This is a genomic window from Streptomyces smaragdinus (assembly GCF_009604385.1).
Classification (GTDB): Bacteria; Actinomycetota; Actinomycetes; order Streptomycetales; family Streptomycetaceae; genus Streptomyces; species Streptomyces smaragdinus.
In genome coordinates, this window is the sequence record NZ_WEGJ01000024.1 from 54,639 (window position 1) to 97,961 (window position 43,323).

The 43,323-nt window shown below is 72.5% G+C and carries 39 protein-coding genes (1 of these 39 cut by a window edge); 13 read left to right on the plus strand and 26 right to left on the minus strand.

Annotated elements, in window-relative coordinates; translation table 11 throughout:
- Positions 1-320 carry the start of an extracellular solute-binding protein gene (locus SRB5_RS24710; RefSeq protein WP_153455606.1) on the minus strand. 979 nt of this gene lie to the left of the window's left edge, so 320 of the gene's 1,299 nt are visible here — the first part of the coding sequence; the start codon lies at positions 318-320; the stop codon falls past the left edge of the window.
- A gap of 306 nt (positions 321-626) precedes the next feature.
- Here SRB5_RS24710 and SRB5_RS24715 point away from each other — a divergent pair, with 306 nt between their 5' ends.
- On the plus strand, positions 627-1,646 hold the full coding sequence (locus SRB5_RS24715) for a LacI family DNA-binding transcriptional regulator (protein WP_153455607.1): 1,020 nt from the start codon (positions 627-629) through the stop codon (positions 1,644-1,646).
- On the opposite strand, the gene SRB5_RS24720 is transcribed toward SRB5_RS24715, so the two are convergent.
- The 16 genes from SRB5_RS24720 to SRB5_RS24795 form a co-directional block, all read right to left on the minus strand.
- Positions 1,643-2,521 carry a formyltransferase family protein gene (locus tag SRB5_RS24720; protein ID WP_153455608.1) on the minus strand — a complete coding sequence of 293 codons (879 nt, stop codon included), beginning with the start codon at positions 2,519-2,521 and terminating at the stop codon, positions 1,643-1,645. The two genes, SRB5_RS24715 and SRB5_RS24720, sit on opposite strands and share 4 nt — an antisense overlap.
- The gene (locus SRB5_RS24725) at positions 2,518-3,792 is read right to left on the minus strand and encodes a PIG-L deacetylase family protein (protein ID WP_153455609.1); all 1,275 of its coding nucleotides are present in this window, start codon (positions 3,790-3,792) and stop codon (positions 2,518-2,520) included. The genes SRB5_RS24720 and SRB5_RS24725 overlap by 4 nt, the downstream gene beginning before the upstream one ends.
- Before the next feature lie 40 nt (positions 3,793-3,832).
- The gene (locus tag SRB5_RS24730) at positions 3,833-5,425 is read right to left on the minus strand and encodes a hypothetical protein (RefSeq protein ID WP_153455610.1); all 1,593 of its coding nucleotides are present in this window, start codon (positions 5,423-5,425) and stop codon (positions 3,833-3,835) included.
- Positions 5,422-6,783, minus strand: coding sequence for a condensation domain-containing protein (locus SRB5_RS24735; RefSeq protein WP_323378417.1), 1,362 nt, complete (start codon positions 6,781-6,783; stop codon positions 5,422-5,424). The genes SRB5_RS24730 and SRB5_RS24735 overlap by 4 nt, the downstream gene beginning before the upstream one ends.
- Positions 6,768-7,448, minus strand: coding sequence for a 4'-phosphopantetheinyl transferase family protein (locus SRB5_RS24740; protein ID WP_153455611.1), 681 nt, complete (start codon positions 7,446-7,448; stop codon positions 6,768-6,770). Before SRB5_RS24740 ends, SRB5_RS24735 begins: the two co-directional genes overlap by 16 nt.
- A complete protein-coding gene (locus tag SRB5_RS24745) occupies positions 7,449-8,798 on the minus strand; it encodes an MATE family efflux transporter (RefSeq protein ID WP_153455612.1) in 1,350 nt (449 codons plus the stop codon).
- Positions 8,791-9,951, minus strand: coding sequence for an acyl-CoA dehydrogenase family protein (locus SRB5_RS24750; RefSeq protein ID WP_153455613.1), 1,161 nt, complete (start codon positions 9,949-9,951; stop codon positions 8,791-8,793). Before SRB5_RS24750 ends, SRB5_RS24745 begins: the two co-directional genes overlap by 8 nt.
- Entirely contained in the window at positions 9,948-10,565 is a 618-nt protein-coding gene (locus tag SRB5_RS24755; protein ID WP_153455614.1) for an acyl-CoA/acyl-ACP dehydrogenase, read from the minus strand. The genes SRB5_RS24750 and SRB5_RS24755 overlap by 4 nt, the downstream gene beginning before the upstream one ends.
- Positions 10,562-11,299 carry a beta-ketoacyl-[acyl-carrier-protein] synthase family protein gene (locus tag SRB5_RS24760; RefSeq protein WP_153455615.1) on the minus strand — a complete coding sequence of 246 codons (738 nt, stop codon included), beginning with the start codon at positions 11,297-11,299 and terminating at the stop codon, positions 10,562-10,564. Before SRB5_RS24760 ends, SRB5_RS24755 begins: the two co-directional genes overlap by 4 nt.
- Complete coding sequence (locus SRB5_RS24765; protein WP_153455616.1) at positions 11,299-11,571, minus strand: acyl carrier protein; 273 nt, start codon at positions 11,569-11,571, stop codon at positions 11,299-11,301. Before SRB5_RS24765 ends, SRB5_RS24760 begins: the two co-directional genes overlap by 1 nt.
- A gap of 49 nt (positions 11,572-11,620) precedes the next feature.
- The gene (locus SRB5_RS24770; RefSeq protein WP_153455617.1) at positions 11,621-12,883 is read right to left on the minus strand and encodes a type III PLP-dependent enzyme; all 1,263 of its coding nucleotides are present in this window, start codon (positions 12,881-12,883) and stop codon (positions 11,621-11,623) included.
- Positions 12,880-14,256 (minus strand): preATP grasp domain-containing protein, encoded by a 1,377-nt coding sequence (locus tag SRB5_RS24775; RefSeq protein WP_153455618.1) that lies wholly within the window; start codon positions 14,254-14,256, stop codon positions 12,880-12,882. The genes SRB5_RS24770 and SRB5_RS24775 overlap by 4 nt, the downstream gene beginning before the upstream one ends.
- A 17-nt stretch (positions 14,257-14,273) precedes the next feature.
- Positions 14,274-15,203 (minus strand): 3-oxoacyl-[acyl-carrier-protein] synthase III C-terminal domain-containing protein, encoded by a 930-nt coding sequence (locus SRB5_RS24780; protein ID WP_153455619.1) that lies wholly within the window; start codon positions 15,201-15,203, stop codon positions 14,274-14,276.
- A complete protein-coding gene (locus SRB5_RS24785; protein WP_153455620.1) occupies positions 15,200-19,720 on the minus strand; it encodes an SDR family NAD(P)-dependent oxidoreductase in 4,521 nt (1,506 codons plus the stop codon). The genes SRB5_RS24780 and SRB5_RS24785 overlap by 4 nt, the downstream gene beginning before the upstream one ends.
- A complete protein-coding gene (locus SRB5_RS24790) occupies positions 19,713-21,029 on the minus strand; it encodes an acyltransferase domain-containing protein (protein ID WP_153455621.1) in 1,317 nt (438 codons plus the stop codon). The genes SRB5_RS24785 and SRB5_RS24790 overlap by 8 nt, the downstream gene beginning before the upstream one ends.
- A 279-nt stretch (positions 21,030-21,308) precedes the next feature.
- Positions 21,309-21,989, minus strand: a complete 681-nt coding sequence (locus SRB5_RS24795) for an HAD-IA family hydrolase (protein ID WP_153455622.1) — start codon at positions 21,987-21,989, stop codon at positions 21,309-21,311.
- 235 nt (positions 21,990-22,224) lie between these two features.
- On the opposite strand from SRB5_RS24795, the gene SRB5_RS24800 reads away from it, so the two are divergent.
- Positions 22,225-22,653 (plus strand): DUF4188 domain-containing protein, encoded by a 429-nt coding sequence (locus SRB5_RS24800; RefSeq protein ID WP_228390432.1) that lies wholly within the window; start codon positions 22,225-22,227, stop codon positions 22,651-22,653.
- On the opposite strand, the gene SRB5_RS24805 is transcribed toward SRB5_RS24800, so the two are convergent.
- Positions 22,654-23,313 (minus strand): 4'-phosphopantetheinyl transferase family protein, encoded by a 660-nt coding sequence (locus tag SRB5_RS24805; RefSeq protein ID WP_194293023.1) that lies wholly within the window; start codon positions 23,311-23,313, stop codon positions 22,654-22,656.
- A gap of 131 nt (positions 23,314-23,444) precedes the next feature.
- Between SRB5_RS24805 and SRB5_RS24810 the strand changes: the two genes are divergently transcribed.
- Entirely contained in the window at positions 23,445-25,010 is a 1,566-nt protein-coding gene (locus SRB5_RS24810) for a cellulose binding domain-containing protein (RefSeq protein ID WP_153455625.1), read from the plus strand.
- Between the two features lie 97 nt (positions 25,011-25,107).
- On the opposite strand, the gene SRB5_RS24815 is transcribed toward SRB5_RS24810, so the two are convergent.
- Positions 25,108-26,085 carry a LacI family DNA-binding transcriptional regulator gene (locus tag SRB5_RS24815; RefSeq protein ID WP_153455650.1) on the minus strand — a complete coding sequence of 326 codons (978 nt, stop codon included), beginning with the start codon at positions 26,083-26,085 and terminating at the stop codon, positions 25,108-25,110.
- Between the two features lie 159 nt (positions 26,086-26,244).
- On the opposite strand from SRB5_RS24815, the gene iolC reads away from it, so the two are divergent.
- The 7 genes from iolC to SRB5_RS24850 all read left to right on the plus strand — a co-directional run bounded on the left by iolC (position 26,245) and on the right by SRB5_RS24850 (position 35,538).
- Complete coding sequence (iolC, locus tag SRB5_RS24820) at positions 26,245-27,180, plus strand: 5-dehydro-2-deoxygluconokinase (RefSeq protein ID WP_153455626.1); 936 nt, start codon at positions 26,245-26,247, stop codon at positions 27,178-27,180.
- The gene (gene iolB, locus SRB5_RS24825; RefSeq protein ID WP_153455627.1) at positions 27,177-28,034 is read left to right on the plus strand and encodes a 5-deoxy-glucuronate isomerase; all 858 of its coding nucleotides are present in this window, start codon (positions 27,177-27,179) and stop codon (positions 28,032-28,034) included. The genes iolC and iolB overlap by 4 nt, the downstream gene beginning before the upstream one ends.
- Entirely contained in the window at positions 28,031-29,869 is a 1,839-nt protein-coding gene (iolD, locus tag SRB5_RS24830) for a 3D-(3,5/4)-trihydroxycyclohexane-1,2-dione acylhydrolase (decyclizing) (protein WP_153455628.1), read from the plus strand. The genes iolB and iolD overlap by 4 nt, the downstream gene beginning before the upstream one ends.
- Positions 29,870-29,886: 17 nt before the next feature.
- A complete protein-coding gene (locus SRB5_RS24835) occupies positions 29,887-30,804 on the plus strand; it encodes a TIM barrel protein (protein ID WP_153455629.1) in 918 nt (305 codons plus the stop codon).
- Complete coding sequence (locus SRB5_RS24840) at positions 30,801-31,799, plus strand: Gfo/Idh/MocA family protein (RefSeq protein ID WP_153455630.1); 999 nt, start codon at positions 30,801-30,803, stop codon at positions 31,797-31,799. The genes SRB5_RS24835 and SRB5_RS24840 overlap by 4 nt, the downstream gene beginning before the upstream one ends.
- 204 nt (positions 31,800-32,003) lie before the next feature.
- Entirely contained in the window at positions 32,004-33,350 is a 1,347-nt protein-coding gene (locus SRB5_RS24845; RefSeq protein WP_323378418.1) for a 6-phospho-beta-glucosidase, read from the plus strand.
- Between the two features lie 127 nt (positions 33,351-33,477).
- Positions 33,478-35,538: an ATP-binding protein gene (locus SRB5_RS24850; RefSeq protein WP_153455631.1), complete on the plus strand. Its 2,061-nt coding sequence runs from the start codon at positions 33,478-33,480 to the stop codon at positions 35,536-35,538.
- On the opposite strand, the gene SRB5_RS24855 is transcribed toward SRB5_RS24850, so the two are convergent.
- Positions 35,519-36,991 carry a carboxylesterase/lipase family protein gene (locus tag SRB5_RS24855; RefSeq protein WP_153455632.1) on the minus strand — a complete coding sequence of 491 codons (1,473 nt, stop codon included), beginning with the start codon at positions 36,989-36,991 and terminating at the stop codon, positions 35,519-35,521. The two genes, SRB5_RS24850 and SRB5_RS24855, sit on opposite strands and share 20 nt — an antisense overlap.
- A 186-nt stretch (positions 36,992-37,177) precedes the next feature.
- Here SRB5_RS24855 and SRB5_RS24860 point away from each other — a divergent pair, with 186 nt between their 5' ends.
- Positions 37,178-38,248, plus strand: coding sequence for an endonuclease/exonuclease/phosphatase family protein (locus tag SRB5_RS24860; protein ID WP_153455633.1), 1,071 nt, complete (start codon positions 37,178-37,180; stop codon positions 38,246-38,248).
- A gap of 36 nt (positions 38,249-38,284) precedes the next feature.
- Here SRB5_RS24860 and SRB5_RS35940 read toward each other — a convergent pair whose 3' ends face one another.
- Positions 38,285-38,557, minus strand: a complete 273-nt coding sequence (locus tag SRB5_RS35940; RefSeq protein WP_194293024.1) for a hypothetical protein — start codon at positions 38,555-38,557, stop codon at positions 38,285-38,287.
- A gap of 261 nt (positions 38,558-38,818) precedes the next feature.
- Entirely contained in the window at positions 38,819-39,370 is a 552-nt protein-coding gene (locus SRB5_RS24870; protein ID WP_153455635.1) for a hypothetical protein, read from the minus strand.
- A 382-nt stretch (positions 39,371-39,752) separates the two neighbouring features.
- Here SRB5_RS24870 and SRB5_RS24875 point away from each other — a divergent pair, with 382 nt between their 5' ends.
- Positions 39,753-40,196, plus strand: coding sequence for a nuclear transport factor 2 family protein (locus tag SRB5_RS24875; protein ID WP_323378419.1), 444 nt, complete (start codon positions 39,753-39,755; stop codon positions 40,194-40,196).
- Positions 40,197-40,301: 105 nt separating this feature from the next.
- Here the strand turns inward: SRB5_RS24875 and SRB5_RS24880 are convergent, their stop codons facing one another.
- Entirely contained in the window at positions 40,302-40,754 is a 453-nt protein-coding gene (locus SRB5_RS24880) for a MarR family winged helix-turn-helix transcriptional regulator (protein WP_153455636.1), read from the minus strand.
- Between the two features lie 102 nt (positions 40,755-40,856).
- Here SRB5_RS24880 and SRB5_RS24885 point away from each other — a divergent pair, with 102 nt between their 5' ends.
- Positions 40,857-41,702, plus strand: coding sequence for an NAD(P)H-binding protein (locus SRB5_RS24885; RefSeq protein WP_153455637.1), 846 nt, complete (start codon positions 40,857-40,859; stop codon positions 41,700-41,702).
- Positions 41,703-41,715: 13 nt separating this feature from the next.
- On the opposite strand, the gene SRB5_RS24890 is transcribed toward SRB5_RS24885, so the two are convergent.
- The 3 genes from SRB5_RS24890 to SRB5_RS37775 form a co-directional block, all read right to left on the minus strand.
- A complete protein-coding gene (locus SRB5_RS24890) occupies positions 41,716-41,943 on the minus strand; it encodes a DUF397 domain-containing protein (RefSeq protein ID WP_323378420.1) in 228 nt (75 codons plus the stop codon).
- Positions 41,943-42,815, minus strand: coding sequence for a helix-turn-helix domain-containing protein (locus SRB5_RS24895; RefSeq protein ID WP_153455654.1), 873 nt, complete (start codon positions 42,813-42,815; stop codon positions 41,943-41,945). Before SRB5_RS24895 ends, SRB5_RS24890 begins: the two co-directional genes overlap by 1 nt.
- Positions 42,816-43,236: 421 nt before the next feature.
- Entirely contained in the window at positions 43,237-43,293 is a 57-nt protein-coding gene (locus tag SRB5_RS37775) for a hypothetical protein (protein WP_407703965.1), read from the minus strand.
- Between the last annotated feature and the right edge of the window lie 30 nt (positions 43,294-43,323).

The window sequence follows — 43,323 nt, forward strand, 5'->3', positions numbered from 1 at the left end:
CCGACCTCGGAGCGCAGCACGTCCGGGGCGCCCTTGCTGCCGGCCGCGGTCTGGAACTTGTCCTGGGCCTGGTCGAAGGGGACGTTGACGTACTTGACCTTGATGTCCTTGTTGGCGGCCTCGAACTCCGAGATGAGGGCCTTGTACGTCGGGGCCTCGTTGGTGGCGTTCGAGGTGTCCCACCAGGTGATGGTGACGGGGCCGGAGCCCTTCTTGTCACCGCTGTCGCCGCTGTCGTCACCGCACGCCGTCGCCGCGAGCGCAAGGGTTGCGACAAGGGCGGTGGCGGTCGCTACCCGTCGGGGTATGCCACGTCGCATGTGAACTCCTTCTGAGGGGAACCGCTCCTTCGCGGCGCCGGTCGCGGAGGAAATTAACACTCCCGCAAGGCGCGCGAAAGTCCTTGCAGCTGTTTTCTGCAAGACTCGCCGATCGTTACCTCCGCGTATCCTCCGCGTTGCCTCGCCGCGTCTCGTCGCGGACCCCTGGTAGCAGCACCAGAGCGCCGCTGTACAGGGGTCTGAAGCTCCCAGCAGGGGGCGGGCCGGGGTTGCAAGGACTACCGCAAAGTCTTGCAAGGCTGTTACGGTTCGTGCGCCAGCTCACGGGGAAGAAGGATCGAACGCATGACGGGACTAGCCGATATCGCCGGCCAGGCGGGCGTCAGCGCGGCCACCGTCAGCCGGGTCCTCAACGGAAAGCCGGGGGTGGCCGCGGCCACCCGGCGCTCGGTGCTCGCAGCACTCGACGTCCTCGGGTACGAGCGGCCCGTACGGCTGCGCCAGCGCAGCGCGGGGCTGATCGGGCTGATCATCCCCGAGCTGGAGAACCCGATCTTCCCGGCGTTCGCCCAGGTCATCGGAGAGGCGCTGACCCGGCAGGGCTATACGCCGGTGCTGGCCACGCAGTCGCCGGGCGGGTCCACGGAGGACGAGCTCACCGAGATGCTCGTCGATCACGGTGTGGACGGGATCATCTTCGTCTCCGGTCTGCACGCCGACACCTCCGCCGACATGTCCCGCTACGAGCGGCTCCGCGGCCAGGGGGTGCCGTTCGTCCTGATCAACGGCTTCTCCGAGCAGGTCCGGGCGCCGTTCGTCTCCCCCGACGACCGGACGGCGATGAAGCTGGCCCTGACGCATCTGGTCGCGCTCGGCCACCGGCGGATCGGGCTGGCGCTGGGCCCGAAGCGGTTCGTACCGGTGCAGCGCAAGGCGGAGGGCTTCCTGACGGCCGCCGCGGAGCTGCTGGGGACTGCCGAGGCGGAGGCCCGGGCCCTGATCCAGCATTCGCTGTACACCCTGGAGGGCGGGCAGGCCGCGGCGTCCGCGCTGCTCGACCTGGGCTGTACGGCGGTGGTGTGCGCGAGCGACATGATGGCGCTGGGCGCCGTGCGCGCCGCCCGCCAGCGCGGGCTGTCGGTGCCGGAGGACGTGTCGGTGGTGGGGTTCGACGACTCGCCGCTGATCGCGTTCACCGACCCGCCGCTGACCACGATCCGCCAGCCCGTGACGGCGATGGGGCAGGCGGCGGTACGGGCGCTGCTGGAGGAGATCGGCGGCACGCCGGCCCCGCACTCGGAGTTCGTGTTCCTGCCGGAGCTGGTGGTACGGGGCTCGACGACCGCGGTACGGCGGGCCCCCTAAGGCACCTCCCGTACGAGCTCCGCGATCCCCTCCGGGCAGCCGAAGCGGACGCGGTCCGGGAGGACTTCCGCCAGCTTCGGGTCGTGGTCGCGGGCCGGGATCAGCCGGGCGGCGACCACCGGGTACGCCAGGCCGTCGATCACCGCGAACGCCCGGGGGTAGGGGCCCAGGAGCGCCCTGACCAGGGCGTCGATCTCCCGGTACGCCATGGTGTGCTCGAGCCGGCCGTCCGCCGGGCGGCGCCTGGGCCAGCGTGACGCCGCCGTCTCGTCCTGCACGGTCCCCGTCACCGTACGGTCCGCGAGCCCCTCCGCCAGCTCGTGTCCCGCCGTGTGATGGGTCTGGGCGACGCGGTAGAACAGCGACGCCGCGGTTTCCCTGGCCCGTACCGGCAGCTCGTACTGCGCGATCACCGGGCCGGTGTCGGCGCCGGCCTCGAGGAAGAACACCGACAGGGCCGTCGACTCCAGCCCCTTGATGATCGTCCACGGGATGGGCGCCTGCCCCCGGCCGAGCGGGAGCCGCGTGGGGTGCATGCCGATACAGCCGCCGCCCCGCTCGCCCGGGATGCTCAGCACGTCGGGGTGGATCAGCCGGGACCAGCCGACGACCAGCAGATAGTGGGGTTCGCGGGCCCGGATCGTACCGGCGAGGGAGAGCAACGAGCCGTCGGAGGCCGGGACGTAGTCGGCGCCCTGTTCGCGGGCGAGGGAGGCGATCGAGGAGTAGCCGACGGTCCCGGCGGTCCGCTCCTCGGGCAGCCCGATCATCAGCGGGACCTCGAGCCGTCCGTCGAGGAAGGCGGCGGAGGCGAAGAGACCCTCGTAGGCGCGGCGGCCGAAGGTGTGGCCGGAGACCAGGACGAGGCGTGTCATGGGCGGGTTCCTCTCAGCGGGGCGGTTCCTGTCGTGACGTCGAGCAGCTCCAGCTCCCCCGTCGCCGGGTCGACCGCGAAGGCCACCTGGGCCTCGAGCTCGCCGTCGAAGACCTCCGCCAGCTCGGGCCGGCGTCCGGGGTCGGCGAGCAGTTCGACGCCGGTACGGGCCGCGACGGGGCTGACCCCGGCGGCCGCGACCGCCAGCGCGTCGCGGCACAGGGGGCTGGCCACCCGGGCGATGTAGCCGGCGTGCCGGGAGGCGCGGCGGTGTCCGGTACGCAGGTCGCGCAGGGAGCCGTCGGCCACGTCCCAGTGCAGCGCGCCGGCGTGCAGCAGGCGGGCGGTGATCTGGTTGGTGGCGGCGCCGCCGGTGGTGACAATGCTGCCGGTGGCGGCCAGCGTCAGGGCCTCGTCGGTGTTGGCGTAGCTCTCGCGCAGCGGGTACGGGGGCGGCCAGCAGTCGATGAACGACTGGCGCAGGAGGTCCTGGGCGGCGTTGCGGTGGACGACGGAGCGGGGGTCGCCGCGGTGGGCGGCCCCGTACAGCAGGGTGACGGTGCGGTCGGCGATCACGGGCTGCCAGAGGCGGTGGAAGGCGGAGTCGGAGAGGCCGAGTGTTTTGAGCAGGGTGTCGGTGGTGCCGTACTGGACGCCGGTCTCGAAGCCCTCCGCCCGCTCCAGCCGGGCGAGGCGGCCGAGTCCGGCCTCGTACTTGGCCAGGTCCAGCCGGCCGATCCGTTCGGCCTGCGAGGGGTAGTGGGCCAGCGCGGCGTCCTTGCGGCGGGCCCGGTCGGGGGTGAGGGCGACGAAGACGCGCGGGGAGAAGCGGTCGGGTTCCGCGGAGATGTGGATGGAGAAGTGCAGGAAGGCGGTGTCCCGGCAGACGGCGTGGGCGACGCGGTGGGCCTCCACGTGGTCGTTGTGGCTGTCCGCCTGGGTGTGGGTAACAACGATGTCAGGGCGCAGGCGCGCGTGGTGGAGCAGCGCGCGTACGGCCCGTACGGAGTCGCCGTCGGCGCGCAGGTGTCCGTCGCGCAGTCCGGCGAAGCGCACGTCGGTGACGCCCAGTTCGCGGGCGGCGCGCACGCATTCGGCGCGCCGCGCCCGGCCGTGGGTGTCCTCGTCGGTGAGGACGAGGAAGGACACGGTGTGTCCCAGCGCGACGGCCTTGGCCACGAGCGCGCCGGCGCCCAGCTCGATGTCGTCGGGGTGGGCGCCGACAGCCAGGATGCGCAGTCGCCGGGCGGCGGGCGCATCGGCTCCGGGCACTCGGTCTCCTCTCGGGTGCGGCGGGGTCGGCGGCGGGTCGTCACAGGCCGGTGCCGTGCACCTCGCGCAGCAGGCGGGCCTGGTAGAGGTCCTGCCAGCCGGCGAGGTCCGGGTGGGGTCCGGCCCAGACGGGGGTGCCGTCGGGGGTTCGGGCGGATGCGGGGAGGGTGACGAGGGGGCCGTCGGCGGTGTCGAAGCGGTGCTCGGCGGCGTCGAGTGCGGTGAGGACCTCGGGCCAGGGCAGTCCGTCGGTACGGAGGCGGGCGACGGTGGCCGCGCGGGTTTCGACGGTGCCCTTCCAGCCGCCGGTGATGAGGTCGCCGACGGCGGCGAGGGCGCGGGGGTCGAGGCGTTCGCAGGCGGTGGCGATCAGGGTGGAGTCGCCCGAGGTGTCGGAGAGGTGTTCGGCGAGCCAGCGGCGGGGGAGGTGCGCGGTGACGTCTCCCGCGTGGTCCCCGCAGGGGCGGATCTCCAGCCGGACGTCCGGCAGCTCCTCCGGCGCCGGCCGCAGCAGCGCCGCCGCCTCCCGTACCGCCATCCGCTCCACGGACTCCCGCCCCCGCCCCGGCGCGAACGCCCGCCCCGCCTCCAGCGCCCGCCGCGCCCACGCCACGGCCGCCTCCCCGGCGCCCGCCGCCGCGGCGTCCGCGGGGCGCAGGCCGGCGGTGACCCAGCTGCGCAGCGCCTCGGCGCCGACCACCTCCCGCAGCGGGGTGTACGCCTGGTTGTCCGGGGTGAGCGCCCCGAGCAGGAACCCGGCCGCCCACACCTCCGCGGCCAGGGACTCCCCCAGCGCCCCGGGGGCCTCGGGCCGTCCGGCGCGGACCGTCTCCTCGGGGATCCCGACGAGCCGCGACCACGGCCGCCAGGGCCAGGTGAACGGCTGCTCGGCGGCCTCCCGTACGGCGGATCGCCGCAGCCGGATGCGGCACCGGGAGTCGACGAGCTCGACGGCGAACCCCAGCCCCTCGTGCTCCGCGGGGCGCTCCAGCACCGGGCCGTCCCAGTACCCCGGGTCGACGCGTTCCTGGACGCACGCGACGCCGAGCCGGATGCCGTGGTGGTCGTTGCCGGCGACGCTGGGCCGGGTGCTGTGGTCCAGCAGATGGGGCACGGGAGCCAGCACCGGGATGTCGCGCTCGGCGCAGAACACGGCGATGTGCTCGTCGTCGTCGCGGGTGACGTCGGGGAACGTCCGCAGGAAGGCGGCCAGTTCCCGGGCGGTGCCGGCGGGCAGGACCAGCCCCAGCGACGGCACCCATTCCCAGGGCGCGAGCCGTACGACCGGGTGCCCCTGCACGGCAGCCTGCCGGACGCGGTAGGAGTTGTACGGCGACACCCAGAGCACGCCGAGCGAGATGGCGGCGTCGGGGTGGCGCTCGATCAGGGCGTGGACGTGGTCGGCGAAGCCGTCGACCAGATGGACGTCGTCCTGGAGCACCAGGTGGTGGGTGGCGCCCTCGGCGACCGCCCCCCACGCCACCTTCGCGGTGCGCAACGGGCTCGGGACGCCGTCCGGTTCGGGATCCTCGACGAGGCGCGCGCGCAGGGGCAGGCACTCCCCCGCGATGCGGTCGACGCCGGCCCGCCGCGACGGGTGGTACATGATGACGGTGCTCAGTTCGTGGGTCATGCCGTCTCCGCCGCGCCGGTGATCAGGGACTCGAATCCGTACAACATGGCCTCCGTGGCCGGCTCGTCGATGAGACTCGTGTCGACGGTCAGCGTCAGGGGCATCAGATGCGCGCTGCTGTACATGTGCCAGGCCAGTGAGGTCTGCGACTGGGTGCCCTGCGTCTCCCACTCGACGAACGACTCCGTCACCCGCCCGGCCTCGTGTTCGCGTGCGTCGGTCGTCCGGGTCCGCGCGGTCATGTCGCGCAGGTCGTTGTACCAGCAGGTGAGGTCCGCACCCCGCTCGGCCAGGGCCTCCCGCAGGTCTTCGTTGAGGGCGGCCTTGTCGTAGTAGGCGTGGTAGTACGTCTTCATCGCCGCCCGCGCCGCACGCCGGGCGGCGGCCTCGAACCCGTCGTCGCCCACGTCCAGTACGAACAGTCCCTCGAGGGTGACGGGGCTGACGGTCTCCCGCAGATGGGGCAGGAACCGGTTGCTCACCATGACCTGCAGGACGCAGCGGTCGCTCCCCGCCTGCCGGGCCACGACGGTGGAGGCGGCGGCGAGCAGGATCGCCGAGGAGGGGATCTGCCAGCGGTCGCTGAGCGTCTCCAGCGCGGCGGGCAGGGCGGGTGAGGCGAGCACCGCCTGCCGGAACTCCGGTACGGCACCCTCGCGGCGTACGAACAACTGCTCCGGGCAGTCGCGCAGGGCCTCACGCCAGTACCGCCGGGCCGCCCGGTCGCGCTTTTGCCCCTTCTCGGACGCCTGGTAGGCGGCCTCGGCCAGTGGCTGGAACCCGGGGCTGTCCTTGCGCAGTACGGCGGGGTCGGCGCCGTCCAGCAGGGCGGCGAAGGTCCGGTGGACCAGCGAGAGGCCCAGCGCGTCGGAGGCGATGTGCGACAGGACCATGACCGCGTGGACGACCCGGCCGTCCACCTCGATCAGCGCGACGCGGATCGGCCATTCACGGGCGTAGTCGAAGCTGATGGCGTGCCACTGCTTCTCGATCCGCCCGGCCAGCGCATCGGCCGCGTCGAGGTCCTCGGTCCCGAAGACGTGGACGTCGTGCGTGCCTTCGCCGTCGAGGTGCTGGCGCATGGTCCCGTCGTCGCCGATGACGATCCGGGTGCGCAGCGAGTCGTACACGTTCAGGAGTCCCCGTACGGCCGCCAGGGCGGTCTCCGGCGTGACCCCGCCCGCGATGGGGTGCAGCACCCGGATGTTGGTGCCCCAGTCGTCGGGCTCCATGTCGAGCATCGCGGTCCGGATCGCCCACTGTCCCCAGGTCACGGGGCCCTCACCGGTCGCGCCGGTGATCGGGACCGGGACGACGCGCGCGGTGCGGCCGGACACGGCGGTCAGTTCAGTGCGCACAGGTCCCTCCAGTCGCGGGTGTGGTAGTCGACGGGGCCGGGTGTACGTCCGGTCGTGGCGATCGCGGCGGCGAAGCCGGGACCGATCTCCAGGTCGGCGAGGAAATAGTCGTCTCCGTTCCACTGTTTCGGCGCCGGCCCTCGGGCGTCCCGGCGCAGGAACTGCAGTAATCGGCCGCCCGCGGCCTTGGCCCAGGCCTCCTTGCGGGACAGCAGCTGGCACAGCCGCGACACCCGTTCCCGGCCGGCGGGCGCGGATCCGACGCGGTCGGCCTCGGCGGCGGTGAAGAACCGGCGGGCCAGCGCCCACGGGTCGCCGTGCGGATGCTCGCGCTGGATGTCGACGCCGACCGCCGGGCCCCGGGTGACGGCGAGCAGGGCGCGGGTCCCGGACCGGGACAGGTTCCATTCGCAGCCGCCGGCGGCCGGGGCCGGTTTGCCGTGCGGGCCCGTCGTCCAGCGGATCCGGCCGGCGGGCACCCCGGCGTAGTCGGCGAGCACCACGCGCGCGGCGGCGTGCGAGCGGATCAGCGCGGACCGGTGCACCGGGTCGGCCAGCCCGGCCGCCCGGTCCAACTCCCCGGCCGTGAGCAGCCCGTGGACGCTCGCGTCCGGTGCCTCCGGCGCCAGATCGATGTCCCAGACGGTGATCGTCGGCGTGTCCATCTAACTCATCTCCGCCAGCCGCCCGAAGCGGTGCCAGGCCGTGGCGAGGATCAGGCTCGCGATGACCACGTTGCCGATGGCCAGCGCGACGAAGTACGCCTTCGGCTCGTCCATGGCGCGGGCGATCAGCCCGCCCCCGACATTGACCGCGGCCAGATAGGTCAAGTCCGTGGCGATCGTGATGTGGCCGCTCCTGACCTGCTGCAGCGTCATGGTGACCATGTTGATCACCCCGAAGGCGATCCAGCTGGGGCCGACGATCGTCAGATAGTCGGTGGCGTACGAGGACGTTCCGGCATCGTCGCTCATGAGGTCGCCGAGCGGTCCCGCCAGCGCGAAGACCGCGACGGCGGTGACCGCGTTCACGGTGAGGATGTACCGGACCCCCACGCCGACGAACGGCCGCAGCAGATGCGGCTCCCCCGCGCCGAGGCTCTGGTTCATGTTGATGGCGACGGCCGAGCCCAAGGCGATGCCCGGCGCCATGCACAGCACCTGGATGGCCTGCGCCCCGCCGTAGCCGGCGACGGCGTCGGCGCCGAAGTCCGAGAGCACCCACAGCGAGGTGTAGTTCATGGCGCTGATCAGGCCGAACGCGATGGCGACCGGGACGCCGACGGTGAACAGGATGTGCACCGTCCGCGCGAACGGCTCCGCGGCGGGCCCCGTCCTGCGCAGCATCCCGGCCCGCGCCAGCAGGACCAGGCCCGTGCCGAGCGTGATCACCGAGGCCGCCGCCACGGACACCGGGACGGCGTACACGCCGAGCCCGGTGTAGTACCCGAGCAGCCACACGCCGAGCACCTGGGTGACGGCGACGGCGATGGTGATGGACGAGGCCGAGCGTGCCAGGCCCCAGCCGCGCAGGGTGCCCGCGACCACCGAGTTGAGGACGGCGAGCATGAAGGACGCCGCGAGGAGCCGCGCGAACAGGACGAAGGTGTCGGTGGAGTCCGCGCCGACCTCGAGGGTGTCGGCCATCTGCGGTGCGAACACGCCGACGATCGCGGCCAGTACGGCGAAGCAGCCGAGCGCGATGCCGCCGATCCGGAAGATCGGCGGCAGCACGCTGTCGTCGGCGCCCTTCTGGCGGGCGGCGATGACCTGGCTGCTGATCTCGATGCCCTCCTCCACGGCGAGGAAGACGAAGCCGATCGGGATGAACAGCGCCCGGACGTACAGCGCGTCGTCCCCCATGTGCCCGAGCAGGGCGGAAATGGCGAACTGCGCGCTGAATCCGGTGACCACGCCGAGGAAGATCGGGAAGGCCAGCCTGCGCACCCGGGGGCCGAGATCGGCCGGCCGGGCGGTGTCCGCGGCCGGTGCGCTGCGGTCCGCCGTGTCAGTCATTGAGGATGCGCCTCTTCAGATATCCCTGCGCGAGGTTGAGCCGCTGCATGTTCCCGGCGCCCTCCATGAACTCGAAGGCCCGGGCCTCGCGGTGGAGTTTGTCGAGGAGGGGGTGCTCGAAGCGGGCGCCGGGGCCGAACTGCCGCAGGGCGAACTCGGCGCATTCCAGGGTCAGTTCGGCCGCCTTGAACTTGGCGGCGGAGGACATGGTGCCGTCGCTCGGGTCGTTGTCGGCGCGGGCGGCGGCCGTCAGGGTCAGGTGCCGGATGCCGGTGTGCCGCTGCCGCAGCTTCTCCAGCGCCGTCCGCTCCTCGCCGCGCAGCTCCCGGCGGTGCTCCTCGGCGTAGTCCAGGCAGGCGCGGGCGGCGCCGAGGGCCATCGCGGCCACGATGGGCCTGGCCAGGCAGAAGGTGCGCATCGCGCCGGCCATGCCGCGCCGGGTGGGTGAGAGGTGCTTGCCGAGGATGTCGTCCTCCTCGACGGGCATGTCGTCGAAGTGGATCTCGGTGAGTCCGAAGGCCCGCATGCCCATGGTGGGGATCGGGGTGGCGTGGTAGCCCGGGCGGCTCGGGTCGACGGTGACGGCGGAGATGCCGAGGGGGCCCGGCCGGACGCGGGCGAAGGCGACGCCGAGGTCGGCGCGGGCGGCGTTGCCGACGTACTTCTTGCGGCCCCGCATGACCTTGCCGCCGTCGGTCTCCACCAGCGCGTTGCTCATGTTGGTGGCGTCGGAGCCGGCCTGCGGTTCGGTGACCGCGAAGAAGGTCCAGGTGGGGCCCTTGGCGAGGCGGGTGTAGTAGCGCTCGAGCTGGACGGGGTCGGCGAGCTGTTCGGTGACGACGCCGGAGAGGGAGGGGCCGGGCGCGGAGATCAGCAGGGCGGCGTCGCCCCAGGCGAGCTCCTCGTAGACCACGGCCCGTTCCACGCAGCTGTAGAGGTAGCTGGGGCGGCCGTCGACGATCAGCGGGTCCTGGTTGTACTCGGGCGGCAGCGAGAGGAAGAGCTGGTTGTACGCGTCGCTGACGATCGGGTTCAGCGTCTTCGGGTCGGACTCGGGGCGGTCCATCTCGAGCGCCGTCGAGCGGAAGGAGTGGGCGTAGTCCGTCACCGCCGCGCGCAGACGTTCCGGTTCGGGGAGTGCGTAGGACGTCATGCGCCCACCTCCGGGGTGTGGAAGATGTCGCCGAGCAGGTCGATGGCCCGGCCCAGCCGGCCGGGTTCCTCGTCGAGGAAGCCGGAGGCGCCGAGCATCCGGAGGCTGGTGCGCTGCGCGTCCGCCACCGCGGTGATCGCCCGCGGCAGGCCGGCCTCGCCGTCGTGTTCGAGCAGCAGGTTCGCCTCGGCGAGGTCGCCGGCGGCGGAGCCGATCATGACGCCGACCGCCGACACGGAGGACAGCGGTTCGTTGCCGCGTTTGCGGCCGGAGACATAGGCGGTGGCGAGCCGCAGCAGCCGCTCGCCCAGGCCGACGCGGATCCAGGCGGCGCCCAGCGCCCACGGCCCGGCGTCTCCGCCGCGCCGGCGCGAGTCGTGCCAGACGCCCAGGTCACCGGAGTCGATGGTCACGGTGAGCAGGAGGTCGGCCTCCGCGGGGTCCGGTGCGCTGCGGGGCAGCAGCGTGTGGCCGCCGGGTCCCCAGCCGGGGCCGAGCGCCGAGCGCAGTTCCGTCAGGGCGGCGGCGGGGCCGTCGTCGCGGGCCAGGGCGCGGACGCGGCGCCCGAGTCCGAGGTCCACCACCGGTGCGGCGGCGAGGGGTTCGGTGGTCATGGCCGGGCCTCCAGGGTGAGTGCGGGGACGAGGCGGTCCGTCGTGGGCGCGGTGAAGCGGACCCGGCAGTCGTAGCCGAGTTCGTCGTCGCGGTCGGTGACGGCGAGGTCGGCCGCGGGCTGCCCGGCGTGCCGCCGCGCGAGCTCGTACCACGGCTGCAGATGACCGGCGCGCGGCGTGGGGCGCCGCTCGGCCGGGGGGATACGGCGGACGGACAGGCCGTCCATCGGCCGGCCCGCGTCGGTGCCGAGGACGAGGACGACGGCGCCGGCCCGCGGCGGCGGGGTGTACGACGCCTCCGGCGGATGCGTGCTCTGCTCCATCAGTACGACGGCCGCCCGCCGGAACCGGCCGGAGGCGAGATGGTTCGCCGCCAGCCGCAGCGCGGTGAACGGCCCCGCCGCGCCCTGGTCGTTGACGCCCAGGACCAGCGGCATCCCGCCGAGCCGGATCGCCAGCAGGGCGCCCGGCAGCAGCCGGGCCTGGCAGTCCGGGAGCGCGGTGACCGTCACCAGCATGTCCACGCCGGAGTCGTCTCCCAGCTGCCCGGCGACGGCCTCGGCGAGGTCCGCGTAGGAGACGCGTTCGCCGAGCTCCAGCCAGTCGAGGTTCTTGTGCGGTCCGTACAGGACTTCCAGGTCGAGCGCGTGCTCGAGCAGGTCGGCGGGCGTCGTACCGCCGTGTCCCGGCGCGGGCGCCGGGACGTGCGCGATACGTTCCAGCAGGACCGGCATCAGGCCTCCGCTTGGGACGCCGCGATGAAGTCGCACACGGCGCCCACGGTCTGCAGGTGCTCCGGCTCCAGCTGCTCGGGGTCGACCTCGATGCCGTGGTCGTCCTCGAGCGTCATGAGCAGTTCGAGGACGCTGGTGGAGTCCAGGCCCAGCTCCTCGAAGAGCTTGGTGTCCGCGGTGGCCTGGCCGAGGTCCTTGCCGAGGACGCCCTCGAGCGCCTTGATGACCAGCGCCTGCAGGTCCGACCGTCGTTCGTCCACGGATGTGGTCATGTCTTCGTCTCCTGGGGGTGAGTGGTGGTACTGCTGCGAGGCGGAGGGATCAGGTCAGTCCGGACTGACGGTCCAGCAGGTCGTCGACGGTGTCGCGGCGCCTGACGAGGTGGGCGCGGCCGTCGCGGACGAGGACTTCGGCGGGGTAGCCGTGGCTGAGGAACAGCACCGGTGAGGCCGTCGGCCCGTACGCGCCCGAGCGGGTCACGCCGATCAGGTCGCCGGCCGTCAGCCCGGCCGGCAGGTCGACGGCCTTGGCGAGGGTGTCGTTGGGGGTGCACAGGGGGCCGGTGACGTTCCAGGCGGCCGTTTCGTCGCCGGCCGTCGAGCCGACGCGGTACATCGGGAAGTTGCGGCGGAAGGGCGAGCCGATGCCGACGGCGGCCATGTGGTGGTTGGTGCCGCCGTCGCAGATCGCGAAGCGGTCGCCGCGGGACTCCTTCGTGTAGCGGACGCGGGTCACGTAGACGCCGGCCGGGGCGGCGAGGAACCGGCCGAGTTCCATGACCAGCCGGGTGTCCGGGTGTGCGGTGTGGAACTCGTCGATGACCGGGTTCAGGCCGTCGGTGAGTGTCGCGACGTCGAGGTCGCGCTCCTTGGAGTGGTACGCGACGCCGAGTCCGCCTCCGACGTCGACGGTCGCGAGCTCGAAGCCGAGCTTCACGGAGAGCCGGATCGCGAGGTCGAAGATGCCGCGGGTGTTCTGGACGATGGCGGACTCGTCGAGGATCCGGGTGCCCATGTACGCCTGGACGCCGCGCACCCGCAGATTGCCGTACCGCAGCGCGGCCGGGTCGAGGGCCAGCAGCGTCTCCTCGTCGATGCCGAACTGCCGGGGCTTGCCGCCCATGGTGAGTCCGCCGCCCTTGAGCTCGAAGGCGGGGTTGACCCGTAGCAGCACCTCGGCGGTCACGCCCTGGTGGCGGGCCTCCTCGTCGATGAGGTCGAGCTCCGGCAGCGATTCGGCGATCAGCCGGGCGCCGGTCTTGAGGACGGCGGCGATCTCGTCGCGGCTCTTGCCCGGGCCGAGGAACAGGAGGCTGTCGCCGGTGGCGCCCGCGCGCTGTGCCGTAGCCAGCTCCGCCATCGACGACAGTTCCAGTCCGGCGCCCAGCTCCAGCAGGGACTGGGTGATCGCCAGATTGGGGTTGGCCTTGAGGGAGTAGAAGATCCGGATGGCCGGGTGCAGCCGGTCGCGCAGGCCCCGGTACTGGTCGCGCAGCCGGTCGCCGTCGTAGAGGTACAGCGGGGTGCCGTACTCCTCGGCCAGCTCGGACAGCGCGAGCCCCTGGATGTGCGTGGCGAACATCATCGTGGTTCTCCGAACTCGGCGAGGCGGTCGGCCACCGTGGCGTCGAGGGCGTCGGCCTCGGCCTGGCCGGAGGCGACGAGCATGAGGTAGAACCGGCCGTCGGCCGGTGAGTCGGCGGCGGTGAAACCGGCGTTGACGGTGGCGTAGTTGTTGACGAGGGCGCCCCGGCCCGTGTCGCGCCGGAACAGGGCGTCGCCCAGCGCGTCGGCCGCGCGGGCGAACTCGACGGGTGCGGGCAGCCGCAGGTCGTACTGCCGGGCCAGCACCACCGAGCCGGCCGGGACGCAGTGCTCCTGCACCCGGGTCTGGTAGGTCGACATGTTGTTACGGGCGTTGATCTCCAGCAGCGGCAGCAGCGACCCGTCGCCGCACACGATCGCGTCGACCCCGACCGGCCCGTAATAGCCGTCGTCAGCCAGCCGCGCGCCGATCCGGTGGGCGGTGTCCTCGATCTCGGCCGTCTGATCGGGTGTGAGCCGCGCCGGGTAGCGGTGCCCCTTGTGTACGCCGCCGTCGGTCAGGGCCTCCTTGACGAAGTCGAACCGCACCGAGCCGTCCCGGCCCACCGTGAAGTGGTAGTTGAGGTCGGCGGCCTTGTCGGCCCACACCTCGACGACCACCGACAGCCGGTCGTCACCGGTCCGCTCGGCGCGTCTGCGGATCATCCGCGTCAGCTGTTCGAGGCGCCGCAGCCGGTCGGCGACGACGATCCCCTTCCCGGAGACCCCGTACGCGTCCTTGACCCCGACGGTCCGCCCCTCGGCGAGGTGGGCGGCGGCCTTCTCCACGGCCGCCTCGAACTCGGCGACCGACTCGCACTCCCAGCCCTCGGCCAGCGGTATGCCCAGCTCGGCGGCGGCGCGACGGCTGTAGATCTTGCTGTTGACCCGCTTGGCCACGGCGGCGGACGGCAGGGCGGAGGGCAGTCCCGCGCGGCGGCAGAGCTCCTCCTCGGCCTCCGACATGCCGTGCGGCAGCAGCCGGGCGGTCCCGTCCCATGCGCGCAGACGCCCGATCAACTCCGAGGAGTCGAGCGCCTCGTGGGTCACGGTGACCGTCGGACGGCACTGGTCGGTCACCTGGACCTGCGGCAGATCGAGTCCGAGTCCGCGCAGATAGTCCAGATACCCCGGATCCGGCGCGGTCTTCAGGATGACGTGATCGCCCGCGCCGCCCAGCAGCAGCGCCAGCTCGTCCATCCGGGCCACCACGGCGGAGGGCGCGTTGTCGCCCACGGTGGGCACGCCGCGCTCGTCGTACGCCCATTCCCGCTCGACCTCGACGTTGCCGAGCAGCACCAGCGGAGTCGATATGTCGCCGGTGCAGCCGAGTCTGACGCCGCTCAGGAAATCCAGTGATCGGAAGTCGGTCATCTCATCCCCTCCCGTGCCTAGTGGCGGAACACGGCCGCCGCGAAGGTGGCGCCGAGCCCCACCACGGCCGTCAGATAGAAGTCCCCGGTACGGAGCTGGCCGCTGTCGCGCAGGCCCGCGAAGTTGACGAAGGGGTCGGCGCAGAACGAGTGGCCGAGCAGCGGCACGTTGTCCAGATAGATCCGCGAGCGCGGGAAGCCCAGCATCTTGGCGGCCCGGGCCCAGGAGATCCGGTTGACGTTGTGGGGCAGGATCCACGCCAGGTCCTCCAGCTCGATCCCGGCCGCCTCCACCGCCTCCCGGATGACCGAGGTCAGCATGTGCGGGTACTGCCGTTCGAACTCCTCGCCGTGCGGGGCCGGGAGGTCGACGTTGTAGTACTCGCCGAAGGTGCGGGTGACATAGCTGCGCAGTACGTCCCCGCTCCCCCGCGCCGAGACCAGGCAGGCGGCCGAGGACTCGCCCATCACGGTGGTGCCCGGGAGCATCTGGGACCGGTGCCAGAGGGCCTTCTCCCCGGTCAGGACCAGCGCGAGGGCGTCGGGGTCGCCGTCCTCGGCGAGGAGCCGTCCGGCCAGGTCCACGGCCGCCAGCCCGGACGCGCAGGCCTGCTGGGTCACGGTGAACACCTCGGCGTGCGCGAGGCCGAGTTCGTCGGCCGCCACATGGACCGGGTTCTCGGAGGCGCGGGCGCAGAGCGGGATGGTGCGGGCGCTGACCACGTACTTCACCCGCTGCTCGTTGCCCTGGAGCCCCGTCAGCTCACGGGCCGCGGCGACGATCTGGTCCCGCAGGTCCGCGTCGGGGGCCAGCCGGACCTCCTTCAGTCCGAAGTAGCGGTGGAACAGCGCCAGATCCCGGTCGCTGAGACGGAGCCTGGGGGCCATGTCGGCTATCCGGACCGGCTCGGGTGCGAGGTGCGCGGCGACCTCGGTCAGTGCGGTCATCGGGGCCCCTTTCCGGCCTCGGACAGGCGGACCGCCGCCCGTTTGTCTCGTGTGGTCAGCCCGGTGAAGGCGAACAGCAGCCGGCCGTCCGCGTCGACCGCCTCGCAGCGTCCGGCGCCGGACAGGAGGCGTACGGGGGTGGGGAGTGCGGTGTCGTTGGCGGCGGTGTGGATGTCGAAGCGGTCGATGCGTACGGGGACGGGGATCGGGCCGTCGTCCCCGGCCGTCGCGGCGGTGGCGCGCAGCAGGCTGTCCATGGCCAGGGCGGGGAGGAGGAACTCGGCCATCGAGCCGAGTTCCCGGGGCAGGTGGAGCGAGGCGCTGCCCGTACGCAGGTCTCGCAGGGAGTCGAAGGCGCCCATGAGCCGGACCGGTGAGTCGGCCCGGGCGTAGGCGTCGGTGGCGGGGACCTCGTGGGGATCCTCGGCGACGGCAGGCCGGCCGACGGGGTGTCCGTCGCCCAGGTGGACGGTCATACGGGTGAGTTCCTGCGCCGGGACCGGGCCGCGCGGGGGGCTGCTGACGACGACGTCCACCGTGTCGTCGATGCTGTGTGCGGTGACCACCAGGCGGCGCGGCCACTGTTCCTCGGCCGCCCGGATGAAGCGGGAGAACACGGCGTCGGTGATCGCTGTCGGACGGCCTGTGCCGACGGCGGTGGCGGCTTCGGCGGCGAGCTCCATGATGAACGTGCCGGGCAGCGTGGGCCGGTCGTCCACCCGGTGGTCGCGGAGCCAGGGGTGGTCGTCGAGGGAGAGCGTCAGCTCCCAGGCCGCCGTGCCGTCCGGGCGGTGGTCGGGCTCGCCGGGGAGGAACGCGCCGCGGCGCTCCCCCGCCGCGCGGAGGGCGGGGGCGGTGGTGGCGAGCATGCGCCATTCCGTTTCGCCGAGCCAGACGGTGGTGGCGGCGTCGGTGCGGCGGCGGGTGAGTTCGGTGGCGAAGTAGCGGCGGCCGAGGTCGTCGTCGAGGTGGGTGAAGTTGTCCTCGCGGGCCAGGTATTCGTCCTGCACCTGGGTGTGGGTGACCATGCCGCTCTCGGCCCACAGGCCCGACACCAGCGCGTGCGCGTCCTCTCCGGCGGCGCGGGCGACGGCGGTGGCCCGGGTGAGGAACTCGTTCGCGGAGATGTAGTCGGCCTCGCCGGGGCGGGCGACGACGGTGGTGACGGAGCTGATCGTGAGCCAGAGCGCGGGTTCGCGGGGGGCGAAGGCGTCGCGGAGGTTGAGCCAGCCGCGTACCTTCACGTCGCGGACCGAGCGGAACTCCACCGGGGTCTTGCGGCGCAGTGCGGAGGCCCGTTCGAGGCCGGCGCCGTGGATGACGATGTCGGCGGCGCCGATCTCGTCGGCGATGGCGCGGACGGCTTCGGAGTCGGTCACATCGCACTGCCGGTAGTGCACGCGCGCCGCGCCGTAACGATCCTGCAAGAGCGTTACGGTGCGTCTTCGTTCGACGGCCTGGAGCATCCGGTTGTACCGCCGATTGAGTGCGCCGATCTTCTCGCCGGGGTAGCGGGCCATCAGCTCGCGCAGGGCGGACGGGCGGTCGGCGGGCAGGTCTTCCACCGTCTCCGGTCCGGAACCCAGCAGCCAGATCGCGGCGGGGGCGGTGCGGCGGGCGAGCTGGTCGACGAGTTCGGCGGTGATTCCGCGTCCGCCGCCGGTTGCGACGATCACGGGTGCGGGCGGGAGTTCGCGGGGGGCCGGTCGGTCCGGCTCGGGGGTGAGGACGGCTTCGTGGCGGAGGCCGGCGCGGTAGTGGGCGACGTGGAGGTGGCGGTCGCGGGCGTGTTCGCGGGCGAGCTGGGCGAGGGCGGTGGGTAAGTCGTCGGCGTCGGTGACGACCGCGTACACCAGGGTCTTCGGGAGGTCGGCGGCGAGGGCCCGGACGAGTCCGGTGAACAGGCCCGTTTCCGGGCGGGAGTCGGGGTCCAGGGCGAGGACGGCGAAGGTGCCGCCGTCGTCGAGGGCGTCGGCGCAGTGGTGGGCGGCGGCGAAGGCCAGCTCCTGGAGGGCCAGGGCGCCGGGCTGCCGGGCGTCGAAGACGACGCGGATGTCGCGGGCGTCGGTGGTCGCGGCCAGGTCGTCGGGGGTGCGGACGAGCGGGGCGTGGTCGGGGGCGTTGGTGATCAGGAGGGTGTCCGGGCCCGGTGCGGGAAGGGGTGCGCGGACCTCGGGGCGTTCGAGCCGGCGGGTGCGCAGGACGTACGGGCGCAGGTCGCCGAGGTCGGCGGCGCGGGGCGCGGGGTCGCAGACCAGCGCGGGGGTGCCGGGTGCGCGGGGGGCGAGCCGTACCGGTGCCTCGGCCTCGCGCAGTGCCTGGTGCAGGGCCAGCAGGCCCTCGGCGGCGTGGGTGTACCGGGGTCCCTCCGGGGCTCGCGCCACCGGGGAGCCGTCCGCGAGACGCAGTTCGCCCAGCGGGGTGAGGCCGTGCGCCGCCGCGGTCGAGCGGCGCATCAGGACGACGCCCGCCACCGCCTCCCCCGTCTCCCGGCCGTCCGGCGGGCGGACGAGGTCGGCGCAGCCGTTGACGCCGATGGCGACGGCCGCGTCCAGCTCGCCCGCGGTCAGCGCGCGGCAGGCCGCGGCGAGGGCCGCGTGGCTGGAGTCGGGGCCGGCGTCGAGGGTCATGTTCGGGCCGTGGACGTCGAGGAGTTGCGCGACGCGGGAGGCGATGATGTTCGGCATCAGCCCCGGCAGCGAGTCGCTGTTGGCCTCGGGCGCCAGGGCCCGCGCCGCCGCGCCGAGGTCCGGGCCAAAGCGGCGGGCGATGTCGTCCAGATACGCCCGCAGGGTGCACGCCATGGCCTGGCGGACCTGCCCGGAGTGGCCGACGTACAGCCCCGTGCGGGCGGCGGTGGCGGGGTCCTTCGTCCAGTCGCCGCGCAGGTCGAGGGCGCAGCGCAGGGCCATCAGCTGGCTGAGGTCCAGCCGGGCGAGGACGGCGGGCGGCAGCCGTACCTCCAGCGGCGCGGGTACGGGGAAGGTGTCGCCGAAGACGGCGGCCCCGCCGGCGGGTTCGGTGGCGGTGGTGGCGACGACGACCACGGGCTCGGGCACCGCGGCCGTACGGACGGTGGCCCGGGGCCGGTCGCCGACGATCAGGTGCGCGTTCGTGCCGCCGAAGCCCATCGCCGACACCGCCGCCGTCCGGCCGTGCGTAGTGGCCGGCCAGGGAAGCGACGCGCGGGGGATGTCGACGGCGTCCGAGGCGGGGCCGTCGTACAGGCGCTGGGCGGGGATGACGCCGTGGCGCAGGGCCAGCAGGGCGTGGATGACGTTGACGGCGCCGGCCGCCCAGCCGGTGTGTCCGACGAGGGACTTGTTGGAGGTGAGCGTCCAGCGTTTGGCGGGGGCGGCGGTGGTGAGCGCCTCGATCTCCGCCTGGTCGCCGGCCGAGGTGCCGGTGGCGTGCGCCACCACCCAGTCGATCTCCTCCGGTACGACCCCGGCCGCCGCCCAGGCACGCTCCAGCGCGATCCGCTGCCCGGCGGGGTTCGGCGCGTACACGGCCTTGCCGCGCCCGTCGGACGACCCGCCGAAGCCGAGGACGAAGCCCAGCACCGGATCGCCGTCGGCCATGGCCCGGGCGTACGTCTTCAGCGCGACGACGGCGGCGCCGTCGGCGAACAGCACGCCGTCGGCGCCGGTGTCCAGCGACCGTACGAGGCCGCCCCTGGCCAGCCCGTCGAGCTTGGAGAACAGCACCATGGTCTGCGCGTTGACGGAGTACACCCCGCCGCACAGCGCCAGGTCGGCGCGGCCCTCGCGCAGGGCGCGCATCCCGAAGTCGAAGCTGTAGAGGGAGGAGGAGCACGCGGTGTCGACCACGACGGTCTCCGCCGGCTCCACCAGCCCGTCGAGCGCCTCGCGCACCACCCGGTACGGCGCCGTCCGCCCCAGGTCGCCGTCGCCCGCCGGGTACAGCGCGGCCAGCGGATCGTCCTCGCCGGTGAGCAGCCGGCCGGCGTGCCGCAGCAGGCTCTGCTCGGCGGCGTGCCCGCCGTCGGCCGTCATCCCCACGGCGGCGAAGACCCGTACACCGTCCCCGTGCCGGACACCCTCCAGCGCCTGGAGCACCCCGTGCCGCAGCCACCGCCCGCTCGCCTCACGCCCGGTGAAGCCGTCCAGCCCGGGGTGGGGGCGGAAGGGGGCGACGCGCGGGTCGCCGCCCTCGGCGTGGATGAAGCCGGCGGTGCGGGTGTACGTCTTGTCGGGCGCCGCGGGGTCCGCGGACCACAGGGCGTCGATGTCCATGCGCGGTCCGGGTTCGCTGAACTGGGGCTCCCGGTCGCGCAACAGCTCCCAGAACTCGTCCGGCGAGCTGGCCCCGGGTACGGCGACGCCCATGCCGACGGCCACGATCGCGTCCGGCGCGGGTTCACCGCCGGGGAGCAGAGGGAGGGAGGCGGCGTTGCGTACGGTCGCCGGCCGGCCGCCCGAGCGCAGGGTGGCGGCAAGCTCCTCGGCGGCGGCGCGGTCGGTCGTCTCGACGAGGTAGCGGGCGGGGTCAGCCATCGGCCCGCGCGCCGGTGCGGCTGGTCTCGGTGATGAGGCGGGCCAGTCCGCCGAGGGTGGACTGGAGGGCGAACCGGGTGTCGTCGGCGACGTGGTGGAGGTCGAAGCGGTCGGTGAGGGTGCCGAGGATCTCCATGCGCTTCAGGGAGTCCACGCCGAGGTCGCCCTCGAGGTCGGCGTCGGGGTCCATGGCCTCGACGGGGTAGCCGAGGCGGTCGGCGTAGATCTGCTGGAGCGCGGCGACGACGGACTCGGCGGACGCCGGGGCCGGCGCCACCCTCCCCGCCGCCGTCAGTCCGACCGGCGCCGGCATCCGTCCCACCGCCGGTGCCTCCGGCGCCGCGACCGGCACCGGCACCGGCTTCCGCCCCGGACGCGGCGGTGCCGCCCCGCCCTCCCCGGCGTCCAGCCACCGCTCGGCGTGCACGGCCGCGCATCCCGTGGCCGCGGTGACCAGCTCGCTCAGCCCCGCCCGCCCGCACTCCACGACGGACTCCAGCCCGTACGACTGCAGATCACGCAGCGCCGCGAGGAAGTCGACCGGCCGCGTCAGCTGCCCCACGAGCAGCCCCGTCAGATCCGTGTCGTCGCTGACCAGCCCCCCGAGGGCGGGCGAGTGGAGCCGGGCCTCGGCGGGTCTGCGGCGGATGCCGGCGATCGCCGCGGCGAACTCGGCCTGGGCGGGGGCGAGCAGCGGGTTGTGGAACGGGTACGGCGCGGCCAGCCGCACCGCCCGTACGCCCAGCACGTCGGCCAGCGCGGCGAGCACCCCGAGGTCGGCCTCCGGCCCGGAGACCACCGTGTGCCGGGGCGCGTTGACGACGGCGAGCCGCGCGCCGGGCAGCTCGGCGGCGCCCAGCAGCGCGTCGGCCCGCCGGGCGGACACGGTGAGCGCGAGCATGCCGCCCGCTCCGGCCGCCGTCTGTTCGAGGGCGCGCGCCCGGTGGGCGACGATCCGCGCCCCGTCGGTCACGGTGAAGCAGCCGGCGTGCACGGCGGCGGCCATCTCGCCCATGCTGTGCCCGAGGACGACGTCCACGGGTCGGCGGCGGACGACCTCGGCGGCGTAGACGAGGGCGGCGGCGAAGATCGCGAGTTGCAGGGCGAACGGGTCGGACGCCGAGAGGCGGCGGGCGTCCGGGGCGTCGGGGTCGGTGAGCAGCGGGGAGACGGGGGTGCGGCCGAACTCGGCGGCCACCGCGTCGACGGCCTCCAGCACGTCCCCGACGGGGGCGCTGCGCGGGCCGGTGAACACTCCCGGGCGGTAGGCACCCTGTCCGGGCAGCAGGAGGGCTGTTCTCAAGTCCATTCCGACTCGCTTTCGGACACGGTGCACGGAGCTGGGGAACTCAAGCGCTGTGTGACTCATGAAACGCGTTGCGGCGGGACACCAAGCGGCCGTCCAGGCGTGGCCTGGACCAACAGGTCTAGGCCACTTGGCGCGGCCAGAGTTACAGAGATTTCCGGCCCGCGCAACAGGTCAACATCAGTTGCGTCGTGCACCAACCAGCAAGCGGAATACGCCAGTTGGGCGGCTCGCGCCGGTAGCCACGGGGCTGTTGGGGCGCGCCCCGGGCGGTCCGGAATCTCAGGATCCACGGCGGACGGACAGCGCTTCCAGGCCAGTGATCCGCTGTCCGTGCACGGGGGTACGGGGACCGGCGACGGCCAGTGCCGGCATCCCGGCGGCGCGGGCGGCGAGCAGCCCGACGTCGGAGTCCTCGATCACCAGACAGCCGGCCGGATCCACCCCGAAGCGCCGCGCGGCGGCGAGGTATCCCTGCGGGCTGGGCTTGCCGTCGGCCACGTCGCCGGCGCAGACGAGCACCTCGGGTGCGGGCAGTCCGGCGGCGGCGAGGCGGCTGTCGGCGACGGGGCGGGTGGCCGAGGTGACCACGGCCCAGCTGCCGGCCGGGAGCGCGGCGAGCAGGTCGCGGGCGCCGGCGGTGGGCTCGATGCCGGCGGAGTCGGTGACGGAGAGCTGGTCGAACCAGGCGAGTTCGGCGTCGGCGTCGGCGTGCGGTACGAGCTCGTGGATGAAGTCGATGTCGCGGCGCCCCTGGGAGACGCGCAGGACGTGTCCGGGGTCGAGTGCGTGGCGGTGCGCCCAGCGGACGGTGTGCCGGTGAATGGCCGTATCGGATTCCACCAGGGTGCCGTCCAGATCAAAGAGTACGACGTGGACCGATAACCGGTGGCGGAGGGTGGCGTCGGGCTCGGTGAATTCTGCGGTGAGCGGTGTGCGCACCGCGGGTATCGCCTGGGGCATGTACGGGGGATCCGTTCGACGAAAGGGCGGTGGCGGGGGGTTCAGCGGCGGATCGGCGGTCATGGTACCCGCGACGCGTACGCCCGTACCAGAGCCCGCCGGCGACCCGAGGTCCGGTCCATCTCGCCTGGCAGGGACGGTTGTTGAGCGGCGCCCGATGACCTTACGATGACCCGGCCGTACGGCCCCGGCCCTGGGAGGGAACGTCTTCATGGCCCAACTGGAACTGGGCAGAATGAACGCGGAGAACGATCGCGGGTTCGTTCTGTTCCTCGTCGGAATGCGTATCAATAAACTGTGGAAGATTCACCGCTGGTGGCCCGCTCTGAACGCGATGCCGAAATTGCTGGCGGCCCTCGGGGAGTCCCCGGACCTGGGGTTGCTCGGCGCCCGGTTCAGCCGTCACGGCCGTACGATAACGATGATCCAGTACTGGGAGAACGCCGAGAAGATCTCGGCGTTCGCGAAGTCCCCGGAGCAGGAGCACCGGACGTACTGGAAATGGTTCAACCGGGCGATCGGCGGCAACGGCGACGTCGGAATCTGGCACGAGTTGTACGAGGTGCGGGCCGGCGCGTACGAGGCCCGCTACGTGAACATGCCGCCGTTCGGGCTGGGCGCCGCGCTGGGCAAGGCCGCGGGGCCCCTCGGCGTGCCCGACTGATCACACCCGGTCGGCCACCTCCAGCCGTCCCAGCGCCCCCCGGACCGCGACGGCCGCCGCGTAGCCGGGGATCGCGGGGACGTCGGCCACCGACCAGCCGGGCGGCTGACCGCGGTGTCCGATGTGGTCCTCGGCGAGGCTGCGGGCGAGGCCGATGCCGATGCCCTTCAGCCACGCCTCCTTGCGTACCCACACGGTGGTGAACGCCGCGCTGCGGTCGGCGGCATCGCGGATCTCGGCCTGCTCGGCGGGGTGCAGCCGGGGCAGCACGTCGCCGATGCTCGACTCCGTCGCGGTGCCCTCCACGTCGACGCCGATCGGGGCGTCGGCCACTCCGACGAGGACCACGTCGTCGCTGTGCGAGAGGGAGAAGTGCGGCCCGTCCTCGAGCGCGGGCCGGCCGTGCAACTCGCCGCAGCCGGGGCAGGGTTCGCGAACCATGACCAGGTCCCCGGGCGCCCTGCCGGTCTCGGCGCCGAGTATCTCGCGCAGGGCGGTGTGGGCGGCGACGTAGCGGGCGCGCAGGTCGGGGCGGCGGAAGGCGGTCGCCCGGGTGCGCTCCTCCGGGCCGAGGGGGCCGAACCCGGTGGCGGCGGGGTCGCCGGGCAGCCGCAGCAGCCAGAGGCGGACGTCGACGGCGGTCGTGGGAAGGATCGTCACGGCACCGAACTGTAGCGGCGACCGGATCGGGTCCGGCATCTTGACAAGGCGATTGGTCTGGACCAAGTATCGGGTATCGCTCCTCTTGTCATGCGCACCTTCCCGCCCGTCCCGGCTGAGGGAGTCCCCCCATGCGTAGACCCCTGGGCATACTTCTTGCCCTGACCGCGGCCTTCGCCGCCTTTTCCGCACCACCCGCGGCCGCGGCGGCGCCGTCCGCCGTCTTCACCAAGGCCGCCCCCTGGGACTCCGGTTACCAGGGCCTGTACACGATCACCAACAACTCCACGACGACTCTTTCCACCTGGAAGGTCGAGTTCGACCTCCCCTCCGGCACCTCGGTCGGCGCCTACTGGGACGCCCTGCACTCCGGCAGCGGCAGCCACCACGCGTTCACCAACCGCGAGTACAACGGCAACCTCGCCCCCGGCGCCAGCGCCACGTTCGGCTGGATGTCGTCCGGCACCGGCTCCCCCGTCAACTGCACCCTGAACGGCGCCCCCTGCGACGGCGGCCCCACCGAGCCTGACACCACGCCCCCGACCGTCCCCTCGGGCGTCACGGTGGGCTCGGCGACCGGCTCCTCCCTCACCGTCCGCTGGACGGCGTCCACCGACAACGACGAGATCGCCGGCTACGAGGTCTCCCGCGACGGCGGCACCCCGGTCGCCGTGACCGGCACCGCGTACACCGCGACCGGCCTCACCGCGAATACCGCCTACGCCTTCCGCGTCCGCGCCAAGGACGCCGCCGGAAACGTCTCCGCGTACACCACCGCCGTCAGCGGCACGACGACCGGCGGCGGCACCCAGCCCGGCCCCGGCGACGTCCGGTCCGCGCCCTACGTCGACATGGGCGCCTGGCCGACGCCGAGCATGCCGGAGATGGCGGCGGCGAGCGGCACGAAGAACTACACGATGGCCTTTGTCACCGCGTCCAACTGCAAGGCGATGTGGTTCAACGCCTACGACCCGCGCGCCGGCTGGGCCCGCGACCAGGTCGACGCGATCCGCGCCGGCGGCGGCGACGTGAAGATCTCCTTCGGCGGCGCCAGCGGCATCGAACTCGCCCAGGCCTGTACGACGGTCGACTCGCTCTTCGCCGAGTACGACGCGGTCGTGAAGGCGTACGACCTGAAGTACGCGGACTTCGACATCGAGGGCTCGGCGACCGCCGACCCGGTCTCGGTCGGCCGCCGCTCGCAGGCCCTCGCCCGGCTCCAGCAGGCCCACCCGGACCTGCGGATCTCCCTGACCCTGCCGGTGCTCCCGGAGGGCCTGACGGCCGACGGCCTGAGCGTGGTCCGCTCGGCGCGCGACGCCGGGGTGAACCTGGACGTGGTCAACGTGATGGCGATGGACTACTACCGCGGCGTCGACTACGGCGACGCGGCGGTGCAGGCGGGACAGAGCACGTTCGACCAGATGAAGACCCTGTACCCGGCGAAGTCCGACGCCCAGCTGTGGGCACTGGTCGGCGTGACACCGATGCTGGGGCAGAACGACGACGGCCGGATCTACGACCAGGCCGACGCCCGCCAGCTGGTCGCGTTCGCGCAGAGCAAGCACATGGGGATGGTCTCCTTCTGGGAGGCGACCCGTGACCGCAACGCGTGCACGGGCGCGCTGTACCGCTGTACGAACATCGCGCAGTCCCCGTACGAGTTCGCAAGGATCTTCGCCCCCTACACCGGCTGACGCCGGCCCCGATCCGCCGGCCCCGGGCGCTCGCCCAACCCCCCACGCGCCGGCCGGCCGCCGCCCCCGCCCTCTCCCGGAGGGCGGGGGCGGTCCGTCACGCCGGGGGCGGGCCCGTGGTGCCGCGGACGACGAGGCGGGGGTCCAGGACCAGGTCGCGGGCGGGCAGGGCGGCGTCCGCGAGGCGGTCGACCGCGAACCGCACCGCCTGTTCGGCCTGGGCGGCGGTGTCCTGGCGGACGGTCGTCAGGTCGATGTGCGACAGGTGCGACAGATGGCTGTCGTCGAAGCCGGCCACCGAGATGTCCCCCGGCACGCTCAGCCCGGCCGCCGCGAAGCCCTGCAGCAGGCCCACCGCGCAGCGGTCGTTGGCGGCGAGGACGGCGGTGGGACGGTCGGCGTCCTTCGCCAGCACCCGGGCCGCCGCGGCGCCCGCCTCCTCGGTGTGGGCGCCGGGCACGACGCGGATGTGGTCCGCCAGCCCGTAGCGGCGCATCGTCGCCCGGTAGGCCTTGCGCCGGTCGGCGGAGCCCGCGCTGCGGCCGCCGTCGACGTGGGCGATGCGGCGGTGGCCGAGGGTGATGAGGTGGTCGATCGTCTGGCGTACGCCCTTGCCCTCGGCCGTACGGACGCTGTCGGCGTCCTTCGACGGGGCGCCGACGACGACGAGGGCGGCGCAGCGGTCGGCGAGCTCGGCGAGGAAGGCGTCGTCCGACTCGGGGCCGAGGACGATCAGCGCCTCGCAGCGGTGGCTGAGGAGGGCCTCGGCGGCGGCGCGCTCGTCGCGGCCCGGGGCGCGGGCGGACAGCAGCACGTCGTACTCGAGGCGCTCGGCGACCGGGTAGATCGCCTCGACGAGGTCGGCGTGGAAGGGGTGATGCAGGGTGAGCAGGACGCCGATGGTGCGGCTGCGGCCACGGGCGAGCAGCCGGGCGGCGCTGTCGGGGCGGTAGCCGAGGTCGGCGGCGGCCCGGCGCACCCGCTCCTCGGTCTGCTCGCTGGCACCCGGCTGGTTGCGGAACACCAGGGAGACCAGGGCACGCGACACCCCGGCACGGGCGGCCACGTCCGCCATCGTGGGGCGTTTCCGGTCGCTCTGGGCCAACAGACCGCTCCTGACTCACCGTGACGGCACTCGTACACCACGTGCCGCCGCACCCTTGACATCCCGGCCCTACAGGATCATGGTAGCCGCATCTAGCGCGCTCTAGTAGAGCGCGACAGGAGGGACGGCATGGGACTGGACGTGCTGACGATGGGCCGGGTCGGCGTCGACATCTATCCGCGGCAGAGCGGCGTCCCGCTGGCGGACGTCACCACCTTCGCCAAGTACCTCGGGGGCAGCCCCACCAACGTCGCCGTGGCGGCCGCCCGCTACGGCCGGGCGGCGGCGGTCATCACCAAGACCGGCGCGGACCCGTTCGGCACGTTCGTCCGTTCGGCCCTCACCGGCTACGGCGTGGACACCGCCCACGTCGGTGTCTCAAAGGGCCTGCCGACGCCCGTCACCTTCTGCGAGATCTTCCCCCCGGACGACTTCCCGCTGTACTTCTACCGCTTCCCCAAGGCCCCCGACCTGGACATCTCCGTCGGCGAGCTGGACCTGGACGCCATCGGCTCGGCGGCGGTGTTCTGGATGACCGGCACCGGCCTGTGCGAGGAGCCCAGCCGCTCCGCCACCCTGGCCGCCCTGCGCGCCCGCGCCCGCCGCCCGCACACCGTCTTCGACCTCGACTGGCGCCCCGTGTTCTGGGACGCGCCGCCCCAGCCGTGGTACGAGGAGGCCCTGAAGTACGCCACGGTCGCCGTCGGCAACGTCGAGGAGTGCGAGGTCGCCACCGGCACCCGCGACCCGTACGAGGCGGCCCGCCGCCTGCTGGCCGCCGACGTCGAACTGGCCGTCGTCAAGCAGGGCCCGCGCGGTGTCCTCGCGGTGCACCGCGACGGCACGACGGTCGAGCAGCCCCCGGTCCCGGTGGAGGTGGTCAACGGCCTCGGCGCCGGCGACGCGTTCGGCGGCGCCCTGGTCCACGGCCTGCTCGCCGGCTGGGACCTGGACCGCACGATGGCCTTCGCGGCGGCGGCCGGCGCCCATGTCGCCGCCCGGCTGGCGTGCTCGGACGCGATGCCCACCGAGGCGGAGGTCGAGAAGCTGAGGGCGGCCCGATGAGCCGGCACGTCGTACGGGCGGGGTCCACCGCCGACGCCCCGTACCGCACGGTGATCACCCCGGAGTCGGCGGGCTGGGGCTACTCCGGCCTGCGCGTCCTGGAGCTCGCCCCCGGCGAGGGCCACGACCTGGCCACCGGCGACGCCGAGCACCTGGTCCTCCCCCTGGCCGGCGCCTGCACGGTGACCGCCGGGGACGCCTCGTACGAACTGACCGGCCGCGACGGCGTCTTCGGCGCCCCCACCGACTTCCTCTACCTCCCCCGCGACACCCGCGCGCGCATCACCAGCACCTCCGGCGGCCGGTTCGCCCTGCCCTCCGCCCGCTGCTCGCGCAAGCTCCCCGTACGCCACCAGCCCGCCTCCGCCGTCCCCGTCGAGCTGCGCGGCGCCGGCAACTGCAGCCGCCAGGTGCACAACTACTGCCTCCCGCAGACCTTCGACGCCGACCGCCTCCTCGTCTGCGAGGTGCTGACCCCCGGCGGCAACTGGTCCTCGTACCCGCCGCACAAGCACGACGAGCACCGCCCCGGCGAGGAGTCCGAGCTCGAGGAGATCTACTACTTCGAGGTCGCCGGCGACGGCATGGCCTACCAGCGCGTGTACGGGACGGCCGAGCGCCCCCTGGACGTGCTGGCGGAGGTCCGCGGCGGCGACGCGGTGCTGATCCCGCACGGCTGGCACGGGCCGTCGATGGCCGTGCCCGGCTACGACCTGTACTACCTCAACGTCATGGCGGGCCCCGGTCCCGACCGCGCCTGGCTGATCTGCGACGATCCGGCTCACGGCTGGATCCGCGGCACCTGGGAGGACCAGTCCCCCGACCCCCGGCTGCCCATGGGAGGAACGCGATGAGACTGACCACCGCCCAGGCGCTGGTGCGGTTCCTGGCGAACCAGTACAGCGAGCGCGACGGGCACGAGCGGCGGCTGATCGACGGGGTGTGGGGGATCTTCGGCCACGGCAATGTGGCCGGGATGGGGCAGGCGCTGGGCCACTGCGCGGACGAGATGCCGTACTACCTGGCCCGCAACGAGCAGGCCATGGTGCACACGGCCGCCGCCTACGCCAAGACGAACGACCGCCTCACCACCTTCGCCTGCACGTCGTCCATCGGCCCCGGCGCCACCAACATGGTCACCGGCGCCGCCCTCGCCACGACGAACCGCCTGCCGGTGCTGCTGCTCCCCGGCGACGTCTTCGCCACCCGGGTCGCGGACCCCGTGCTCCAGCAGCTGGAGGACCCGGCCAACGGCGATGTGTCGGTGAACGACGCCCTGCGCCCGGTGTCGCGCTATTTCGACCGCGTCGAGCGTCCCGAGCGGCTGATCCCCGCCGCCCTCGCCGCGATGCGGGTGCTCACCGACCCCGCGGAGACCGGCGCGGTCACCCTGTGTCTGCCGCAGGACGTGCAGACGGAGGTGTACGACTGGCCGGAGGAGTTCTTCCGCCGCCGGGTGTGGCACGTGGGCCGCGCCCAGCCCGAACCGGCCGCGCTGGCACGGGCGGTGGCCCTGCTGCGGTCGGCGCGGCGGCCGCTGATCGTCGCCGGGGGCGGGGTGGTGTACTCCCGGGCGTGCGCGGAGCTGCGGGAGTTCGCGGAGGAGACCGGGATCCCGGTGGCGGACACCCACGCCGGGAAGGGCGCGGTGCCGTGGGACCACCCGTGCGCGGTGGGGGCGCTGGGGGCGACCGGGACGGCGGCGGCGAACGCGCTGGCGGCGGAGGCGGACGTGGTGCTGGGGGTGGGGACGCGGTACAGCGACTTCACCACCGCCAGCCGGACGGTGTTCGGCGACCCCGGGGTGCGGTTCGTCAACCTCAACGTGGCGCGGCTGGACGCCGTCAAGCACGCCGCCGAGCCGCTGGTGGCCGACGCGCGGGCCGGGCTGCAGGCGCTGACGGGGGAGCTGGCGGGGTGGCGGACGGACGACGCGTACCGGGTGCGGGCGCGGGAGCTGGCGGCGGACTGGCGGAGGGTGACGGACCGGGCGTACGGGCTGGGGCACGGGCCGGTGCCGGCGCAGACGGAGATCCTGGGGGTGCTGAACGAGGTGCTCGGGGACCGGGACGTGGTGATCAACGCGGCGGGTTCGATGCCGGGTGATCTGCAGGCGCTGTGGCGGGCGCGGGATCCGAAGGCGTACCACGTGGAGTACGCGTACTCCTGCATGGGCTACGAGATCGCCGCCGGGGTCGGGGTGAAGCTGGCGGCGCCGGACCGCGAGGTGACGGTGCTGGTCGGGGACGGCTCGTATCTGATGATGTGCCAGGAGCTGGTCACCGCCGTGTCGGAGGGCCTGAAGCTGACGGTGGTCCTGATCGACAACGGCGGCTTCGCGTCGATCGGCGCGCTGTCGGAGTCCGTCGGCGCGGGGCGGCTGGGCACGCGGTACCGCTACCGCGACGAGAAGACCGGCCGGCTGGACGGCCCCGGGCTGCCGGTGGACCTGGCGGCGAACGCGGCGTCGCTGGGGGCGCAGGTGCTGTCGGCGTCCAGCGTGGCGGAGTTCCGGGCGGCGCTGACGCAGGCGCGGGCCGCGGACCGTACGACGGTCGTGCACGTCCCCACCGACATCCTCAGCTCCGGCCCGCCGTCGTCCGCCTGGTGGGACGTGCCGGTCGCGGAGGACGCGGAGTCGTACGGGGCGTACCGGGACGCCAAACGGGCGCAACGGCCCTACCTGTGACCCTTACGGAGGCCCATATGACACCCATCGCCCGCAATCTGTCCCTGGGCTCCGCCCCCGACTCCTGGGGGGTGTGGTTCGCGGACGACGACCGGCAGGTGCCGTACGCGCGGTTCCTGGACGAGCTGGTACGGGCCGGCTACCGGCGGCTCGAGCTGGGACCGTACGGCTATCTCCCCGTCGAGCCGGAGCGGCTGGCCGCCGAACTCGCTGAGCGGGGGCTGGAGGTGACGGGCGGGACGGTGTTCGGGGCGCTGCACCGGCCGGACGAGTTCGACGAGATGGTGGCGCACACCCGCCGGGTGGCGGCGCTGACGGCTGCCGCCGGGGCGCATCACCTGGTCTTCATCCCGCCGCTGTACCGGGACGAGAAGACGGGGGACTTCACGGAGTCGCCGTCGCTGGATACCGCGCAGTGGACTGGTCTCGGCAAGGCAGCCGACCGTCTGGGGGCGATCCTGCTCGACGAGTACGACGTCCGCCTGGTCCTCCACCCGCACGCCGACACCCACATCCAGACGCAGCCGGAGATCGAGCGTTTCCTGAACGCCACGGACCCCCGTTACGCCAACCTCTGCCTGGACACCGGCCATGTCGCGTACGGCGGCGGCGACGCGGTCGACCTGATCCGCCGCTACGCGGAACGCATCGGCTACGTCCACATCAAGCAGATGGACCCGGCGATCCTGGCCCAGGTCACCGCCGAGGACCTCTCCTTCGGCGAGGCGGTCCGCCGCGGCGTCTGCGTCGAACCGCCCGCCGGCGTGCCCGCCCCGGCGGACATCGTCCCGGAGCTGGCCCGTCTGAACACGAACCTGTTCGTGATCGTCGAACAGGACCTCTACCCCTGCGCCCCCGAGGTCCCGCTGCCCATCGCGGTCCGCACCCGCGAGTACCTGGCCGGCCTCGGCCTGATCGGAGACACCCCGGCATGACTGTACGAATCGGCGTGATCGGCACGGGCGCGATCGGCCGCGACCACATCGACCGCGTCACGCGCCGCATCCGCGGGGCATCGGTGACAGCGGTCACGGACCTGGACCGCGCCCTCGCGGAGAAGTCGGCGGGCGAGGCGAAGGTCTACCCCGACGGCGCCGCGCTGATCGCGTCCCCGGAGGTGGACGCGGTGCTGGTCGCCTGCTCGGACGCGGCCCACGCCGAACACGTCCTGACCGCGATCGCGGCCGGAAAGCCGGTCCTGTGCGAGAAGCCCCTGGCGGTGACGCCGGAGGACTGCCTGCGCATCATGGCCGCCGAGGAGTCCCACGGCAGCCGCCTGGTCCAGGTCGGCTTCATGCGCCGCTACGACGCGGGCTACCGCGAGATGCACCGCGTCATCTCGGCGGGCGACATCGGCCGCCCCCTGCTGATGCACTGCGCCCACCGCAACCGAGCCTCCCGCCCCGACTACACCACGGAGATGGCGGTCCTGAGCTCCGGCGTCCACGAGATCGACGCGGCCCGCTGGCTCCTGTCCGACGAAATCGTCTCCACCCAGGTGATCAACCCCCGCTCCACCCGCCACCGTCTCCCCCACCTCACGGACCCCCAGTTCATGCTCTTCGAGACCGCCTCGGGGATCCGCATAGACCTCGAGGTCTTCGTCAACTGCCGGTACGGCTACGACATCCGCTGCGAAACGGTCGGCGAGGAGGGCCTGCTCCGCCTCCCCGACCCGGCCCGCCCGGAGCTCCGCGCGTCGGCCCGCATCGGCACCGCGATCGACCAGGAGTGGGACGACCGCTTCAGCGCGGCGTTCGACGCGGAACTCCAGGCGTGGGTCGACTCGGTCCCGACGGGCCGGGCCACGGGCCCGTCGTCGTGGGACGGCTACGCGGCGACGGCGGTGGCGACAGCCACGGTCCGGGCCCAGCAGTCGGGCGATGTCGAGCAGGTGAACATGCGGGAGCGTCCGGCGTTCTACGCGTAGAACATCATCTTGGTCCAGACCTATTGACCGACAGGTCTGGACCACCATAGCTTGATGAGTACGCGTCACCCCCCACAAGCCGGGAGCCGCCCGCGGCGGGCGGGCGGCTCCCCTTTTCCGCCCCCATGAAGCCCGGCCTGATCCACTCCCCGGCGTAAGGTGCGAGTGCGGACCCGTCGGCGCAGGTACAGGGGTGATCGAGGCGTGAGGCTGACCATTCTCGGTGGCGGGGGTTTCAGGACCCCCCTCGTGTACGGGGCGCTCCTGCGGGACCGGGGTGAGGGGCGGGTCAGTGAGGTGACCCTCTACGACCTCGACGCCGGGCGGCTGTCCGCCGTCGCGCGGGTGCTCGCCGAGCAGGCCGCCGGGGAAGCGGATCCGCCGGAGGTCAGCACCACCACCGACCTCGACGAGGCCCTGCGCGGCGCGGACTTCGTGTTCTCCGCCATCCGCGTCGGCGGGCTCGAGGGCCGGGCCGCCGACGAGCGGGTCGCCCTCGCCGAGGGGGTGCTGGGGCAGGAGACCGTCGGCGCCGGCGGGATCGCGTACGGGCTGCGGACCCTCCCCGTGGCGGACATGATCGCCCGGCGGGTGGCCGCCGTGGCGCCCGACGCCTGGTTCATCAACTTCACCAACCCCGCCGGCCTCGTCACCGAGGCGATGTCCCGCCGGCTCGGCGACCGCGTGATCGGCATCTGCGACTCCCCCGTGGGCCTGGGCCGCCGCGTGGCACACGCGCTCGGCGCACAGAAGCCGCAGGAGGCGTGGCTGGACTACGCGGGGCTGAACCATCTGGGCTGGCTGCGCGGGCTGCGTATCGACGGCCGCGACGAGCTCCCCCGGCTGCTGCGGGACGACGGGCTGCTGGAGTCGTTCGAGGAGGGACGGCTCTTCGGCGCCGAGTGGATCCGCTCCGTGGGCGCCGTACCGAACGAGTACCTGCACTACTACTACTTCAACCGCGAGACCGTCCGCGCCTACCGCGAGGCCCGCCAGACCCGCGGCGCCTTCCTGCGCGACCAGCAGGCCCGCTTCTACGAGCGGATGCGCGACGAGGCCGCCCCCGCCCTGAAGACCTGGGACGGCACCCGCGCCGAGCGCGAGGCCACGTACATGGCGGAGAACCGCGAGGCGGCCGGCGCGGGCGAGCGCGACGAGGCGTCCCTCACGGAGTCCGGCGGCTACGAAAAGGTGGCCCTCGCCCTGATGCGCGCCATCGCCCGCGACGAACGGACCACGCTGATCCTCAACGTCCGCAACGGCACCACCCTCCCCAACCTCGACGCCGACGCGGTCGTCGAGGTCCCCTGCCTCGTCGACGGCAACGGCGCCCACCCCGTCGCCGTCTCGCCCCTGGAGGGGCATCAGGCGGCGCTCGTCGGCGCGGTGAAGGCCGTGGAACGCCAGTCCCTCGAGGCCGCCGCCTCCGGATCACGCTCCGCCGCGGTCGCCGCCTTCGCCCTCCACCCCCTGGTCGACTCCGTCGCCGTCGCCCGCCGGCTGGTCGACGCGTACCGCGAAGTCCACCCGGGGATGGGCTACTTGGCGTAAGACACTCCGTATCGGGCCGGTTCCCGCGTCCTCCCCCACCACGCCCCGAGCGGCTGCTATGACTGGCGCACGAGGAACCTCGGGGAGAGGGTGACGGGCCGTGACGCCACGCCAGCGGGAGCACCGTATGGGGAACGTACCCGCCGAGCCGGACCGGATCGTGGGCCGCCGCACGGAGACGGGCCGGCTGGAGCGGCAGATCGGGCGCTACCGGGTGGTGACGCTCACCGGCCCCGGCGGGGTGGGCAAGACCCGCCTCGCCCTGCACGCGGCGCGCCGGCTGCGGCCGCTGTTCCGCGACGGCGTGTGGTGGGTGGAGCTGTCGGGGCTGCGCGATCCGGCGCTGCTGCCGAACGCGATCGCGGAGGCCCTGCCGCTGGCGGACAACTCGCCCCGGCCGATGGCCGAGGTGCTGGCGGACTATCTGAGCAGCCGCCAGCTGCTCCTCGTACTGGACACCTGCGAGCATCTCGCCGACGCGTGCTCCGCCACCCTCGACATGCTGCTGCGGGCCGCGCCGGGGATACGGATCATGACGACCAGCCGCCGCGCACTGGAGATGATGGACGAGGACGCCATCCGCCTCGAGCCGCTGCCCGTCCCCGGCGACACCGACGGCCCGTCGGACGCGATGCTGCTGCTGGCCGAGCGCGCCGCGCAGGCCGTCCCCGGCTTCGCCGTCACCGACGCCAACCGTGCCGATCTCGTACGACTGTGCCGCCGCCTCGAGGGCCTCCCCCTCGCCATCGAGCTGGCCGCCGCCCGGCTGCGCGACTTCACCCCCGCCAAGCTGGCCGAACGCCTCGACGACCGCTTCGCGGTGCTGGGCGACAACGGGGGCATCGTCCCCGACGCCGACCCGCCGTGGCACCAGGCGCTGCGCACCGCGATCGGCTGGAGCCACGAGCTGTGCACCCCGCCCGAGCGGCTGCTGTGGGCGCGGCTGTCGGTGTTCGCCGGTACCTTCGACGCGGAGAGCGCCAAGCACGTCTGCTCCGACGAACACCTCACGCCGCGCCAGATCGACAGGCTGCTGACCCGGATGGTCGGCAACTCCCTGATCACCTGGGTGCCGAACGGCGCCGGGGAGCGCTACCGGATGCTCGACACGATCCGCGAGTACGGCGAGGGCTGGCTCCGCGACCTCGGCGACGAGCCCGCGTACCGCCGCCGCCACCGCGACCGCTATCTGGCGCTGGCCGCCGAGGGCGACGCGGCGTGGCTGGGGGCGGACCAGTTCGCCTGGTACGACCGGATGCACGCCGAGCTCGACAACCTGCGCGTGGCGCTGGAGTTCAGCCTCTCCGAGCCCGGCGACGGCGCCGCCGCGCTGCGCCTGAGCGGCGACCTGTGGTTCCTCTGGTACGCCTGCGGCCTGGCCCGCGAGGGCCGCCACTACCTCGACCGGGCGCTGGCCGCGTTCCCCACGCCGGGGCGGGACCGGGCGAAGGCGCTGTACGCGGCGGGCACGGTGCTGACGGAGCTCGGTGACGTGGCGGGCCTGCAGGACCGCTCCGCCCAGTGCACCGAGGCGTCCGCCGGCTTCGGCGTCCTCGAGACGGGCCACGCGGTGACCGTCGCCATGCTCGCGGCGGCCCTGCGCGGCGACCCGGCGGCCGTGCTGGAGCTCGCCGAGGACCATCTCGCCGCCCACGGCGAGGAGTGCACGGTCCCCGGCCTGACCTCCCTCGGCGTCGGCGGCCACGCCCGGATCGCGGCGGGCCGCGCGGAGGAGGCGCTGCCGGTGCTGGACCGGCTGCGGGCGGTCTGCGACAAGCACGGCGAACGCTGGATGCGCGCCTGGGGCGACTCGATCCGCGCCCAGGCGGAGCTGGCCCTGGGCCGCTTCCCGGACGCACGGCGCTCGGCGCGGGCGGCGCTGGAGGTCAAGCAGCGCATGCACGACAGCTTCGGCATCGGCATGTGCATGGAGGCCCTGGCGCAGGCGGCGGTCTCCTCCGGCGACGCCGGACACGCCGCGTATCTGCTGGGGGTGGCCCAGCAGCTGTGGGACACCCTGGGCCGCCCGCAGATAGGGATCCCGACGTGGGTGGCGGCCCACGAGGAGTGCGAGCGTCAGGTCCGCGGGGCGCTGGGCGAGCGGGAGTACGCGACGGCGTTCGCCGCGGGCCGCGCGGCGGACCCGGACGCGGGGATCGCGCTGGCGCTCAGCGGTCCGGGGCGCTGACCCACAGCCCGCGCTCGTCGCCGCGCGGGTCGTCGACGACGCCCTGCTCGGGGTCGTCGAAGACCATCACGGGACGCTTGTCCAGGTCGTACGGGGCCCATCCGGGATCCCCGTCGGTGGCGAACGCGACCCAGGCGGCGTGCATCCGCCGGGCCAGGTCCTGCGGGGCGTCACCGGTCATCCCGGCGGTACTGGGGTGGCCGAGGGTGTCGAAGACGAACCCGAGCTCGAGGGCGTGGCAGGCCCCGAGGCCGGCGACCTCCGTGCCCCAGGCGAACTCGTACATGTACGTCGGGGCGGGCCCGCCGTCGCGCAGCTCGGCCATCCGGATCGCGGGGATCCGGAAGTACCGGTCGGTGAGCAGCGCGGACCCGACGTCGCCCGGCGAGGCGTCCGGGCGGTTCGCGGTGTAGGCGGCGGCCAGCTTCTCGCCGGCCATCGCGGTCAGGGCGCGGGCGTCGAGGAAGCGGGTGATCCCGGTCGGTACGAGGAAGAACCGCTGCTCCTCCGTGGTCGTCCCGGTGAGCAGCGTGACGTCGCCGCCGGCGCCCTCGGCGATGAGCTCGAGCGGCGGGCGCTCGAGGAACTCGCCGTCGACGACGGGCGGGTAGGCCATCGCGGCGGCGACGACGCTCTTGCCGAAGCGGGCGGCGTCGCGGGTGACGGCGAGGTTGCGGCCGATGGTGTCCTGGGCGGCGATCAGCTGGTCCATGGGGACGGCGGCGAAAGCCCGGGCGGTCGGCTCCACGCCGAGGGTCTTCGCGGTCTCGGCGAGCACCAGCCGTGCGTCGTCGGCGGTCACCGTCCCCTGGCAGGCGCCGCTCTGGGTCACCGCCCGCCGGAACAGCCCGCGTGACTGGGGCAGCGCCATCAGCGTGGCGACGCTCATCGCGCCGGCGGACTCACCGGCCACGGTGACCCGGTCGGGGTCGCCGCCGAACGCGGCGATGTTGTCGCGGACCCAGGCCAGGGCGGCGAGCTGGTCGCGCAGGCCGAGGTTGGCGGGAGCGTCGGGGAACAGGGCGAAGCCGGGGACGCCCAGGCGGTAGTTCAGGGACACGAGGACCACGCCGTCGCGGGCGAAGGCATGGCCGTCGTACGTCGGGACGGCGCCGGAGCCGTTGCGGAAGGCGCCGCCGTGGATCCAGACCAGGACGGGGAGGCCGGCGCCGGCGGGGTCCGGCGTCCAGACGTTGAGGTTGAGGAACTCGTCGCCCGGGATGTCGGGGTCGCCGAGCAGCGCGTCGAAGGGGGGCCGGTACGGGGGCTTCGGTGCCGTGGGCCCGAACTCTGCGGCGTCGCGCACCCCGTCCCAGGCGGGCGGGGCGCCGGGCGGGCGGTAGAGGGCGTCGCCCACGGGGGCGGGGGCGTAGGGGATGCCGCGGAAGGCGGCGACGCCGTCGGTGATCCGGCCGCGCAGCCGGCCCTGCCTGACGGTGACCTCGACGTCCATCCCGGGCTCCTCCCCCGACGGTGTACGGGCGCTCAACGTACCGTCTGGTCGGTCAGTGACGCCAGAGATCGACGGTGCAGGTGGCTTGTCGGGGACCTCGTGTTCCTGGTGGGATGCGGCTCTGAGAGGCTGTCGCCGCACCCCTGAGGGGGCCGCAGCTCCCTACGATCGCAAGGGGTGGGACGAATGACCGCAGGAACTTCCGGACCGGGACGCCGCAAGGTCCTGGGCATGATGCTGGCAGGACTGGCCGTACCGGCCGTGGCCGCCGCTCCCCCGGCGCAGGCGCAGCGCAGGGTGGGCGTCGCCTCGTACAACCTCTACCTCGGCGCCGACCTCCAGCCGCTGTTCACCGCGTCGAACCAGCTCGAGCTGGTCCAGCGCGCCGCGCAGATCTACGGCGGCATGGAGGCGACGAACTTCCCGGAGCGGGCCGGCGCCGTCGCCGACCTGATCTCCGCCCGCAACCCGGACCTGGTCGGCCTGCAGGAGGTCGCGCTCTGGGAACGGGGCCCGCAGAACGGCGCCCTGACGGTCACGTACGACTTCCTGGGCCTGCTGCTGGCGGAGCTGGCCGCGCGCGGCACGCCGTACCGGGCTGTCGCGTCGAACACCAACTTCACCGGTCAGCTGCCGATCTCGATGACCGACCAGGCGCGGTTCACGGACCACGACGTGATCATCGTGCGGGACGATCTGCCGGTGTCGCGGCTGCGGGTGGCGTCGCCGCAGTCGTACAACTTCGCGGTGAAGCTGGACATCCCGACGTCGATCCCGGGCGTGGCCTTCACGGTGCCGCGCGGCTACTCGACGGTGGACGTCACGGTACGCGGCAAGACGTTCCGCTTCGCCAACGGCCATCTCGAGGCGTTCGGCCCGGCGGCGGTACGGAACGCGCAGGCGCAGGAGCTGGCGGCGGCGCTGGCGGCGTCGCCGCATCCGGTGGTGCTGGTCGGCGACATGAACTCGCGGCCGACGGACACGTCCGGCGCGTACGGCGCCCTCCGCGCCTCGGGCCTGTCGGACGCCTGGCTCGAGACGGGCGGCGACCCGAACGGCGGCTGGACGTCGGGCCAGACGGACACCCTCCTCGACCCGAACCGCATCGACCACCGGATCGACTACGTCCTGGGCCGGGGCGTGGACTACGTCTCGGTGGAGGTGATCGGCGACGAGGAGGCGGACCGCTCGCAGCCGACGGGCTTCTGGCCGGCGGACCACGCGGGGGTGTCGGCGGTGGTGGCGCTGCGGCCGTAACTTCTGCTGGAGGGCGCGGGGGAGGTTCCCGCGCCCTCAGGGCAGGTTGAACCCGGCGGCCATCGGATTGGCGACGGCGTCAATGACGGCCCACTCGCACTCGACGGGGTAGACCCCCTTCTTCCTGAGCCGCCCGACCTCCTCCATCACGTCCGGCTGCTCTTCGTCGGGCATCCCCCACGTCTTGACCATCTCGGGCCTTCTCCGCGGCTCGGCCACCAGCTCCGCCCCGATGCGCCGACACCGCTCGGAATCCGCGTGAATGGCGTCCTTGCAGTTGGCGTGCACGGCCACGGTGGTGGCCACCATGACGCCGCTCCGGCGAGTCTGAGCCTGCTCGACAGAGGAATCCCACGCCACCCGCCGAAACCCATCGATCTCCGCCGCGCACTCAGCAGCACTCCACTGCTCAACAACCTGCGGATTCTCCCCACCCCGATTGCCCCCCACGGACGCGGCAACAACCGCACACACCACCAGCCCAACCCGCGCCGCCGCCCGCTCACCCGTCCGCACACTCATGGACGGGAAGTATGCCGCACCAAGATCACCTCCGGCCCAACGCATCACCTACGGGACAACGAACGCGGACGCCCCGTCAACCGCCACAATCCCCGCAGCCGCCTCACGAAGAACACCCTCGGGCCCAAGCACGGAGAAACCGTCGTTCCCACCCGGCCAGAACACCCCCACCCGACGCTCACTCCCCACCTCGCCCAGAAGCCGGTTCACCTCAGCGGCAGGGACGACGGTGCAGTCCATCCACGGGTCGAGGGCCAGCGGCAGACTCCGCTCGGCGGGGTCCACGAAGTACAGGTCAAGGCCTTTGCCGTTCACCGCCACCCGATAGCTGTCCAGGCGCTCGTCGTACGGACCCGAGCGGGTCTCCACGACCAAGGAAACCCCGCAATCACCGAGAGACCCAACCATCCCGGCCAGCCACTCCTCAACCTCACCCTCGGCAAGGTCTTCCCCGTCAGCGCGCCAGGCACCACCGGACGGCCAGGTCATATCCAGGCCGGACACAAGCCCACGCACGATCTCCGACGCCCGATCAGACGAGAGCCCCCGCCACAGACCGGCTTCCTCAAGCGCACCGATGAGCCGCTCGAACGGGTCCACGCCCGGCATCAACTCAGCTTCGGAGCATCACTGGACGGCGACTCTGCCGGCTCATGCCCCCGCCCCCCAGCTTTGAACTCCTCCCGAAAGGCCAAACGTCGCTCCTCGGCATCGGCCGAAGCCAGCTCCGGAAAGCGCTCCATCGCCTCCGCACGGATCTCCGACCACGAACGTCCCTTCACAGCGCACCTCCACGTTCTCGATCTGCCAGGAACCTTCGCATGACGCGACGGCACCTTCCACGACCCAAAGCATCCATCACCTGAACGGGATGTCGATGCCACCACCTGATCATTACCTCCGGCGTAATCGACGGATCTCCTCCGCTGCTGCAGCGTGGTGCACGTCAACGAGATCCCTACGAAGCATCCAAGGAGCAACCGTGCCCACGACGTCCCCTAAGCCCACGCTCAGTTCCATCGCCGACACCACTCGCCGCATCGTCCAGGAGTTCCTGACCGCCCGAATCGCCGGCGACGTCGAGCGACTCGTCGAACTCTTCGCGGACAAGGTCGACTGGCAACTGACCGAGAACCCGACCGTCCCCTGGATCCGCCCCCGCTCCACCGGACCCGAATGCGCCGCCCAGTTCACGGAGCTGGCCGAGCACACTGTGGCCAAAGACGCACAAGCCTCCATCGACACATTCCTGGTCGACGGCACCGACGCCGTCCTGCTGGGCCACCTCTCAGGCACCGTACGCACAACAGGCAAGTCCTTCGAGGGCCCCTTCGCCCTCCGCCTCACCGTCGAGAACGGCCGGATCACCCGACACCACCTCTACGAGAACAGCGTCTCGATCGCCGAGGCGTGCACACCTTCCTGAACACCGCCGTAATCACTCGACCGACACGGGCGACAATGCCCTCGCCGAGAACAGTGCGCACTGCGAGACACCGGCTGAGTCCGTTCCCACTCCCGACGACGGGCGTCAGCTTGCCGAGTCGCTGTAATCGATGGGCTCACTCAGCAACTCGCTTGCCGCCCGATGCACCTTCGTCAAAGCGCTCATGAGGACCGCACGTTCGGCCACGGTGAGATCTGCGGTGACCTTCTCCTCAAGAGCCCGCCGCTCCGCCTCGACCGGCTTCTGCAGCGCACGCCCCTCCTCGGTGAGCCAGAGGCGGACGAGGCGATTGTCCCGGTCGTCACGGCGACGGGTGAGCAGCCCGGCTGCGGTCATACGGTCGGCCATCTTCACGACGGTGGGTGTGGTCACGCTCAGGGCTGCGGCAACCGCACCGGGCGTCATACCGTCCTGCTCCCACAGCGCGGCCAGAAGGTGATTCTGCCCGACGTGCAGCCCGTGGCGCCGCATACCGGCGTCGGACAGGGCCCGGAGCACCTTCGAGGTCCGACCGTGCAGGTCCAGGAACTCCGACATCGCCAGCCTCCCAGCGAGCATGCAGATCGATTGACGGCTAATCATTCACCGGCTAACGTTTCCAGCAACTTGCTAGACGGCTAACGACTTTGAGGAGTCCCGATGATACTGGTCACCGGAGCCACCGGAAACATCGGCCGCGCGCTGACCCGCGAGCTCGACGCACTGGGAGCAGATTTACGGATCCTCGTCCGCGACCCCGCCCGCGCCGCGGGACTACCCGGCCGCGCCGAACGCGCAGTCGGAGATCTGGACGATCCCGCAACACTGGCCCCCGCCTTCAAGGGCGTCGACAGCCTCTTCCTCCTCACCCAGGGCATCGACACCGACCGCACCACCGCCGCCCTCACCGCCGCCTCCGAAGTGCGCCACATCGTGCACTTGTCCTCCGCCCACGTCACCTTCGACCCGATCCCCGCCATGGGCCGCTGGCACCACGAACGCGAGAAGCTCATCCGCGCCTCGGGCATACCGGCCACATTCCTACGCCCCGGCGGCTTCATGACCAACGCCCTCGACTGGGCGCCCACCATCCGGCAGGGCTTCGTCCTCGACCCCGTCGGCCCCGGCCGCTCCGCACCGATCGACCCCGCGGACATCGCCGCGGTGGCCGCTCTCGCCCTGACCGAGGCCGGACACGAGGACAAGGAATATGTCCTCACCGGCGACAAAACGTTCACCGTAGCCGAGCAGATCGCGATCATCTCCAAGGCGATCGACCGCGACATCGAGGTGCGGACAGCGAAGACACCGGACGAAATCGTCCGCTTCCGCTTCCCCCAGGGCGCACCCCCGGCACTCGCCGCAGCGATCACAGAGGGCTTCGCCCTCATGCGCGCCGACACCGTCGGCTTCCGAACAGACACCGCAAAACGCCTACTCGGTCGCAGGCCGAGATCGTTCGCGGACTGGTGCGCGCGCAACACGGCGGCATTTCTTTCGCCCTGAGGTCGGCCCAGCTTCAGAGCTCGCCGGATATCAAGCCTCGCACAAAGGCGTGCCACTCTTCGGCAGTGAATCGGTGAGCCGGCAGCTCCGGGTTCTTCGAGTCACGCAACGCTATCCCCCCACCAGGCAAATCCGCGATCTCAACGCACTGCTCGGCAGCGTCACTGAAAGGCGACTTGCGCCAAACTGCGGCACTGAGATCGATTCCGTACAGGTTCACCTTGCGATCGATGTCACTCACTAAACGACCCTTTCAAGGTACTCGGACAGTTTCTGGCGAGAGTCGGCCACCGATAGGGCTGCCGCCACAATTCGCTCGAAGGCCGCCTCGTAGACCCTCGCGTCGGCGGTCCCTTCGACGAAGCTACCACCTCGCAGGTTCTCCAAATTGACGACGGTCGGCCACGGCTGCGGAAAGCGGATCACGTGGAAGCCACCCGCCAGCCCGGGATGTGGCGTTGCGTCCAGATCCATCACCTGGATGGTGACGTTAGGCAGGTCAGCGAGGTCAAGGAGATGCCGAACCTGCTCACGCATCATCGAAGGGTGAGACGCCGATCGCTGGTGAAGAATGCCGATATCGATGACAGCCCACATATTCAATGGACCGGCAGGCCGAGTGAGAACCGCCTGCCGAGCCTTGCGGATCTCGGCAAGTGCATTGATTTCTTCCGAAGTTCGAGTCATCCCAGTCGCCGAGATGATCTCACGCGCGTAGCTACCGGTCTGCAGAAGCCCCGGGATGAGCTGCGGGGCCCAAATATGCGTGGACTCGGCATCCGACTCAAGGGTGAGGTAGTCACTGTAGCCAGGCGTGACAACATCACCGAACGTATGCCACCACCCCTGCTTCCCCGCATCTCGCGCCAGGTCTTGAAGAGCCGTGATGGTTCCCGCGTCAGTGACACCGTAGACCTTGAGAAGCTCTACCACTTCAGTCGGCTTGATTCGGGCACGAGCATTTTCAATCCGGGAAAGCTTCGATTCGTCCCAGTGCATGGCCAGAGCCGCTCTTCCCTGGCTGACCTCCGGCCGCGCTGCTTTGCGGGCGGCGAGGAGAGCCTCGCCGAGACGCCTGCGACGAAGTGTGGGCACTGCTCGCTGATTCGGCATAGTGCGGACTAGCTCTCCCCAGGTGCGGTTCGGATACCAGCAGGTGAAGTCTGACAGCTCCCGGGTGCGCAAGTCGACAGAACAAAGGTTCCATCTAGAGGTAACTCAGGTTCCAAGGTTGCACATTGGGTGCCGACTAGTGCATGCTGCATGTCGTCATAGAAGTAACACTGGGTCACCATCGATCACCGTTCGGTGTGTGCACCGCCTCCTCCGGCCCAAAGGTGCCGCCATGACGCCTCCCGCTATCGCCACTCTCGCCGCAACCACGGTCTTGCCCGAGTACATCGCCACGCTGCCGTGTGAACCCGCCAGCGCGCGCAGAGCCCGGAAACTCATCGCCATGGCACTGTCGGCCTGGCAGCTCGACGCCCTGCTTGAGAGCAATTGTCAATTCCTGTGGATCGATGCTGCCGCCTGGTTATGCGCTGAGGTGTTCGTGGAGCATCTGCCAGGTTCCGGCGTTGTTGACGAGCACGTTGGTGCCGCGGCCGTTTCCTGATCGCGG

Excerpts from the sequence above, each read along its gene's own strand:
- SRB5_RS24885 (WP_153455637.1), top strand. The coding sequence starts at position 40,857 with ATGATACTGGTCACCGGAGCCACCGGAAACATCGGCCGCGCGCTGACC.
- SRB5_RS24780 (WP_153455619.1), bottom strand. The coding sequence starts at position 15,203 with ATGACCGCACTGACCGAGGTCGCCGCGCACCTCGCACCCGAGCCGGTC.
- SRB5_RS24745 (WP_153455612.1), bottom strand. The coding sequence starts at position 8,798 with ATGACTGACACGGCGGACCGCAGCGCACCGGCCGCGGACACCGCCCGG.
- iolC (WP_153455626.1), top strand. The coding sequence starts at position 26,245 with ATGGGACTGGACGTGCTGACGATGGGCCGGGTCGGCGTCGACATCTAT.
- SRB5_RS24760 (WP_153455615.1), bottom strand. The coding sequence starts at position 11,299 with ATGCCGGTCCTGCTGGAACGTATCGCGCACGTCCCGGCGCCCGCGCCG.
- SRB5_RS24790 (WP_153455621.1), bottom strand. The coding sequence starts at position 21,029 with ATGGACTTGAGAACAGCCCTCCTGCTGCCCGGACAGGGTGCCTACCGC.
- iolD (WP_153455628.1), top strand. The coding sequence starts at position 28,031 with ATGAGACTGACCACCGCCCAGGCGCTGGTGCGGTTCCTGGCGAACCAG.
- SRB5_RS24770 (WP_153455617.1), bottom strand. The coding sequence starts at position 12,883 with ATGATGTTCGCCACGCACATCCAGGGGCTCGCGCTGTCCGAGCTGGCC.
- SRB5_RS24840 (WP_153455630.1), top strand. The coding sequence starts at position 30,801 with ATGACTGTACGAATCGGCGTGATCGGCACGGGCGCGATCGGCCGCGAC.
- SRB5_RS24880 (WP_153455636.1), bottom strand. The coding sequence starts at position 40,754 with ATGTCGGAGTTCCTGGACCTGCACGGTCGGACCTCGAAGGTGCTCCGG.
- SRB5_RS24815 (WP_153455650.1), bottom strand. The coding sequence starts at position 26,085 with ATGGCGGACGTGGCCGCCCGTGCCGGGGTGTCGCGTGCCCTGGTCTCC.
- SRB5_RS24855 (WP_153455632.1), bottom strand. The coding sequence starts at position 36,991 with ATGGACGTCGAGGTCACCGTCAGGCAGGGCCGGCTGCGCGGCCGGATC.
- SRB5_RS24730 (WP_153455610.1), bottom strand. The coding sequence starts at position 5,425 with ATGACCCACGAACTGAGCACCGTCATCATGTACCACCCGTCGCGGCGG.
- SRB5_RS24795 (WP_153455622.1), bottom strand. The coding sequence starts at position 21,989 with ATGCCCCAGGCGATACCCGCGGTGCGCACACCGCTCACCGCAGAATTC.
- SRB5_RS24775 (WP_153455618.1), bottom strand. The coding sequence starts at position 14,256 with ATGACCGACTTCCGATCACTGGATTTCCTGAGCGGCGTCAGACTCGGC.
- SRB5_RS24755 (WP_153455614.1), bottom strand. The coding sequence starts at position 10,565 with ATGACCACCGAACCCCTCGCCGCCGCACCGGTGGTGGACCTCGGACTC.
- SRB5_RS24835 (WP_153455629.1), top strand. The coding sequence starts at position 29,887 with ATGACACCCATCGCCCGCAATCTGTCCCTGGGCTCCGCCCCCGACTCC.
- SRB5_RS35940 (WP_194293024.1), bottom strand. The coding sequence starts at position 38,557 with ATGGTGGCCACCACCGTGGCCGTGCACGCCAACTGCAAGGACGCCATT.
- SRB5_RS24765 (WP_153455616.1), bottom strand. The coding sequence starts at position 11,571 with ATGACCACATCCGTGGACGAACGACGGTCGGACCTGCAGGCGCTGGTC.
- SRB5_RS24895 (WP_153455654.1), bottom strand. The coding sequence starts at position 42,815 with ATGCCGAATCAGCGAGCAGTGCCCACACTTCGTCGCAGGCGTCTCGGC.
- SRB5_RS24750 (WP_153455613.1), bottom strand. The coding sequence starts at position 9,951 with ATGACGTCCTACGCACTCCCCGAACCGGAACGTCTGCGCGCGGCGGTG.
- SRB5_RS24785 (WP_153455620.1), bottom strand. The coding sequence starts at position 19,720 with ATGGCTGACCCCGCCCGCTACCTCGTCGAGACGACCGACCGCGCCGCC.
- SRB5_RS24720 (WP_153455608.1), bottom strand. The coding sequence starts at position 2,521 with ATGACACGCCTCGTCCTGGTCTCCGGCCACACCTTCGGCCGCCGCGCC.
- SRB5_RS24860 (WP_153455633.1), top strand. The coding sequence starts at position 37,178 with ATGACCGCAGGAACTTCCGGACCGGGACGCCGCAAGGTCCTGGGCATG.
- SRB5_RS24850 (WP_153455631.1), top strand. The coding sequence starts at position 33,478 with ATGGGGAACGTACCCGCCGAGCCGGACCGGATCGTGGGCCGCCGCACG.
- SRB5_RS24800 (WP_228390432.1), top strand. The coding sequence starts at position 22,225 with ATGAACGCGGAGAACGATCGCGGGTTCGTTCTGTTCCTCGTCGGAATG.
- SRB5_RS24810 (WP_153455625.1), top strand. The coding sequence starts at position 23,445 with ATGCGTAGACCCCTGGGCATACTTCTTGCCCTGACCGCGGCCTTCGCC.
- SRB5_RS24715 (WP_153455607.1), top strand. The coding sequence starts at position 627 with ATGACGGGACTAGCCGATATCGCCGGCCAGGCGGGCGTCAGCGCGGCC.
- iolB (WP_153455627.1), top strand. The coding sequence starts at position 27,177 with ATGAGCCGGCACGTCGTACGGGCGGGGTCCACCGCCGACGCCCCGTAC.
- SRB5_RS24740 (WP_153455611.1), bottom strand. The coding sequence starts at position 7,448 with ATGGACACGCCGACGATCACCGTCTGGGACATCGATCTGGCGCCGGAG.